Raw genomic sequence first — 46,808 nt, 5'->3', positions numbered from 1 at the left:
GCGAACGGTCAGCGGCCTGTGGAGCTTGATCGGCAAACTCGTCGATATCTTCCAGCCTCAGGAATGCGCCAACTACTTCAAATCATGTGGCTACGAACCAGAATGATCGAAAACCGCTCTAGACCCAGCACCTCGAGTACGCGAAAATGGTCGGGACCCGAGCGGCGCTAATGGCATTACGACCAGCAGCACATATGCTGCATTAACAGGTCGGACACACGGCCGCACCAACCAACGACGCAAAGCTCAATATGCCGCATGCCAACGGAGAGCCGTCCACACTGGGTCGTTCATTCCGACAGGTGAGCCGCGCGGCTGGCGACACTACCACTAAGACGTCGGGAACGGCGGGGATTGGTAGATGAGCGGCGGGACGCGCGCACCGGGTGTTCCGATTACCACATGCTCATAGATTGACGCGGCGATCGTACTGCGGCCCAATGTCTCAGTGGCCAGTTGTAAAAGCAGGAGTGAAGCAAGGCCCAGCCACCACGCGGGATGCACCTTCCCGTATCGGCGTTTGTCCCGCACGATACCCGCCACCGGAAATGCGATCATACCAATGAAGACTGCCGTCAGCATCGAATACATCAGCAACGGGGCGGGCAGCAGCCTTCCAAATGAAGGGCCCATGATAGCTGCCATCCCGCATATGATCAGCCGTGGATGCCACTCGCGATCGCGCCGCTTTACCACCCCGCCGATCAAAAGAGACGCGAACAGCAGCACGCTGAGCGGGTTCATCAGTAAGAACTGCGCGGGCAGGAAGAAGAACGGTACTGCCGCCTTTTGAGCGCTCAATACCGTCGACACGGTCCCAACGAGCACCATGGCCACAGCCCAGCCGACGGCCAGCCACCCTAATTTGCGATGAAGCCTGATTGATCCGGTTGCGGCGAGGGACACCTGCGAGACAAACAGCAGGACCCAACCCATGAACAAAATTGCGTGGAGATGCACAGAAAAAGGAGCGCGAAAGGACGATATGCCCATCGCAGCAAAGAACGAGAAAGCGATGACATTAATGAGCGCCATGACTATGGCTGTGATCGCGAAGAAGCGCGTCTCGGCCGCGAAGAACTGCCGATTTGCAATCGCTGTATCCATTACGCTCTGCCCCGCAGCTTGACCCTCACTTGCACCCCTATAGTACTATAGTCCTTCCGATGCGTCGAGGATTTGCCGCGGCTGGCTGAGCGACGGCCAGGACGCTCAGAGCATCAAGAGCGTGTCACCCCGCCCCAAGCTGGGCTACCGGAAGAGCGGCTAGGTTTCACCACGCCATCGTGTCGTACTGTGCATCAGGAGACTTGCTCTCTCTCTCCTGCCGCTGATGCCTTATCGAAGCGCGACTACGAGTCAGCGAGAATGACGTGGGCATGGAGGGGATAAGGCTGGCGCGAGTCCATGCAACAACATTCATCGCGCGCGAGCCTCGTTCCATGCCCTTGCACTCAAGCGACAAAACTAAACTCGGAACTGATTTGTGTCCTCGGCATTTTGCGGTCCGGAAATGCCAAAACTTCACGCCACCCAAAAATGATACGACACGACAAAGACGCCCTATGACCACCGAACGTGCCTCCACTCGATCTACCCAGATCGTCGCCGCCGCCGACGCGGACCATGAGCCGAGCGATGTGAACCAACAGGCTCAATGGGCGGCCCGCGTCATGCAAGCGTACCGAGCGTCGCTCATCAATGTTCACCGGCAACTTGCTCCCTTGCGCAGCTGAGGATTGGGTGCAACGCACCCAGTGACAGCCCTCCCATACTTATCGCATCGCGAAGAGCGTTGTTGCGGGATAACGGCGTTGTCGCTCGGCGGAGGGAGGTTCTGGAAAGGCCAATCCATCCCGAGTGGCAATCATGTCAAAGCCCCCATGCAACCGATGCGGGTTGGCAGAGTTGACGGCAATGCAGACAACAATGTGAGGTGAGGTAAATGGTTGATCGCAATCCGTCGCACACGACCACCGTCGTCGAAACTCGCCGCAGTTCCGGCGCGAGTGTCGTCATCGCAATCGCCGTGCTGCTGGCCGTAATTGCAGGCGTTTTCTTCGTGAGCCAACTCACTGGCAGCGAAACCGCGAAGAACAACGCGATCACCAACGCCGCCGACAGCGTGAGCAATGCCGCAGACAAAGCCGGCGACGCCGCTGAAGGCGCAACCAAGTAACACTGCAGGCGATCCGGCGGGCCGTTGGCAAGAAACGATCGACAGCGGCCTGCGCTTCTCACCACCCCCACAATCTCGATGGTGTGTGGTGGTGTTGAGCGTCACTAATTGTGTGCTACTTGCCGCCGCCACTGTTGTGTGGGGAGATTCGATGTGTGGGTCTCTTCCACCGAGGCACACGGCGGCGTAGCCGGCGGGTTCAATTCCCGCCCACCGCCATTACCTTCGCGGAACAGCAGCGAGAGGATCTTTCCTCGACCCGCTGTGTCGCCACGACGCCGTCTCGCTTCGGATTAGCTTTCTTGACGGACGCCGGCAGCACCCGCAAGTTTGCAGATGGATCCGCAGGCGCGGGTGTCGAGCTTGACGCTGTAGTCGTAGGTGCCATGAGCGACGCGTTCTGGTTCAATGGCCATATCCCGCCTCTGTGAACCCGAGCCCCTTGCCGATCAGGACAACGCAGCAGCCGGGCGCCGCGCAGGGTGGGGGGGCTTGGTACTTGTCGGTCTTCGACTGGAATGAGACAGGAGCCCGGAGAAGCCTTTGCACCATGCCGAAAGCAATGCGACGTTGACGACATGAGCGCACGCGACGCGAAAATAGGCCGGCGTCGCTTCCTTGGAGACGTTCGTCGGCTCATCGTCGTGCGAGCCCGGGGCTGCTAGCGGTCAAGCAGACCCATGACCGTGGCGTTCCAAGGGTCGGGATTGCGCCGCGTCTCGTAAGTTCGGTCACGATGCATTCCTCACACGATCGCTACATAGCCCGCGCCAAGAACAGCACATGCCAGAAGAACGGGGATCATGCCGGTCTTGAACCTGAAGACCGCGACCGCCGCCGCCAGAGCCAGGACAAGCGCTGCAACATTCAGCGAGGTAAGCACCGGAACGTCGAGTCCTTCACCGATAAAGTCGACCTTGCGGGTGCGCGTGAAAAGCGTGTGAATCGCGAACCAGACGGCGAGGTTCAAGATGACGCCGACCACCGCTGCCGTGATAGCCATCAGCGCCGAAGAGAGCGCGCGATTGCCGCGCAGCCGCTCAACGAATGGTGCCCCGGCAAAAATCCACAGGAAGCAGGGCACGAAAGTCACCCAGGTGGTGAGGATCGCGCCGAGCGTTGCCGCAACGAGCGGAGACATCCCGGTCGTCTCGCGAAAGGCGGCGAGGAAGCCGACGAACTGCGTGACCATGATAAGTGGTCCCGGCGTGGTCTCGGCGAGACCGAGGCCGTTCAGCATCTCGCCCGGTTGCAACCATCCATAGGTGCCGACAGCCTCTTGTGCGACATAGGCAAGAACGGCGTAGGCGCCGCCGAAAGTCACGACAGCCATCTGGCTGAAGAATGTGGCGATCTGCGTAAAGACGTTGTCCGGCCCGGCAAATACCAGCAGCGCTATTACAGGCGCGAGCCACAGGACAAGGAGAGCTCCCGAGATCTTCAGCGACCATGCCAGGTTGGGACGGGCATGCTCGGGCAGGCCTTCCCCAAGTGCGGTATCCGCATCGTGGACGACGCTGCCGCCTGCCGATCCGTGGCCGCCACCGCCCTTGAAGGCGGGAAGGCCCGCGCGTCCTCCTATGTAACCGCCGATCCCGGCTAGCAAGACAATCAGCGGGAATGGCGCATCCAGAAAGAAGATGGCAACGAAAGCAGTCGCTGCGATCCCTCGCATCACGTTGTTCCTGAGCGCTCGCGATCCCACGCGCACCACCGCTTGAAGGACCACGGCGAGGACAGCCGCCTTCAAACCAAAGAACATGCCCTCGATAAGCGGTGTCTGCCCCAGGAGCACGTAGACATAACTGAGGCCAAGGATCGCGAGGAACCCCGGCAGGACGAACAGCGCTCCCGCGACCAGACCGCCCCTGGTCTTATGGAGCAGCCAACCGATGTAGGCGGCAAGCTGCTGTGCTTCGGGTCCGGGAAGGAGCATGCAGTAGTTGAGGGCGTGGAGGAAACGCTCTTCCCCGATCCACTTCTTCTCTTCCACCAGGATACGATGCATGACGGCAATCTGACCAGCAGGTCCGCCGAAGCTCAGGGCGGCGATGCGCGCCCAAACTCCCACCGCTTCGGCAAACGGGATGCCATGATCGCCGGCGCGTTGCGACGGCAACTCAGCAGGTGTGCTGACGACACTGGTCATGCTGCAGGATTCCCCGCGCTGAAGAATGCATGGAACTGGTTGAGGGCCTCGCCGGCTTGAGCGATGCGCTGAAGATCGTCGTCGCACGACGCGCACACACCGGAGAGGATAGCGCCGAGGCCAGGCGTCTCCGGGCGGTTGAACTTGCCATCGGCGATGTCGAGATCGTGAATGATCTCCCCGATGGCGACCAGAGCGGGGTCACCGGTGAGACCGGCGCGCAGCACGATCGTCTCGAAACTGCAGCGGTCCTCCTCGTGGGTGAACTCTGCCTCGGCCATATCGAAGCGAAGCTCGCCAGGCCCCGGCAGATAGCCGCGAACGTCAACGAACTTGAAGGTCGCCTCGGGATCCACGAACCGGCGAATGAGCCAGGCGCAGGCTATTCGGTCGACATGGACGCCGCTGCGCGTCACCCAGACTTTGGATTTGAGGTCGAGCGGTTGTTCGGCGAGGGGTTGTGAGCGGCTGACGTCAGGATGTTCGTAGCGCTGGCGATCGAGCTGCTCGAGAGCCGTTTCAGCATCGCGGCGGCCCGATGCTCCGAAGTAGTCGAGGGCTTTGACCTCGCCCATCCGTTTCTGAAGGCGCGCGATCTCGCTACCGCTTGCAGGCCCCGTTTCCAGCAGGCGGCGGGCGCTCTGCGTGATCTCGTCGTAATCAGTGTCCCGGGCGCCATCGAACAAGGCCTTGACGTCCCCATCGGTTATCCCGGCCAGAAGACGAAGGTCGATCAGGATTGCCTCACCCCCATTTGCGACGATCTCGTTGAGCAGTTCCAGAAAGATCGCCTCATGCTCTGGCGCCTTGGGCAGAACATGAACTGCATTCTTGATCGCCACGGCCCCGATCGCCTGAAGCCGGCGCCAGATTTTCACCCGCAGATATGGCGGCTTCGTGGGCAACTGGTGAAGCAGCGCGATCCACTCGGAATGAGGTGTTGCTCGAATCATGATAGATGCATATCTCAATGGTATTGGCATGGGAATAGGTATATCTAATGAGACGTGCGACGCTGGGATGGCTCTCGGGGTACGTGATGGGGATGGTCGCTGCCTGCGCTGCCACTGCGGCACCGGCCCAGGCGGAGGATGTGCAAGAAGGCCTGTCAATCTCCGGAGCGATGCGTCTGCGCTATGAAGCCATCGACGGGCAGCCACGGGTGGGCTTCAACAGACGCGATGATTTGCTGAACTTGCGTACCAATGTGCTGGCTCGATACCGCAAGGCCGACATCGAGGTTGCGGTCGAACTTTATGACAGCCGGGTCTGGGGTGACCGGGTTGGTACGCCTGTATCGACGAATGAGGTGAACACATTCGAGCCGGTTCAGGCCTATGTTGCGGGAACCTTCCAGGATCCGCTTGGCGCTGGTTCGAAAATCACACTCACCGCCGGACGCATGATGCTCAACCTTGGTTCGCGGCGTCTGGTCGCCGCCGACGATTACCGCAACACGACCAACGGCTATACCGGTGTGAAGGCCGATTTCTCCGCCCGCGGCGGGTGGAAGGGCACTCTCATCTACACTTTGCCGCAGGTTCGCCTGCCCGATACGTTGGAGGATGTTCGTTCCGCCAAAGTGAAGCTTGATCGGGAAAGCTTCGACTTCGTCCTTTGGGGCGGTCAACTTAGCCGCGCAAAGACCGTTGGCCTCGCGATCCTCGAGGTCACCTATTTTCATCTGGGAGAGCGTGACGCCCCGGCGCGGCCGACCCGTGACCGTTCGCTCGATACCTTCGGCGGCCGCCTGATCCTGGAGCCTAAGTCTTCGCAATTCGACTATGAAATCGAAGCATTTTATCAGACCGGGTCGGTGAGCACGTCAACGGCTGCATCCGCCCAGCGCCAGACCGTGGCTGCGAGCTTTTTCCATGCCGACGTGGGCTATACCTTCCCAGGCGCCTGGATGCCGCGTTTGTCTGTCGAATATGATCGGGCGAGCGGCGACAAGCCCGGCGGGAAGTTTGGCCGCTTTGATACCCTCTTCGGTATGCGCCGCGCCGACCTCGCGCCGGCTGGGCTCTTCAATGCCCTCGCGCGAACCAACATCGAAACGGTCGGTATCCGCCTCGAGGCCAAACCCAGCAAGCGCCTCGACTGGTTCGCCGCCTACCGGCCCATGTGGCTTGCTGCCCGGCAGGACAGTTTCTCCTCCACCGGCGTTCGTGACGCTTCCGGGCGGTCAGGTGATTTTGCTGGACACCAGCTGGAGGGCCGCGTGCGTTACTGGGTTATTCCGAAGCGGCTGCAGCTTGAATTCGACGGTCTGGTGCTGGCCAAGGAACGCTTCCTTCGGGATGCGCCAAACGCCACGGCAGGCAAGTGGACGCGGTATGTGTCCTTCAACGTGATCGCGACCATCTGAAATCGTTCCAGCACGGGTAGCCCGCGAGGGCGCGAGTATTTCGCTAATTAGATGCAACACAGCGGCCCCCTCGCAGACCGACCGGCATGATTGACCACTTTCTGCGAGAGTGGACAACTTTAGTCCCGATGGGAACGACTGGGGTTGTCCCGCCGGCTATCACCGCCACCCGGCTCGGATCCGGACATTCGCCTGACGGCCAATCGGCTACCGGCCAATCGTGGCCATCCAAGAAGGTGACACATTCGCGACGCCTCACGGCAGCGCAAAATGTGCACCGCTCGCGACAAAAGCTCAAATCATCCTAGAACTGATATCACGCTCGCGCTCGACCGCGCCTATGCTTACCCAGAGATGCGCGCGACGGTCGCCGGGTTCAAGCCCGCGATCGACGGAAGGACGTAGCTGATCTGGAAAGTAACCCATCGCCTGGAAAAGAGCGGCAAAGCGCTCGGTAGAAAAGTGCGTGGATGCGCAGGTCACAATCGTTTTAACCGTGCTTGCGAGATCGGCGACTTGCGGCGGACTGTCGAATTCGCGCATCAGGTCGGTGGCCGTCCCACTCTGGCGGCCAACGACGGAACTGGGACGCAGTGATGTGGGCGCTGCTGTGGATCAGGAAAGTCGCGATCGGTACAGCACCCCACGCTTTAGATCGCGACGCAGGCGCGACAGATCCACTCTGTCGCGCCCGCTTTTTTTCAAGATCGCCGATTTACATAATCCAGTTCCGGCGTGCAGTCATGACAGACACCTTGCCGGAGAAAGCTCGAGGGACGCGACGGGAGAAAATTGATCCTAGCGCAAATCGCAACCGCGACGAGCAAAAGGGGGCGATGTCAGTTACGTCTGATTGGAGCGCGTCCGACAGGACGCGCTCCCTTTAAATCAGAAGCGTATGCGCAGGCCTGCACGGCCTCCGGCGCCTTCTATGTCCGAACGCGTGGCGCTGTTGTCGCTGAACGAGCGGATATACGTTCCCTCGATGAAGCCGCTGACGCCGCCCGTCTGGGCGATCTCGATTCCCAGCTTGGCTTCGCCGTAGTCGCCCACGCGGTTGTTGCGATAGGTGAGAATTTCACCGCCGCTGATGAAGGTGACGCTGTCACGGCCTTTGAACTCGTGGACATAATTGCCACCAGCGTAGATCGACGCCTTAGAGCCGAACATATCGAACTGGGTGCCGATCCGAGCTCCGGCACGCCCGCGCAAGCCGTCCGCATCGTTGAAGTCGACATTGACACCTTGCGATGCAAAGCTGTCAAAACCGGTCTTCAGGTAGGAAACGCTCACAGCCGGTTCCGCAAAGAAGCTGTCGTTGCCGAAGCGGAGACCGGCTTCGACGCGGCCGCCGTAGGCATCACCCTTGGACTTGTCGCGGAAGCCGCCGCTGTTGCTGTGCGCCGTCGCCCAGTAATAGTCGTACTTGCCCAAGGCATTGATGAAGACGTTTCCGCTGGTGAAGGCGCCGTAGACACCGGCGTTGACGACATCGAACTGGACGCGATCGGAGGCATTGTCGAAGTTCATCGACGAGGAGATGTAGCCGCCCGTCACGCCAAAGGCGAAACCACCGCGCTCACCGCTACCGCCGCCGAAGTCGAAGCCGACCTGACCGCCGAAGTAGTCCTGCCGATAGCTGGTATCAACCGAGCGGGTCGCACCGAAGGCAGTGAAGTTGCCACCATTGCCACGGTCCTCTACCGAACCATGCATCTGCAGCCAGAACTTGCCCGAGGTACCGGCTTCACCCTGCGCCCACAGCTGATCACGGCGGGCCTGAAGCTGGGCGCTGACGACATCTGCCGACTTCAGCCAGAGGCTGCGGACGCCCTCGACATAATTAAGCGTGCGATAGGCCGCATCGCTCGGGCCGCCCACGAGGTTGTACGAGGCGTCGGCCGGGTTGTAGACGATTTCGTAGCGGACGAGCCCAGCACCGACGCCGCCATTCGCCCCTGCCAGAACGAAGGCGTTCGCCGAGGATCCGGCGCCTGCCTGAACCACCGTCACGCCCGAATTGAACAGTGCCTGCGTACCCGTCTGGCGCAGCACGATGCTGCTGCTTCCCGTAGCCGCTCCGCCGACGATGAGAGTGTCGGATGCGCCAGTCCCCAGATTTACATCCACACCGAGTTGTGAGTTGCCAGATCCCGTGAAAGTGCCCGGGATGGTCAGGGTGTCACCGGTGATGCCGTTGCGCATATCGATAAGGCCGGAATTGTTGAGCCGTTCCAGCCCGACCATTGTCTTGGCAGACGCCGCAGTACGCTGGCCGAAGACGACGGTGCCGGTGTTGTTAAAGGTATCGAGGCCGGCACCGAAATTCGGGTTGTCGCCCAGAACGAAAATACCGCTGTTATTGACGGTGTCGTTGCCCGCGGTCAGCGTGATATCGCTGTTGAGGGTGCCGGAATTGTTCACCGTTGCCGGGCCGCCGGTCACAGCCAGGGTGTAGCCGTTGCGGGCGGCGCCCAGAATGCCGGCGTTGTTAATGGTCGTGCCGTTGATGGAATTGACCGTGATCAGGTTGCCATCCGCCGCAGTGATGGTTCCGCCGCTGGTCACGTTGACCGTGGCCTTGTCGCCCGCATCGATGAATACGGCATCGGCCAGATCGCCCGAAGCGGAAACGGCACCGCGCACTGTAGCGGTCGCATCGCCCGTGGCGGAAACGCTGAGCGCGCGAGAGGTAGCGCCGGTGGACCTGATCGCATTGACGTCGGCCATGGCATCGCCGTCAGTTGCGATAACGGCGACAGCATCGGCCGAACCGCCGAACAGCGCCTGGCCTGCGGCATTGGCAGTGCCGGTCAGCGTAACATTCGCGTTCGCGCCCTGGGCGTAGATGGCGCTGCGGCTCGTCTCGGTATCTGCTGAATCAGCGGCTACGGTGGTGACATTGCTGGCAGACACCATCACGTCGCCTGAAGCCGAAGCCGCGTAGATACCGGATCCTCCGCGACCAGTGGCTGCGACGGTACCGGTCGTGGCGATATTCACCATGCCGGTATCGGAGTATCCGTAAACCGCAGTGGAAGCCTGGCCGGTCGCCATGACAGAGCCGCCGCTGATGTTCACGGCGCCACCAACAGACTGTGCATCGATGCCGCTGGTCAGGGTGCCTGCGACCGCGATATCGTCGAAGTTGACGGTGGTTCCGCCTGCGCCCGACATGGCATAGACGCCGTTAGCGTTGAAGCCCGTCGTCGTAATGCTGGTGACGTCGACGGCCGCAGCCCCATTCATGGCCGTGGCATAGACGCCATGGGCGAAGTCACCGCTCGTGTCGATCGCGCCGGTCGCCATTACATCGACATTGCCGGTGCCGCTGGTTGCTGCGATCGCGATTGCATTGTCGCCCGTCGTCGTGACCGCAGCCGTCGTCACGGTGACATTACCTGCAATGGCCGATGCGTTCACACCGCGCGCTCCGAGCCCTGCGGTGCTGATGGATCCGGCGTCAACGGTGACATCGCCGGTCCCGGTTGCGGTAGCGGTGACGGCGGTCGAATTGGGGAGAAAGAAGAAGCTGCTGCCGTCAAGGCCGGTGGTAGTCACGTTGCCGGTGACCACCGTGACGTCACCGTCGATACCGCCGATGGCGCGGACACCGCCTGCGAGCGAACCCGACGTGCTGACATTGCCAACCGTAATCGAAACCGGACCGCCGAGGCTGCTGACGTCCACCGCAGTCGCGTTCGCGCCTGCTGTCGATACCGAAGCCGTACCACCGGCGAGGGTGACCGTGTTTGCACCGATGCCGCTCAGCACGATACCGCGCGTGTCGTTTGCCGAAGCCGAGACAGCGACGTCGTTTTCGAGCGATACGGTCAGGTCGTCTGCGATTGCGGTGTACGAGATGCCGTTGGAAAAGGGGTTGTCGGTGGCGATGCACGTCACCGTACCTCCACCCAGAGGGGCAAGACCGCACTCGTCTGCTGCCATTGCGGGGCTCGCAAACGCAGCCATTCCCAACGCAAGGGGGAAAATTGCGGTACCACGCGCCAGGCGTGCATAAGCGGACGCACAAGCGCCTTTGCGTGCAACTGTCGAGGTCATTAGAGCTTCCCTGAAACCGGATATCGCACTCAGATGCCGAGTGCCACGGTTCCTCCGGCACATCACACCGCTCACCCGTTTTTTCGGTCTGAGCGTCGGAGATACTGCCTAGAACGGGTTTTGATCCCAACAACGCGCTGCAAATTTTATATTTTTTTTGGGAACGAAATTCGAAGTTATGAACAGACGCGTTCGGTAAGAATGTTGTTCAAGGTTTAATGGAAGATGCCCAAGCTTTCCTCGCACTTTGAACAGGCGTTGCGACCTTCCAAGATCCTATTCGTTCGCTATAGCAATAAATGTTCAGGGCAGGGTCGCAAGCAGGCATCTCTATCGCCGCGACCGTGAAAGCAGGCACAGCTTCGGGCGCCGCACCTGTGCGAACTTTGGGCACCGGGCGGGCCGACCCGGGGACGCAGCGGATCGGTGCGGCTATCATTCGACGGGCTGAATTTCTTCAGTGTACACGTCGAAGCGGGCGAGGGTCGCTGGCCCGAAAGCCGTCGTCAAGGCGACGTCGGTGGCATCGCGGCCACGCGCCATGAGGATTCGACCGATGCGCGGCTTGTTGTGGCGAGCGTCGTGGATGTACCAACTGCCATCGATATAGACGTCGAACCAGGCGCTGAAGTCCATTGGCGCGTCGGCGGCCGGAACCCCGATATCCCCCAGATAACCGGTGCAGTAGCGTGCTGGAAGGTTCATGCAGCGGCACAGCGTGATGGCGAGATGAGCGAAATCGCGGCACACGCCCTGACGCTCCTGATAGCCGTTCCAGGCGGTTTTGTCGGGCCGGGCGTGATGGTAACCAAACTCAATATGCCGATGAACGAAGTCGACGATCGCATCCACCCTGTCACGAGCATTGCCGTAGTGTCCGAAATTGCTCCAGGCCACGTCCATGAGGCGGTCGGTTTCGCAATAGCGGCTGCCCAGCAGGAACGGCATCACGAAATCCGGAAGGTCTTCGACCGGCATTTGCGGGCCGTTGGCAGGGCGCATGTCCGGCTCGCCGTTGTCCTCGATGACGAATTCGCACGACAGGGTCACACCGCCCGCCGGTATGCTGAAGCGCGTGGCGACGTTCCCGAAGACGTCCTCGAACTGATAAAGCGGGATATCTGGGTCGGCCAGCAGGCGCTGGGGGGTGCGCAGGTCCTGGTGGCGCGAAGGGTGAAGGCTGAGCATCGCCATCATCGCGGTCCTCGTTTCGGTTTCAAATCGGATATCGTAGCCACAGCGGATCAGCATGGGTGTCACTTTCCTGAAGCGCCGGAACGGCGGCTGTTTACGGCGCCATGGCCGATGGAGGGGAATTGTCCTGGATCGGCCCGGTGGACATCGACGGTTACGTCCATGCCGAGGAAGCTGGCGGGCAAGCCGAACCAGGTGCCTGACAGCGGCAACGCCTGGTAGGGATCGCGCGCCACTGCCACGCGGATTAGGCCGCGATTACCGATGATGCCGTTGGTGGGGTCGAACTCGACCCAGCCGGAACCAGGGAGGAAGATGCGGACCCAGGCGTGGGTGTTGCCGCCGCCGACCACGCCTTCGGACCGGGACGGATTGTAGACGTAGCCCGAGACAAACCGTGCCGCAAAGCCGAGCGCGCGAACCGCTTCGATCATCAAAACGGCGAAGTCGCGGCACGTCCCCTGGCGCTTCTTCAATGTCTCGATCGGCGACTGGGTGCCCTTTTCATGACGCGGGACATAGGTGAAGTCCCGTTTGATGCTGGTTGCGATCTCAGTCAGCAGGGAACCAGTCCCGGTGCTCGCGTCGTGGCGGAGGAATTCCCGCGCCCAGTTGTCGACGATGCGCTCAGGGTCGAGGTGCTGCCGCTCGATCGAGCGCAGAAGGTCGGGCATGTCTTCGGCCGAATAGGTAAAGGGAAACAGGCGCGCATAGTTCTCGACGTCAACTTGCGTCTGGGTAAGCGGGGCATGCTCGAGCGTCGTCTCGCTGGTGATCGTCAGGGCTTGGGCGCGGCGCTCGAACGAGGCGACGGCAACCGAATTGCCGAATACGTCGTGCAGCCAGCGCAGTTCACTCGGCTCAGGGTCGATGATCAGGCGCGCGGAGAGCAATCGCTGGTCAAACGCTTCGCGCGGCCGCATCATGATGCGATGTTCACCAAGCGACACAGGCTGCTGGTAGCGATACAGCGTTGTGTGATGGATAGTCAGCAACGGCATGGAAGGGTTTCCTCATGACCGGGGGCACGGTCGAGAGCGTGCTGGGTCCGGGAGATCCGGCGCCGTTTGCTTTATTTAACGCCGCAGGAAACTCGCCGTTCCTGATAATCGGCGACCACGCGGGATCCGCGGTTCCACGCCCTTTGCAATCCCTTGGTCTGCAACCCGATGACCTGAGGCGCCACATAGCGATCGACATCGGCGTGCTCGGCCTTGGCCGGGCTTTGGCCATCCTGTTGAAGGCGCCTTTCCTGCATCAGGTCTATTCGCGCCTTGTCATTGACTGCAATCGCCTGCCCACGCGCCCCGACGCCATCCCCGAAATTTCGGACGGCACCCCGATTCCTGGAAACCGGCGTCTGACCGAGCGGTCGCGCACTGCCCGGGCCGCCGCGATCCACGGGCCTTATCATGCAGCGATCGCTACGCTCCTCGACGCTCGGCACGCTGCCGGCGAGGAGACGATCCTCCTCTCACTGCACAGCTTCACGCCGACGTTGGACGGAGTGACCCGGCCTTGGGACGTCGGGGTATTGCACGTTTCGGGGCGGAATGATTTTGCCCTTGGACTGCGCGATGCGCTTGGAGAGCGCTCAGAGCTGACCGTGGGGGATAACGAGCCCTATGCCATGGACGAAACCGACTACACAGTTCCGTTTCACGCGTTTGCGCGCAATCTGCGCTACGCCGAGATCGAGGTGCGCCAAGACCTCATTGCCAGCCCGTCTGGACAAAAAGCATGGGCGACGCATCTGGCTGAAGCGGTACGACGAGCTGCCGGTGTATTGTCGATGCGTGACCGCTCAGCGCAAGAGACGCTCGCTTCTGGGCAAGAAAGCATACGGCGGGGCAGGGCGTAATCGGCACCCCTGCAATCGGGGGCTGCCATCATCGCATCAGTCCAGCGCTCCGCAGCGCATCTTCGATGACCTTGCGTACGCCGCCGGTGCGATGCGCTTGCTGGTCATGGGCGAAGGGGCGGCGTGCAAAAATCGGCGGCATTGCATTGCTGATCGAGTCATGAGCTGCCTCCTGGTCTGATGGGCCGAGCGCAGGCTGCTTCGCAACCTTGGCGGCCCCTGTCTCAGTCTCGTGAGCAAGTCCCCAGAAGTGGCAGATGCGCTGAGTTGAAGAAATATTCGCCTCCAGCAGATAGGGACCGCTGGCTCCGCACCCGTCGGCGCTCAGGGTGTCGAGCGGAGTGCCATGACCCATGCCGTGGATGGTGTACAACTCGATTACTTCGCGACCCGCTGCGTCGGTCCAGGTGCGACGGGCATGCGCTCCGATAGCCTCGAGGTGATCGGGCGCCTTCCGAGCGCCATGCAGGGTGCGCCATTGGTCGATGATAGCCTGGGCATTGTCGTGGCTCACGGTCGCATCGGCGGTGCCATGCCAGATCGATAGCGTGGGCCATGGTCCTTCGTAGTCCGAAGCGCTGCGAACCAGTGCCGTCAGTTCCAAACCGCTCGGCATGCCGTGTCCGCGCATCCGGTCGAACGCCTGCGGGACCGTATTTGCACATCCGTAGGGCAGACCAGCAATGATCGCGCCCCCCGCGAACACCTCCGGATAGGCCGCGAGCATGACCGAGGTCATTGCTCCGCCTGCCGACAAACCGGTCACGAACACGCGTGCCTGATCCAGTCCGTGCCGCGCGGTGACCGCAGCAACCATCTGTCGGATCGAAAGCGCTTCGCCTGCATCGCGCCGGTTGTCGCCCGGTGAGAACCAGTTGAAGCATAGATTGGGATTGTTCTGGCGTTGTTGCTCGGGGAAGATAAGCGCAAATCCGTGCCGGTCCGCCATGTCCGACCATCCCGCGCCGATGTCGTATCCGGCGGCATTTTGCGTGCAGCCGTGCAGGACAACGACCAGCGCAGCGTTCGTCCTCAGCGTTTGAGGAATATAGACATATCCATTCAGTGCTCCGGGATTCGGACCGAAATTGGAGAGTCGCGCCAACCGGCTGCTTGCTGGGAGAAAGGTATTTGCGTTTCCGGCAGCCCGTAGGGCTGCGAGACGGCTGATCGTGTCCGAAATCTTCCGCATGCCAATTCCTTCGGGTCAGGGCCGCTATTGTGCTGCACTGCACAATAAGTGGCGGTCAAGGCGAAAACCGCAAGGTCCGCTTGGGCAGCATTGATCTGGGTTAAGACCTTTTATCAGCCTACCTGCTGGTCCCTGACGCGGTTCGCCTCCAGGCCCTTCGCAGCGCGAAGCACGGTTTTTCACGGATGGCTGTTGCTCGCGCTTTACCGACAGGAAAAAGGGAGAGCGACACGGACCGTTCCATTTCAGATCCGGCCCCTCGCTCATGCCGCTTCTCGAGATGGTTGACCTGAGCGATCAGCGGCCGACTTGTCAGACCGAAGCATATAGAAGCAGCTATGCTGCCGCGATTGCCCATACAGATCCGATATCTCCCGTCTCAGACGACAAAGGGGCTGGCTGGAAGACTCCACGGGACCTTGTTCGGGCGTTCGACGCTGTTGAAAATAGGCGTAAGTGTTGCGGGAGGTCACCCACGCCGTCAGTGTCCGGAGCTGGTAGCTTCCGCAGTCGAGTTGCTTATCCCGTCATCTCTGCCAGCCGTACGCCGCTCGGAGACCAACCCTTTGTTCTGCGGCGACGGATCTGCTTTCGCGGCTCCCCGGCGTACAGGCGAAAACGGCTTGGCCTCGGCGCCGGCGCGGCCGTGCCTGAGGTCGAGTTCGTTGGCATCGTGGGCATCGACGCGCCCAGTCGACCCCGGCAATTCATGCTTGTCGTCCGGGCGGGCCGCTTCGGGCCCCACAGAAGTGGTGTGTTCCATGTCGATCTCCTTTCAACAAGGAAGAGCCGGTACAGCCGCGAAGTTCCATTGCCGTGTCTCGCGCGCTGTCGAGGGCCCGGACGTCACAAGAACTGCGGCGGCAGGCAGGCCCGGCACCACTGCGATTTCGGACAAGTGGGAGAGGGTAGCGCTTCCCTTATCCGCGATGAAATTCGGGAACACACGCGTGCTGCCCTTTTCAGGCGAATTGCTATCGACATGCCGCGCCTGTCCGTTTGGGCAAATCGGCTTCTTGGTACGGCACGGCACGTGCGCGATATCAGGCGAGGGCCCAGCGCTGCTCAAGATGGTGCGAACAAGTAAGACTTGCCGGCTTCTGGACATGAGGAGGAGGATCAAACACGCCGTTGGCCAGATAGTGGATCGCGTGCGTCATCCCCGCATGAGAGAAGGGCTTGGCGATAACACATGCGCGCCGGAAAAATCATCGGGGATCCTGGCGACATTCGCGGTGACGAAAATCACTAATGCATCGGGCCATCTTTCCTGGATAAGCCGGCAGACATCAAGTCCGCTGGAACCGTTCGCAAGATGAACATCGACAAATGCAAGATGCGGGTTGGTCGCATCGGGCAGATCCTGAACGTCCTTCAGGCTTGCGGCCTCGCCAACGACCTTGTGGCCGCTGTCCTCCACTATAGCCTCGATGTCCATGGCGAGAAGAAGCTCGTCTTCGACAATCAGGATATTCATCACAGGGGTCATTATGTCGTCTCGCTACGCGGAAAGGTTATGGTGACGCAGGTGCCGGGATTGTTGCCGGTCCATTCGGCCTCAGCATTGGCCTGGCTGGCGAGCCTCGCGATCAGCGCAGTCCCGATGCTCCTGGTGCGCTTCGCGGCCGGCAGGCCCGGTCCATCGTCGCAAATCCGGATCATACCTCGACCATCTTCACGCTCGACCGACAGCGTGAGGCAACCGCCCCGACCATCAGCAAATCCATGCTTGATGGCGTTGGTCAGGATTTCGTTCAAGATGAGACCGAGCGCGGAGGCATTGGCCGCGTCGACAAGAAGCGGTTGCGCATCGATACGAAGGCGAATGTCGTCCCGCCCGCTTGCGCCGACGACATCGATCGCAAGGCTCTGTGCAAATGTTCCGAGATCGAAAAGGGTAATGTCGTGAGACTGGTAGAGTTGACGATGCACGGTGGCCAGCGCATCCACGCGTTCCAGCATGGAGCCAAGCCTGCTGGCGACAACAGGGTCGTCAATCGTTCGAACCTGAAGACGCAGTAACGAGCCGATCATCGTCAGGTTGTTTTTGACCCGGTGATCGACCTCATGCAGCAGGATCGTTTTCGCCTCCAACGCACGGCGCAAGTCGGCGGTGCGCCGCTCCACCTCCTGCTCTACCAAATGCTTCTGGTCACTGATGATCTTCTGCGCCTCGACACGCTCGGTGACGTCCATCTGCGAGGCAAAGAAGAAGCGGATCGCGCCCCCCTGATCGCGGACCGGGGAGAGATACAAGGCATTCCAGAACGTCTAGCCGTCCTTGCGATAGTTGAGAATATCGACATCGACATCGTGTCCCGCATCGATCGCTTCGCGGACCTTGGCTACCGCCCCGGCGTCGCTGTCGGGCCCCTGCAGAAACCGGCAGTTTCTCCCGATAATCTCTGCGCGTGAATAGCCCGTCAGCGTCTGAAACGCGACATTACAAAAAACGATAGGGTTATCGTCCTGCGCCGGATCAGTGATGACCATCGGCATGCGGGTGGCGCGCACGGCTGCTGCAAACGGATCACCACGGCCATGCTCGTAATCGAGAATATCCGTCAGGTGCCAGTCGTCGCTCTGCTTCACAAGTTCCTCCGGCGAATACCAAAGGACATCGCGCACTTGGAAGAACAGGGCCAGCCCGCGTTGGTTCCTCGCTGGCCCGATCCAATCCGTGATGGAGCAGGGCATGAAAAATTCGGGAAATTTATGCGCTTTGATCGCGAACCTGTTTCTCGGCCAGGTCGGCTGCCTCAATCAGGCTTTGGCCGGTCCTGGCTGCGGCCTGAGCCGTCATGGTGACCGCCAGGCCATTGGGCCCATCGAGGATTACCACGCCATCTTCTGCGCTGGCGATACCGGGGTCGTCATGCGGCTGCGGGGGGGGTGGCGCTTGGGTCATGCTGAACGCTCTCAGTGAGAGGGAAGGACGGGATCCGGGTCTTCGAGGTAGAGGTAATCGGGGTCGAACTGCCCCAGCTTGACGAGCTGTTCGATATCAAGAATCTCGACAAGGGACGAGCGAAACACGCACACCTTCGCTTCACGTAGCTGGCGCATGACGCGATTGACGTGAACATTGGTAAGGCCGCAGATTTCAGCGAGGTCGGTCTGAGTCAGTGGAAGAGCAAACCGGCGGCCATCGCTCAGCCCCGCCGAAAAAAGCCGGGCATTGGTTTCGCAAAGGAAGTGCGCGATCCTGCCGACAGCGTCGAGCCGTCCGAGCCGAAACAGCCAGGCACGATGGATCGCGGCATCGATGAGCGTCGAGAACCACAATTTGCGGCTCATTTGCGGCTGCTCATGGATGATCGCGTCAAGCGCTTCGTGGCGCACGATCGCGATCGTCGCTGATGTCATGGTCGCCACATCATGGTCGAGAGTTTGCAGCGGATAGGCATGCAGATCGACGAAATCACCCGGTACGTGAATGGCGACAAGCTGACGCATTCCGTTTCTGTCATCGATATAACGCGACATGAAACCTTCGACCAGAAGTGTGCTTTCCTGAAGCCTCGTCCTTGAGCGAATGACGATCCTGCGCGCATCAACGGTGCGCACCTCGTCAATGGATGTCTCAAGCAGGAGGCGTTCGTTGGCGTCGAGACTCATGCCGCGCTTGAACCTGAGAAAGCGATCCGTGAACATTGAGACCTTTTTCAATTCGGTTGTCGAGGCAGTGCGCTTTCGCACGCTCGATCCCTAACGGACAGCTCTCCAAATCCGTTTCCAGCCGCAGCCAACAAATCGTTTTGACCCAAGTTAATTTCCGATTTTAAGCGGCAACCCGCAACAAGCTCCCGGGTTGGGTGGGCAAATCAATCCATAAGGAATGACCATGGCCAAGACCCCCTCCCGATCGCCGTCATCCTCTTCCCGGCGTGCCCCCCGCACCCAGGCCGACCTGGCAGGTGCCGATATGGCAGGGGAATCGCCACAGAAGGCCGAGCCGATCCCGGCCGACGCAAAAATCTCCTTTGCGTATGAAGAACCTCAGGGTCCGGGCGGCGAAACCCGGCAAAGCGCGGGTGGCGATGTCGCGGTAATGACCACACAGCAAGGGGTTCCGGTTTCGGACAACCAGAACAGTCTCAAGCAGGGCGCGCGGGGGCCGACCTTGCTGGAGGATTTTCATTTTCGCGAGAAGATGTTCCATTTCGACCACGAGCGTATCCCCGAGCGCGTGGTCCATGCGCGCGGCTATGCCGCCCACGGCTATTTCGAGCTGACCGACAGCCTTGCCGACGTCACGCGTGCAGATGTGTTTCAGCGGGTCGGCGAAAAGACCCCGGCCTTCGTACGCTTTTCGACGGTTGCCGGATCCAAGGGTTCGGTGGATCTGGCCCGCGATGTGCGCGGCTTTGCCGTCAAGCTCTATACCCAGGAAGGTAACTGGGATCTTGTCGGCAACAATATCCCGGTCTTCTTCATCCAGGATGCGATGAAGTTCCCCGACCTCATCCATGCAGCAAAGCCGGAGCCGGATCGCGCCTTCCCCCAGGCACAGACCGCGCATGACAATTTCTGGGACTTTATCAGTCTGACGCCGGAAAGCTTCCACATGATCATGTGGGCCATGTCGGACCGTGCCATTCCTCGCTCCTTCCGTACTATGGAAGGCTTCGGGGTCCACACCTTCCGCCTGCTTGACGCACAAGGCCGATCGACCTTCGTCAAGTTCCACTGGAAGCCGAAACAGGGGCTGCAGTCCGTTCTGTGGAATGAGGCTGTCAAGATCAACGGCGCCGATCCGGACTTCCATCGCCGCGACTTGTGGGATGCGATCAATTCGGGCGATTATCCCGAGTGGGAGCTGGGCGTGCAGCTGTTTGACGATGCTTTCGCTGAAAGCTTCGACTTCGACGTCCTCGATGCCACCAAACTCATCCCAGAAGAACTCGTGCCGGTGCGGGTGGTGGGCCGCCTGGTGCTCGACCGGGTGGTCGACAATTTCTTCGCGGAGACCGAGCAGGTTGCCTTCTGCACGCAGAACGTGCCGCCCGGCATCGACTTCTCGAACGATCCGCTACTCCAGGGCCGCAACTTCTCGTATCTCGACACCCAGATCAAGCGTCTGGGCGGCCCCAACTTCACCCATATTCCGATCAACGCCCCCAAGTGCCCGATGCATCATTTCCAGCAGGACGGGCACATGGCGATGCGCAACCCCAAGGGACGGGCGAACTACGAGCCCAACAGCTGGGGGCCGACCGATGGCGGTCCCCGCGAAGATCCGGCTCGTGGCTTCACAACTTTCGAGGAGGTCGCCGATGGCCCCAAGCAGCGTATCCGTTCGGAAACCTTTGCCGATCACTACAGCCAGGCACGGCAGTTCTTCGTTTCGCAGACCCCGATAGAGCAAAAGCATATCGGCGATGCGCTGGTGTTCGAGCTCTCCAAGGTCGAGCGCCCCGACATTCGCTTGAGGACGCTTTCCCATCTCCTCAATGTCGACGAAGGTCTGGCGGCCACGGTCGCCGACGGGCTAGGGATGGCGCTGCCTGATCGGGCGCGGGCAGCATGCGCGCCCATTACCGATTTGCCGCCTTCGGAGAAACTGAGCATCGTCCGGAACGGCCCTGCCACGTTCAAGGGGCGCAAACTCGGGATCCTGCTCACCGACGGTGCCGACGCCAAGCTCTTTGCCGCTCTTGTGAAGGCGATCGAGAAGGAAGGTGCCGTCTATGAGGTCATCGCGCCCAAGATCGCAGGCGTGACGCTTTCCGACGGCAAGACTGTGGCTGCCAAGCAGAAGATCGATGGCGGTCCCTCGGTACTGTACGATGCGGTGGCCCTCGTGGTTTCCGCGGAGGGCGCCGCGCTTCTGGCCAACGATGCGCCGGCGAAGGATTTCGTCACTGATGCCTTCGCGCACTGCAAGTTCATCGGTTTCTCCGCCGAAGCGCAGCCGCTGTTCGCCAAGGCCGGAATCGCCGACGATCTCGACGAAGCCTGTCTCCCTCTGACGAGTGCCAGGGACGCGACTGCCTTCCTGGAGGCATGCCGCACCTTGCGCCACTGGCCGCGCGAGCTGGAGGTGGACCTGGATGCACAGTCTGCAGCCTGACCCTGCCGGCAGTGACGACGCCTGCCCGGGAGAGGGCGTCATGCCCCTCCCGGCTGCCCCTCACAGCTCCAGGCGACTGCGCATCGCCATAATCTCTCATCTCAAGTATCCGATCCGCGAACCCTTCGCGGGAGGTCTTGAGATGCACACCCATCTGCTCGCCCGCGCGCTGCGCGGGAGGGGACATGATGTAACGGTCTTTGCCTCGGCGCGATCGGATGTCTCATTGGGTCTTGAGGCGGTCTGCGACGCCACGGCCCTGGCCGAGGTCGGAACTGCCGAGGCCCAGGACGTAGCGTTTTTCAAGGAGCATCATGCCTATCTGACGCTGATGAAAAACCTGCGGCACCGGCCGTTCGATGTGGTCCACAACAACTCGCTGCACTACCTGCCAGTGTCCATGGCCGAGACCCTTCCCATGCCGATGGTCACGACCCTACACACACCGCCGTTCTGTTGGCTCGAGAGCGGCGTGCGCCTCTGCACTGCGGCCAGTCACAGCTTCGCCGCCGTCTCGCGCTCGGTGGCAGATCTGTGGGATCACGTGGCGCGAACCGACCAAATCATTCTCAACGGTATCGACCTTGATGGATTTGCGTTCAGCCCGGAGCCCGACCCGACGCCCTATCTCGTCTGGTACGGGCGCATAGTGCCGGAAAAGGGTCTGCACTTTGCGATAGAGGCCGCAAGGATGATCGGCTTGCCTTTGCATATCGCAGGCCCGGTCCTGGACCAGGCCTATTTCGAGGCGCGGATAAAACCGCATCTTGGCCGCAATGCAGTGCATGTCGGTCATCTCGATCATGGTGCGCTCGCGAGGCTGGTAGGAGGTGCACGCGCTTTCCTGTGCACGCCGATGTGGGACGAACCTTACGGTCTGGTTGTCGCGGAATCATTGGCGTGCGGTGTGCCTGTCGCGGCCTTCGCACGCGGCGCCATCCCGGAAATTCTCGACGAAACCTGCGGGGTCCTGGCGGTCCCGGACGATGTCCGCTCGCTTGCTCAGGCAGCGCAGGCCGCGCTCTCGCTCAAACGCGAGGATTGCCGCCGGCGCGCCGAACAGACCTGCGATGCGCGCCGTATGATTGATAGCTACGAAGCGCTGTATCTGCGGCGAATTGCCGCGAATGACGCGGCCGAAGAAGCTGCAGTAGCGCCATTGCTCCATGCCTGAAGATGCAAACCTCCTGAAAGCGCCTGAAGCCGTGGATCTTGTCGTGTGCGTTCCTGCCCGGGATGAAGCTGCACGCTTGCCGACGTTGCTGGAAGCGCTGGCCGCGCAATCACTGGGTGGGCAGATCGAGGTGGTAATCGCGCTCAACAACACGACGGACAAGAGCGGCGAGATTGCTGAAAACGCGCGATCGAATTATCGAGGTCGCCTTCGCATTCACATCAAGAATGCCACGTTTCCGCCGGATCTCGCTCACGCCGGTTCCGCCCGACGCCTCGCCATGAATACGGGGCTCGCTTTGTTGAGCGGCCGGGAAGACGGTATCCTTGTGAGCACCGACGCGGATACGCGCCCACCGCCGCAATGGCTCCACGCCACGATCGGTGGCTTCGCGCGCGGCGCTGATATTGTCGGTGGCCGCATCGTCATAGATTCCCGCGAGGAGATGCCGCACGAGGTCGTCGCGCTCAAGAAAGCGCACGATGCCTACTGGGAAGCTGTACGGGAGATCGAGGACGCTCTGGATCCCCTCCCTTGGAATCCAGCGCCGCGTCACGGCGATCACACGGGCGCATCGCTGGCTTTGCGCGGCGGGCTCTATGCCCGGTGCGGCGGGGTCCCCTTGTTGCGCTCAGGCGAAGATCGTGCCCTGGTTGCCGCCGCGACAGCCTGCGGCGGTCGCCTGGCGCATCCGGCGGACGTGTTCACGTTTGTCTCTTCGCGCCGCGACGGAAGAGCCGAAGGCGGTATGGCGCAGGCCATGCAGGAGATGTTCGATCTGGCGGCATCGGGCAAGCCGTTAAGCATGCCAGATTTCGGACACTGGCGTGAACGGGCGCTTTGGCGCAGACGCTTGAGAGCAAGGCCGGGAGGACAAATGAGGATCGCGCGGGAAGAGCAGCTTCTGCCGCCAATGCCCAGCGATATGATCCTGGACATCCGGCCATGAGCCGCCGACCGATCGGCTATTACGTCCATCACCACGGTGCCGGGCATCTGCACCGTGCCGAGGCGATACGGGCGAAGGCTTCACGGCCGATCGTTCTGCTTGGAACGGGCATGAAGGACGGTGACATCGATCTGCCCGACGACCGCCCGCCATCCGGCCGCTTCGATGGCATCGACCAGGCGGCCTCGCGTCCCGACGCTCTTCACTACGCGCCCCTCTTCCATGAAGGTGTGCGGCTGCGCGCTGCGAAGATAACGAACTGGATTGCGGAGGCTGAGCCGAGCCTTCTGGTGGTTGACGTCTCCGTCGAGGTAGCGATGATCGCCCGATTGGCCTCTGTCCCGACCGTTTACGTCCGTCTTGGCGGTGAGCGCTCCGATCCTGCGCACCTTGACGCATTCAGGGGCGCGTCGGCTATTCTTGCGCCCTTCCAGCCCGCGTTCGAGGTGCCCACCATACCCGACTGGGTCCGGGAAAAGACGTTGTATGTGCCCGGAGTGACAGCGCCGCCCGTCCGCGCGCAAGCGCACGCCAACCGCATCCTCGTTGTCATGGGACAAGGAGGCGAGCCGGGCGACGGTGATCTTATCGCCGACGCCGCGCGGGCCTGCCCGCAATGGCGCTGGCGGGTGATCGGCCCTGCAACGCCTGCTCGCGATTGCCCCGCCAATCTCGAGATGTGCGGATGGGTGTCGCGCCCGGAGGTCGAAATCGCTCACGCCGCGATCGTTGTCGGGTCTGCAGGAGATGGGCTGGTAGGCGCGGTCATGGCGGCAGACAAACCCTTCATCTGCATCCCGCAAGAGAGACCTTTCGGGGAGCAGGAAGCGTCAGGCCGGGGGTTGAAGGCTCTCGGCGCCGCGATTGTCGTGCCCGAATGGCCTGCAGGGTTGTGCTGGCCACGTCTCCTGGAGGATGCCGTCGGCCGCCCGGCGGCGCCTCGGCGCGGACTCTACGATCCTCACGCCGCTTCCAAAGTCGCTGAATGGCTTGAACGGCACGCAGACCTGATGCTCGAACGCGGAGAACTCCAGGCGTGAGCCGCTTATCCACTTCTCAGCGCGAGCAGGAAACGCCAAGGGTGCGGGCATCGGCCCTGGCGGATAAACTGATCGAGCTTGGCGTCCGCTACGACGCGGCACCGGTGTTTCCTCTGGAAAGCATGCGCATGCTGGCAGGAGCCGGGCTTCATCGCGATTTTGCTAGTCCGCAAGCAGGTGGGACGATCTTCAAAGATTCCCTGGATCGTTACGGTTCGCTCATGGATGTCCTTCGTATCATTGGCCGCGCTGACCTTAGTGTCGGGCGCTTGTTCGAAGGTCATGTTAATGCGCTGGCCCTCCTTGAATGGTACGGATCGCCCGATCAGATATCCCAGCTCTCCCATGCCCTGTCGGCTGGCGCGTTCTACGGCGTCTGGGCAACCGAGCCCCCGCCAGGGGTCAAGCTTATCGGCCGGACCGATGGCAGCATGAAACTAGAAGGCGCGAAGAGCTTTGCGAGCGGCGCGGGCGGACTTTCGCATGCGATAGTCACCGCTATGCCCCGGACAGGCAGTCGCCAACTTGTGATCGTCGCAGCCGATGATGCGCAGCGCGCCAATCTTTCGCAGTGGCGCATGCGCGGAATGCGCGCAAGCAACAGCGGGATCTACGACCTCACCGATTTGCGGGTCTCCCCGGCCGACCTTCTTGGCGCGCCAGGCGATTACGACCTAGATCCCTGGTTTACCACCGGCGCCTGGCGGTTTGCCGCAGTTCAACTGGGAGGCATCGAGGCGCTGCTTAGCGAGACGCGAGACGCAATGTCCGATCAGGCGCGTGGCGATCCGCTTCAGCGCGCGAAGTTTGCAGATTGCGTCGTCGCTGCCCGTACCGCCTATCTATGGGTCCGCGAATGTGCCGCTCGAGCCGCTGCGCAGGATCGCGATGGACCCGCATTCGCGCGGCTCACGCGCGGTGTCGTCGAGCGTGCGGGCCTCGACGTCATGGAGCTTGCTACGCGCATCATTGGCACGCGTAGCGCCATGGACGGCCAGCGTATCGACAAGATCATTCGCGACCTTTCCCTCTATCTGCGACAGGCCGGACCCGATTACGCGCGCGACCAGGCGGCGCTCGCCTGGCTCGACCATGATGCATGGGGAAGCGAGGATGCGTTGTGGTAGCGCAAAGGCTCGATCAGGCGCCGTGGCGCGCAACGCGGTGGCTGGTACTGGCGCCGCACCCGGATGATGAAACCTTGGGAACGGGGGCACTCATTGCCCAGACCGCCGCGGGATCGCGCCTGGCCGGGGTAGTCTATCTGACTGACGGTTCCGGCTCTCATCCGCATACGGATGGCGGCGTTCGCAAGCTTGTCGGTGTGCGGCTGCGGGAAGCGGGCTTGTCTCTTTTCTACCTCACCGGTTGTCGGCGGTATGCTCCTGTCTGTCTTGGTTGGCGCGATGCGCGACCGGAAACGCCGCAGAGTATGGAGTTTCAAAAGAGCGTGTCGCAGATGGCTGCCTTGTGCCGGCGGCGGCGCGTCGATGCGATTGCCGTGACCGCCCATCATGAACCGCATTGCGATCACGCGGCAGCTGCGCACCTAGCCTATGCGGTCGCTCGCTGCGCCAAACGGCCGATCCGGGTGGCGGAGTACTGCGTCTGGGCTCCGCATCTGCCGGTAAAGGCATTCACGCCCCTCCGGACAAGGTCGATGCCGATCGGGAAACGCCGAAGGGCCCTGCGCGCGCACCGCAGCCAGTTGACACTTTCGTACGGCCCAGGCTTCCGGCTCCCTGCCGATGAGCAGCGCATGGCAGCGCGCGACATCCTTTTTGTAAGGACGGGCAGATGACCCGACACGCAGCCAGCATGCCGCCCGAGTATTTCGAAGCGATGTTCCTGGGAACGCCCGATCCGTGGGACCTGGAGACCAGCGCGTATGAGCAGGCCAAGTACAGGCACTCGATCGAGGCGCTGGGGGCACGCCGTTATGCTGCCGGCCTGGAGGTCGGCTGCGCCAAGGGCGTGCTGACCCGAAGTCTTGCAGGCAAGGTAGCGTCACTGTTCTCCCTCGACGTAAGCGGCACCGCTCTGCGAGCTGCCCGTCGGCGCTGTGCCGACCTTGACCATGTCGGCTTTGCCAACATGCGCTTCCCCGCGCAGGCGCCCGACCGCGACTTCGATCTCATAGTCCTGTCCGAGGTCGCCTATTACTGGCACGATGACGACCTTGCGCAGACCGGCGTCTGGTTGCAGGAACATCTCGTGCCCGGGGGCGACCTGCTCCTCGTTCACTGGACTGGAGAGACCGACTATCCGCAAGACGGAGATGAGGTCGTGAACAAGCTCCATGCAATCGTGGGTAAACAAGTGTCGGTATCGATAGCCGAGCGACGCATGCACTATCGCCTCGATCTATGGCGCAAGACGAGATGAGCATCAGCGTTCTGACGATCGTGCGGAACCGGGCCGGGCACCTCGCGCAATTGATCGAAGGTCTCCGGCGCAGCGATCATTATCCGGACGAGCTCATCATCGTCGACATGAACAGTTCGCCTCCGGTCGGCATCGACGATCTGCCCTTTGCGAACAAACTCATCCGCCTCTCCACAGGTGGGCTACCTCTCGCGGCGGCGCGAAACGCTGCCGCCGCGGTGGCAACCGGTGACCACCTGCTCTTTCTTGATGTCGATTGCATCGCGATGCGCGGTCTTGTTGGCGCGATGACCCGGACGCTAAGTCAGCAAGACGCGCTGATCTGTGCCGAGGTTCGATATCTTGGTCCGGACGACGCACGCTCGAACTGGGAGGAGGCGGACCTCATGGTTCATGCCCGTGGCCATCCCGTTCGTGATTTTCCGGTGTCCGGGTTACGGCAGGTCGATAACCCGGGCCTTTTCTGGTCGCTGGTCTTCGGAATACGCCGTTCGCGTTTCGACGCCCTTGGTGGGTTCGACCAACGCTTCACAGGCTACGGTGCGGAAGATACCGATTTTGGTTTCGGGGCTGAGAGGGCCGGATTGCCGCTACTGTTCATGGGTGGGCCGGGCGCGTTTCACCAGCACCATCCCGGTTTCGACCCGCCACTCCAGCACTTCCACGACATCGTGCGCAATGCGCAGGTCTTTTACGAGAAATGGGGAGTATGGCCGATGTATGGATGGCTGAGCGCCTTCGCCAAGGCGGGCCTGATCGAGTGGGACGAGAAACTGCTGGCGATCAAGCGAGCGCCCACCGGGGAAGAGATTCAGGCTGCAATGGTCGACTGAAAGGTCGTTGCGGTGCGAGCCCGAAGCAAAAAATATCCCCGCCTGAGCGGGGGTATGATGTTTCACTTCTTGCCAGCGCCCGGCTCGGAGATAATCGGCGGCTTGCCATCTTCCAGCCGTCCTTCGTTGCGCAGATCGCGGCCCTCCTGAGCCTTCTTCTGGCTCTCGGGCGACTTGGCGTGTTCGTTCAGCTCTTCCTTGACGTAGCCGGCCGCTTCCTTGGCTTTGCCTTCGATGCTCATGATTGTCTCCTGGCTGAGGGCTCAATGTGGCCCGTTGTATCCTTGCAGCGCCCGCCGGGCTGGATTGGTTCCCAGCGAGGACCTTGTTTCGCCACGTCACAACGGTACGCCGCTTTATAAAGCCGATCGCAGGGCAGGCTGGCTACGGGCATATCGTTTGGATGGCGCGCATAGCAGCGCAATCGTACGCGCCGCAAATTAAGAGGCCGGCGTCCCTGGTACGCCGGCCTCCCGCAAAAAAGGTGTCTGGAAGACTATGATGGGCAAGCTATCAGTGGTGATGACGATGCTTGTCCTTGTCGCCGATAATTGCGCCTGCCGTACCGCCAACGACGGCGCCTTCCGTCGTGCCAAGACCGGTGGCACTGCCCAAGACCGCGCCGCCGGCGCCGCCAATCAATCCGCCACGCGTTGCGCCGCGTGAACATGCCGATGTCCCGGAGGCGAGTACCACGAGAAGGGATAGTACCGAGGCGACTTTGATATTCATGGGTTTTCCTCCTGTTAGGCGAGGCAGCAGCGTTCGGTGTTTATGATTGTTCCCAGGAATGCGGGGCTGGTTTCCTTGGCACGCTTTGCCTTGACGGACTGGTGCGCGCCATTGTGTCGCAACCATCAAAAGGCACTCTCGGCCCGGTCACGGCTGGCGGCCGTCTCGTCACTACGCATCTGTCTCCGGCGCCAAAGCGGCACGCTGTGCAACCAAATTCCAGGGTTGGGCTTTCTTCAGTAACCAAGGCAAGCTCGAATTACCGCTGATGATAGGTCGTTGAGGTCAAGATGCTGATCCAGGCAGGCTACAAGATCGTTGTTGAGACTTGTCGAGAGACGCCTCTGGTACTGATGACTAGTGTTCGACCTGAACGAATGTGCGATCTGAAGTCGAAGCATGAGATCGTCACGGATCCTCAATTGACGGCGGTCGAATATCGCGACGGGTTTGACAATGTCTGTACGCGCATGACCCTTCCTGTGGGTCAAACACAGATCAGTTGCGACTTCATCATCGAGGATGATGGCGTGCCTGATCGGCAAGTCCCCATGGCGCGGCAGCATGACATTGCGGATCTTCCCAGCGATGCGCTGGTATTTCTTCTCGCCTCACGGTATTGCGAGACGGATCTGTTCAGCGAGATTGCCTGGGAAAAGTTTGGTCATATAGAGCCCGGTTGGCAGCGGGTTCAGGCGGTCGTCGACTTCGTTCATGGCCATCTGGATTACGGGTATCAGCATGCGCGCGCAACGCGGACCGCATGGGAGGCGTACAACGAAAGGGTCGGGGTGTGCCGCGACTTCGCGCATCTCGCGGTGGCGCTATGCCGCTGCCTGAATATTCCGGCACGCTACTGCAGCGGTTATCTTGGCGACATCGGCGTGCCGCCTTTGCCTGCAGCGATGGATTTTCACGCGTGGTTCGAAGTTTATCTTGATGGAGACTGGTTTAGCTTCGATGCGCGTCACCGAACACCCCGCATCGGCCGCATCCTGATGGCCTGCGGTCGCGACGCTGCCGATACAGCCCTTTCGACTGCGTTTGGTGAGATGCGTCTGGTCAGCTTCGAGGTGGTCACCGAAGAGACGTCACAGGATGCCCGCCCAGCCGGATCTCTGGCGCTCGCGGCATGAACGTTGGGAACGGCCTGGAACAGCCTTCACTTTATCAGCCGCTAAACGCCCGCTGCCATTTTTGTCCGGGCCTACGCCACTGATGCGAAAGGCTCCGCGTTCCCGCAGGTTTGTGCACGGCGGGGCCATCGTGCAGGGGGGGACCGTCCGCTTGCTGGTGGCATGCCTCGGGAACCCCCGCATCATCGGGCGCGGCTCGGCGGTCTCGATCACGAAGCTGGTGTCGCCGGGCCAGGCTTTTGAGACATGGGCCGCGACCCGGTAGAGGTTGCACATGCAGGGATGATGAAGGGGGGCCGTGTGTCACTCTTGCCGCGATGGAACGTAGGGGGGGCTGCCCCGTTGAGACGGCATTGCAATTCAAGAGGCGCGACCAATGACCGACCCCACCCAGCGCAGTCATGAGGATAAGGCCCATCGCGACGATAAGCGCGAGGAAAGGCAGAACCCGGGCCAGAACACTGAGGGCCGCAGCGACACCGGAGCCACGCCGAGGGCGGAGCCTGGTGGGGTAGCTGCCCGAAAGCATCCGCTGGACGAAGCCGATGCCGAGCAGGCGGGCACTCAGCGCAATCCAAAGTTCAAAACCGAACACGATGGCGGCGCGGCCTAGGTCGCCCCCCACCGAGCTGTGGAAGCGTCCCCGCGCTGGCGAACACTCTTTAGGCGAACGACGAGGGTCGGAGGACTATGCCGTGATTCCGCTCTCCTACTTCTACTTGGTCAACGTCGAGACGAATGAATCGCTCGCAATCTTCTCCGCCGACGAGTGCCACAGCAGCAACGATCTTGCTGCGCTGGAAGGGCGCTTACGTCTCGAGCACAACGTCGATGACGCCACGAACGGCTTAGCGCTCCGGAATAGCGTGTCGGCGCGGCTTCCGACCGATCAGATTATGGTTTTGCTGGCGAGGCAGGCTCACCGGCGAATGCGGAAAAGCTGAGATGCAAAGAGGCCCAGCGCTGCGAAGGCAGGCCGGGCCAGTTGTTTCAAGGGCATAGCCCTTCGGGTCGCTCGGCATATCTACACGACATTGCTGCACCGCATCATGACAAAGTCCGTTACCCGCGCTGACTAGCAACGAGCTTCCAAGGGTGGAGGTAAATCTGGATGTCTCGGGTCCGACAAAGGGGGCCATTGCATGTGTGCCGGGTTGCGTCGTTATTCATGCCCAGAACCGCTCGACCTGCCATCCCCGTGCGACTCCCGCAATTGACGGCCAAGCTGGCGCCGGTCACACCATGGGTCTCGGAGGCATCGGCGTTTTGCCCGCTTCGACGGCAGCGGCATCGAGGATGTCGATTGCACCGCGGTTCATGCGGGAAAAAAGACGGCTGTGGAATGGATGCCTAAGCCATCGCGCGTGTGGTCGCGGTATCCAACTCTCAGGAATGGGGCGGCGTATTGCCGATCATTCCCTGCCGGGCTTGCTGTCGATACAGGAGGCCCACATCTCATGTGTCAGCTCATCGGCCAGCGCATCCCGGTTGGCGGTGCAGATCCGGCACGTCATGGCGTCAGGGTACGCGGGCAAGGGCTGTGAGAACAAACATCGAACATGCTATGAGCGCATGATAGCGATTCGGAAAAGAAGGATGTGTCGAGATGAAACTGCCCAGCCGTGACGACCTTCGCGTAGATGTCCGCGACGCGCCGGAAAAGCCGGTGCCGTTCGGACAGTGGGTTCTTCAGCAGGTAGAGCGGGGCGGCCTCATCGGTCAGCTGGCGACAATCGCGAAATCGGACAGGGGTTTTCCAAAGGACGGGAATGCGGATGCGGTACGCAAGCGGCTGGGAGATACCGGTGCGGATCCGGAGATGTTCGATGCGGTGGATGACGCCGAAATGGACTGGGCAGCACTATGACGGGCCCGATGACGGACGACGCGCTGATCGCGTTGGCGGAGCACCGCTTTACACAAGCCGATCGCGACGGCGCCACCCCCGACGATGGCCGTCAACTGCGCGACATCTTCCCCGCTGTGCTCCAGCGCTTGCGCGAGAAGGTCGAGATCACCCGCAACCTGGTGATGATCGCGGAAATCGACCTCAATGATGCCGCAGCCGCCGCCCGCCTGCTTGATCGTGCCGGAAGCGCCCCGGCGGACGACCAGCCTCAACTATCGCTGCTCGACCTGTGATGCCGTCGCGCCGTTACCGCGTCCCCACGTTCGACCGGCAGTGCATGAGCGCCGGAGATCTCCCGACCGTGGCAGCGGCATGGATCTATGCCGCCGAATTGGCCGACCAGCTCGGTCCCAGCGCCGCATGTGTCGTCAGCCAGCATATTCAGAGCATGTCAGGCAGCGGCGATTATACGGGGATGGCCAAATGGCTGTCGGTCTTTGACAAGGTGACCATTCTCTTGCGGGCACAGCACGGAGCGCGTCGGCACTGACGCGCCTCAGGAACTCCTCCTGATTGATCCAAGTTGATTTTCCGCAGTTAACGAGGAAGAGCAATGGACATCATCGACAACCTGCGCGCAGCGACGGAAGGCGACGTTAGCGAGGCTCTTGAAAGGGCCGATACCAGACTTCCGATCGAAAGCGTCGTTGATCTGCTGGAAGCGTATAACAGGATCCTGGATCAAAGGCTCGGTTTGCCGGAGCCGACAGAGACTGAAACCAAGAGGATGCCGTGACCCGAGACTCGGATGCCGTTTCCCATCTGCTTTTATCAGCACTGGGGGCGGAACTTGGACGGCGGATTATCGCTTTGCGTAAACGCCTTATCGCATGCAAATTGAGAAGAAGCGCTCACTTGTACACATTTGGGCCGCTGCGGTGGGAAATTAGCCAGTCCCCCCGACAAACTTCATTCGCCCCGCCGCAGCAACCCGAAACGAAACGGCGTGAGAATGATCCATAAGGTGAAGGCTCGGAAGAGGTCGATCAGCCAAACAATCTCGATGCATTCGGATCTGATTGCAAGAATCGATGCGTGGCGGGAGCGCGAGTTCGGACATCCCACCCGACCTGAGGCTATCCGGCGCCTTATTGAGAAGGCGCTTCCCGGCGAATAGCACGTCGCCAGAAAGCTCGAACAGGAGCGAAAACGATTTGGCGCGCCGGTGAGGTCTGGAGCGGCACTTGGAACCGGCGGACAGGGCCGCTCGATCTCGGGCCGTCATCCGAATGCACGCCGGGCCGCAGGGGATGAAATATCGGCCTGAGGCTCAGAAGCACTCGGCACAATCCGTAGCCCCTCCGAAGAAATGTGCGGATCTGGAAACACGGATCTTGCCAGCGCGACTGTCGCCGATAACTTTAGGGCGGCATGGACTGCAATGATCGACGCCGCGCTTGCTGGAAATTGATTGAGGTGCATGAAATGGGAGGGCGGCGATGCAACGCTCGCAGCCGGCGTTAACTAGCCGCCCGTGGGCCCACCTTTATCGATTCCCCCGTCGAGGTACGCGATCAAAGCGTTCGCTCCGTCCTTTAATCGGTCAACTTCGCGTTGTAGCGCAAACAGTTCTTGTGCATAGCTCTCAGCGATGCTGGAGGAAAGCGTCTCGCCACGGTCGGGCAGGTCTTCAAGCACCTCCCTGATCGCCGTGCGTATGTCTTCCTCTGAGATACATTTGAGCAATTGTATCGCCACCTCTCGTAATGCGAGAAGCGCGCCTTCGGTGAGTTCGCGCGGCGGATCGTCGCTGCCGTGGGCAGGCAAAATCTCTTCCAATCGTTCTATGCGCGACCATCAAATGCACAAGCACGCAGCGGCATGGCTGCATAGCACATTGCGATCGAACCACGAACCTGTCGTGTTTGCTGACGGGATCGAGCGCGCTCAGCTTCGGCGAAGTCTGCCCAGCAGGCCCGAGGTCGGAGGCCGTGCGTGCTCGACCTCCTCCGCGATCGATGCAAGCTCATCGCGATAACCTGCGATCCGATCCGCCCCAAGGCGTGGATCGAGGTCATCAGCCTGCTTGGCCAAGGAGCGCATGAGTTGATCGTAATCAGCAGTCGGCAGCCGGCCCAATGCGCGGGCGAGAACATCATGCAGCGCATAATGAGCCCCCTCGGCCCTTAGAAGTGCTTTCTCTATTTCCTTAATCCGGTCGTCGTCCTTCCACGACATATCTCCCACGCCTCCGAGCTTGAGTCCGAACTGCGAATGCGGCCAAGCCGTGTATCTGGACCGAAACCAGCGTTAGTCCAGTTAAGTTTCTGATAAATCTATCGCCCGGAGAATTTTGCGCTCGACTCCCCAACGGTTCGCCACTGGTTCTCGCGCTATTCGGAATGCCTGCTCTCCCAGGTATTCCAGACCGCTCCGTGCAATGCCACGCAGACCATCACATAAAGCGCGGCGAAACGGCTCCATGCCCCGATGAGCAGGACGCGTGGCTCGCAGTTTGCGCTTACCCATGTGCAACTGGCCGGGGTGCTTGGTGTTGGCCGATCGTTCGTGACGCGCGTGATCTCCCGGTTGCGTGTGCCCGGAACGATAGAGGTGCGCCGGGGTGTCTTCATCGTGAAAGATGAGCAAATTCTGCGGGAGACGGGGGCGATTGCGCGACGACAACCGAGGACCATTTCGATTTCGTCCTGCATGACATCTACCCGCAGCAGTGATGCGAATGATTGGTCGGATTGCCGAATGACGAACATGCGCCGCGATCTGTTTCGGCGCTCTGTGAATAAGCGGAACGCGACCGCGCGCAGTTAGTTAGACTGGCATGAAGACGCTATCCATCATCTGCGCCTCCTCACTCGCATTGCTCGTGGCCGGGTGTGACGGACCCAAGGAAAAGGCTGGGGCCCAAAAAGACGAGGCCGCTGCCAAAGCAGCAGGGCGTGAGTACAAGGGTGGCGGGCCTGCGGAAAAGGCAGGAGCCGCAGCCGATCGAATTGACCGTGCTCAGGAAAAAATGCGCGCTTCGCATGCCGATGCCCTCAAGGATCAGGGCCGACTGCTAGAAGCGCAGGCAGATGCGGAAGCTGACAAGCTGGAAGCGAAGGCAAAGGAAATCCGCCAAGCTGCGAGTGAAAAGGCGAATGAGCTTGGTCGCCAGGCGTCCGCCCTCGAACAGCAATGATTCTGATCGCTCCGATAGGGCGGAGAGTGTTGGTGTTCCGCGATATTGGAAACCGCTTGCGCACTTTGCTTCATCACTGCCTGAGGCGGCGATCACTCAGGTACCCTGCCGACTTTTGACCCGATTGATGCCGTCGCACACACCCCGCACGGCTCAAGTGCCGCATACAACGGCGGCACTTATGGTCCGATCATCAATCCTGCTGTTGCCTTTGCACTTCCGACGACACCGGGAATGCCCGCGCCGGGATGGGTGCCTGCGCCCACGAGGAAGAGATTGCCGAAATGATCGTCGCGGTTGTGGGCGCGGAACCACGCGCTTTGCGTCAGTGTCGGCTCCAGACTGAAAGCGCTGCCCAGATGAGCGCCCAGATCGCTTTCAAAGTCGCGGGGCGTATAGTGAAAGCAGACCTCGAGGCGATCGTCGATGTCCGGGATCAGCGTGGCGCGGATGCGCTCGATGACGATCTTCCGGTAGCGATCTCCTTCTGTGGCCCAATCGATCGGTGCGGCACCCAGGTGGGGGACGGGGGCCAGCGCATAAAACGCCGATCTACCAGCCGGGGCGACACTCGCATCGCTGGCGCCGGGATTGTGCAAGTAGATCGAAGGGTCTTCGGGCAGGCGGCCGTGCGTGTAAATATCGTCAAGCAACGGCCCATAGCGATCCGAAAACAGGATCGAATGATGGGCAATCCGCGGGAACGTACCCTTCAAGCCAAGGTGCACCACAAACAGGCTGGGTGAAAAGCGCTTGGACTTCAGCGAGCGCAATTTGCGAGCGGCATAGCGGGAACCGGTGATCGTCGCATAAGTGCTCACGACATCCCCGTTGCTGGCGATCTGGTCGGCACTGAAACGGCGCCCGGACTGGGTGACCACGCCCGTTACCCGGCTGTCCTCGTACGTGATTGTCTGGACCTTTTCGTTCAGCACCAGCCTCCCGCCCAGACGTTCGAACAGCCCCGCCATCCCGTCGATGAGCGCATTCGTGCCGCCTGCTGCGCACCAGACCCCGCCCAGCTTTTCAAGATGGTGAATGAGGGCATAAATGCTGCTCGTCTTCATGGGATTGCCGCCGACCAGCAATGTGTGGAATGACAGCACCTGCCTCAACTTCTCGTTTCGCACGAAAGAGGCAACCGTTGCATACACCGATTGCCAGGCTTTGTGCCGGGCCAATGCGGGCGCCGCTTTCAGCATGCTCCTGAAGTCGAGGAACGGGACGGCGCCAAGCTTCACGTATCCTTCCTGATAGACCGCGCGGGAATAGGCCAGAAAACGTTTGTAGCCCTCGACATCCCGCGGATCGAGCTTGCCGATTTCTGCTTTCAGTAGGGCATCGTCGTTCGAGTAATCGAACTGCGTCCCATCGTTCCAGACAAGGCGATAGAACGGGTCGACCGTCCGCAAGATCACATCATCGGCCATTCGGCTCCTCGACAGTGCCCAGAGTTCTTCCAGGCAAGCCGGGTCGGTTATCACAGTAGGACCGGCATCGAAGGTGTACCCTTCCCGCTTCCAGCAATAGGCGCGGCCGCCAGGGCGGTCGCGCGCTTCGAGCACTGTCGTGTCGATGCCCGCGCTCTGCAGACGGATCGCGAGTGCCAATCCGCCGAAGCCTGACCCGATGACAATAGCGCAGGATCTGGAAGGCATGAAAATGTCGCCATTCTTGGAGGGCCGGATGATTCCATGTCGTACCGGATGTTCCCCATAGCACTACCTGTCCAAAGGGGAGGGTGGAAATCCGGGCAAAAAGACGAAACAGTGCCAGTGAGTTAGGATAATACGAAAATGGTTTCAAAAAGCCTGTATCTCGATCAAAGACACGCGGCTGGGTGCAAGTCGGTGCTGCTGGCCAATCCGCGTGGCTTCTGTGCAGGTGTGCGGCGGGCTATAGCCGCCGTCGAAGACGCATTGGCCGCCCATGGCGCCCCGGTCTACGTTCGCCGCGCAATCGTGCACAATCGCCGGGTAGTCGCGCGTCTCGAGCGCCTTGGGGCAGTCTTCGTTCAGGATGTGAGCGAAATACCGCAAGGCGCAGTTACCATCCTCTCCGCCCATGGCAGCGCAACTGCTGTGAAAGACGCGGCTCGGCGGGGCAAGCTGCGGGTTGTCGATGCGATATGTCCGCTTGTAGCCAAGGTGCATGCCGAAGTAGTCCAGTGGCATCTGCAGGGCCGACATGTCGTACTCGTCGGACACGTCGATCACCCGGAGATCATTGGGACAATTGGGCAGGTCCCCCGCGCAAGTATTTCGGTGGTCGGCACCGTGACGGACGTCAATGCCTTGTTACTTCCTGACGACACGCCGGTTGCTTATGCGGTTCAGACCACGTTCTCCGTCGGCGAGGCAGACAGCATGATCAAGGCCATAAAGACCCGATTTCCGCACTGCGCGGGGCCTCGCACAAGCGACATCTGTTATGCAACGACCAACCGCCAGGCCGCTGTCGTCGAGATAGCTGCGCAATGCGATGTGGTGGTGATCGTTGGCGATCCGATGTCATCGAATGCGCGCCGGCTCGTCGAGACCGCGATTGCTGCCGGATGCCCTCAGGGCCTGTTGGTCGAAGGCGCCGACGATCTGGCATCGCGTTTCCCCGCTGCCGCCATGAGGGTTGGTCTCAGCGCGGCAGCATCGGCTCCTGACGAGGTGATCGAGGAAGTATGCGCCTGGCTGCGTGAACACGGGTTCGGTTTCAGCGAGGTGGCCGGAACGGAGGAAGGCATGAGATTTCGACCGGTGCCGGTTACACTTCCGGGCCGCGAGCGATCCGATGCCGCGGCGATCCTGGCAGACATCCGCCGGGATGTTGACGAGGCCATTCTCGAGGCGATCGGCGATATGCCCGCGCGAAGTCTGCGTCTTGCCGATGCCATGCGCTACGCAGCGACCTCAGGAGGCAAGCGGTTTCGCGCCGCTCTCACCGTTACGGTGACGCAGATGCTGGGCGGGACCAGAAGCATGGCGTTGCGCGCTGCGGCAGCCATCGAATGCGTCCACGCCCAGTCTCTCGTTCATGACGATCTCCCCTGCATGGACAACGACGACCTGCGGCGCGGAAGGCCAACGGCGCACCGCCAATTCGACGAAGCCACTGCTCTGCTCGCCGGGGATGCACTGCTCGCGCTTGCGTTCGACATACTGGCGGATCCCCGTACGCATCACCATGCGGGCGTGCGTGCTGAACTGGTGCTGCGCCTTGCTCGAAGCGTGGGTCAGGACGGGCTTGCCGGCGGCCAGATGATGGACCTTTACCCGAGCGAGATAATTTCCTCGGCGGAATTGATCGCCTGTCTGGCCGGCAAGACCGGGTCACTCATACGCTATGCCGTCGAAGCGGGCATTCTTCTGGGTCACGCCGATGACCAATGCAACGCAGGACTGTTATCCTTCGCGCAAGACCTCGGTCTGCTGTTTCAGTTGCAGGACGACCTGCTGGACGCGGTCGGCGATGAGCGGGTGGTCGGCAAGGCCTTGGGCAAGGACGCCGCAAAAAACCGAAAGAATGCTGTCTCGGTTCTTGGTGCCGAGGGGGCGGCGCAGGAGGCGCAGCGTCTTCTCGCGTCCTGCGCTAAGGCCCTGGAACCCTTTGGTGACAGAGCCGCTTGCCTGCTAGAACTGGCACGCTTCGCGGCTCGGCGCACGCTTTAGAGACCGGCTTCGATCGCGATCCGGATCGCCTCCGCCACTGTGCGGACGTCCAGTGCGCGCAGGAGCGCGGCGCGGTGCATCTTGATGGTCCGCTCGGTCACGCCCAGCTCGAAGGCAATCTGCTTGTTCAAGCGTCCCTGTGCCAGTGCCTGGACTATCTGGAGCTGACGCCGGCTCAGACCCTCGATCCGCGCCCGTGCTTGCTGGTGGCGACTGGGCTGCCTTTCGTCTATGGCCATTTGCGAGCCGAGGAAGAACTCGATCTCCCCGTCGCCGTTGAATAACGGGGCGACCATTACGGCGTTTCGAAACGCCGTGCCGTCCTTGCGATAATTGATGAGCTCGACCATCGCCGGACGGACTTGCGCGATTGCATCGCGCAGCATCGCGGCCTGGTCTTCTTCGGTCCGCATGCCGCGCAGGAACCGGCAGTTGCGACCCATCACGTCCGTCCTGGAATATCCTGTCAGCTCGAGGAACGCCTCGTTGCAGGCGACGATCGGATTGTCTGCCAGGCAAGGGTCACTCACCACGGCTGCAACCCGGCTATTCGCTATCAATGCGTTCGGATCCAAGGTCTTTAGCACTGTGCTTCCCTTCCCGTTAGGCCATATCGCAGAGAGCGGAAGAGATGCCTAGAACGTTTCTCTAACGTCCGCATGCGCTCGGCTGGCGGCCAACCTTTCGAGAGAACGCCATGAAGGTTATGTCTGCGCGGTTTGCGCCGGATCATCAGCACGATGATAAGAGGCAAACCACTCTTGAGCTTACAGAAAAATCTGTCGGTAATGCTTTGCGCAGGTTCCGGCACCTCGAGATGATGACCACCAGGGCGCCTGCGTGGTATCTGGATAATGTCGGCAGGCGCGGGCAAATGCCCAATGAGGCACAGGTGCGCAGCAGATGAGCCGCGGCGTGCGCCGGCGGATCGGCATCGTTGGGGCAGGCATTGCAGGGCTTGCTTGTGCCGAGCAACTGCGCGGGATTGGCGATATCGTGCTATTTGACAAAGGGCGGCGCCCCGGCGGGCGTCTGGCCACCGTGACAATCGGGAACGCTTCCTGGGACTTGGGGGCACCGTCGTTTACAGCGCGCGATCCGCGCTTTCGTGCCGAGGTCATGCGCTGGCGCGAGGCCGGTTGGGTTGCACGTTGGGATGACGGTCCGCGCAACGCGCTGGTAGGCATCCCGTCAATGGCAAGCCTCGTTGCCGAACAGAGCAGAGGGCTCAACGTTAGGTTCGGGTTTTCCGTCCAATCACTTGTCACGACCGACGGTGGATGGGTGATAGAGGGGGAACGCTGTCAGGCAGGTCCCTTTGATGGTGTGGTGGTCGCCGTACCGGCCGAGCAGGCTGCGCCGCTGCTTGCCCTGCACGATCTGAAGGCCGCGCGCCATGCCGCCTCCGTACGATCTTTTCCCTGCTGGGCGGTCATGGTCGAATTTTGCCGCCCCCTGAAGCCATCCGGGCATCTCGCGACGGATGCCGGGATCTTCTCCGTGATTGCGAACAACCGTTCCAAGCCGGGCCGAGGTGAGGCAGAATGCTGGGTCCTGCACGCCAGCGCGCAATGGTCCCAAAAGCATCTAGAGAGTTCGGCGGACAACGTCGCAATCCAGCTGCTTGCGGAACTTGCTGAAACGATCGGTACTGATCTCCCGGCCCATACGTTTATCAAGGCTCACAGGTGGCGGTTCTCAAGGCCCTGCGGTCAGTCGGACCAGGTCATCTGGAATTCTTCCTTGGGATTGGGTGCATGCGGAGACTGGTGCACCGAACCCACTGTCGAGGGAGCATGGCTATCGGGCATCCAACTTGCCGAAAGGATGCGGGCAACCTTGATGGATTGGGAAGCTCCGGATCTGGTGGAGGACTTGAGGGATGCAGGATGAGGCAGCTGGACAAGGCATCACGGGCGGGACGGCGGCGGTATTCGGGGCCAGTGGGGCTATCGGCGCAGCGGCGGCAGCAAGGCTGGCCGGAAGCGGGCGTTTCGCTACGGTGATGGCCGGATCGCGCGGTGGCGCGGGGCTCCCGTCCGGATGCACGCCATTCCGCTTCGACCTCAACGACGACGCGTCAATTGCTGCGGCTGCCGCAGAGCTAGCGCCGCCGCTTGGCCTGGTATTGGTTTGTACGGGTTTGTTGCACGACCAGGCATCGGCCATTGTCCCTGAAAAAACAGTGCGGGCACTCGATGCCGAAGCGCTTGCGCGACTTTACGCGGTGAATGCGATCGGTCCTGCACTCATCGCCAAACACGTGCTGCCGCGGCTGCCACGGCAGGGGCGCTGCGTCTTCGCCGTGCTTTCGGCGAAAGTCGGCTCCATCGGGGACAACCGGCTGGGCGGATGGCACGGCTATCGGGCGAGCAAGGCGGCATTGAACATGATGATACGCAATTTCGCGATAGAAATGGCGCGCACCCATCCTGAGGTCATTGTCGCCGCACTGCATCCCGGCACAGTCAAAAGCAGGCTATCCGCGCCATTCGAACGCGGTGTGCCGCCAGGACAGCTTTTCACACCGGATTATGCGGCCGAGCGCCTGCTCAACGTCGTCGACCGCCTGGAAAAAGCCGACAGCGGCGGTCTCTTCGCCTGGGATGGCACGCGTCTGCCGGACTAGGGCGGAAACCTTTCCGGAATGGCCCAAAATGCGCACCAGATCGGAAGCTAGCGCATGTTTTACAGCGACTGAGGCTACACCTTCACGGCGCTTGCGTGTGGGCCCGAGATCGAGCGCAAGCGAAAAAGGGGCCCGAGCGGATAGCGGGAGCGAGAAGGGGGAAGGATGAGGGTGTCCGGCAGCGCGTGCATTGCGAGGCTGGTCGGGCAGCACCACCTCCTGTTCCAGGACGGACTTTAATGAAAACTCTCGTGCCTGTGCTTGGCGACCAGCTTTCCTTCGACTTGTCCTCGCTTGCCGGACTTAAACAGAGCCAAACCGTTCTTCTGATGATGGAAGTGGCACAGGAGACGACATATGTGCGCCATCACAAGAAAAAGATCGCCTACATCCTGTCCGCCATGCGCCAGCATGCCAAAGCGCTCTCCAAGGCCGGCTGGACACTCGATTATATTCATCTTGAAGATCCTGAAAACAGCGGCAGCTTCACTGGAGAGGTTGCCAGGGCGATCAATCGCCATCGTCCCGATCGGGTGATCGTTACCGAAGCGGGTGAGTGGCGCGTCGCGGCCATGCTCGAAAGCTGGGAGACCCTTTTCGGATTGCCCGTCGAAGTCCGGTCGGACACCCGATTTCTGTGCACGCATTCCGAGTTCGAGGAATGGGCTGACGGACGGCGCGAGCTGACCATGGAGTTCTTCTATCGGGCCATGCGGCGCAAGACCGGTTTGCTGCTCGACGAGGGCAAGCCTGCCGGAGGGCGGTGGAACTATGACAAGGACAACCGAAAGCCCGCAGACGCCGACCTGTTCATGACGCGGCCCTTGCGCTTTAAGCCGGATTCCATCACCCGCGAAGTCCTCGCCCTCGTCGCGGAGCGGTTCCCAGACCATCCGGGATCGCTGGACGATTTCGATTACGCTGTCACCGCTGCCGATGCTCGGCGGCAGGCAGACCACTTTTCGAATGCGCCCTTCCTGATTTCGGCCGTTACGAAGATGCGATGCTGATCGGCCAGCCGTTTTTATGGCATTCGATACTTTCCTACATCAATTCGGGGCTGCTCGATCCGCTTTATCTGTGCCGCCGCGCCGAAGCGGAGTACCGGGCGGGCCGCGCGCCTATCAACTCCGTGGAAGGCTACATCCGGCAAATCCTGGGATGGCGCGAATACGTGCGCGGGATTTACTGGCGCGAGGGGCCCCGATACGTGGCACGCAATTTCCTCAATCACCACGGGCCTTTGCCCGCGTGGTTCTGGACTGGCGAAACCGACATGCGATGCCTGCGCGAGGCAATTGGGCAGACCCTGTCCACAGGGCATGCGCACCAAATTCAAAGGCTCATGATCATCGGCAATTTTGCGCTGCTCATCGGCGCCGATCCCCGGCATGTCCACGATGGTATCTTGAGGTCTATGTCGATGCCTATGAATGGGTCGAACTGCCCAATACGCTCGGCATGAGCCAGTTCGGCGACGGTGGTCTGCCAGGCTCGAAGCCCTATGTATCGTCCGGTTCCTACATCAACCGCATGTCGGATTATTGCAGTGCATGCGCATACTCGGTGCAGGTGCGGGTCGGCGACAAGGCTTGCCCTTTCAATGCGCTTTACTGGGATTTCCTCGCTCGGCACCGTGACAGGCTCAAGGGCAATCACCGCCTGACAATGCTCTATCGCACTTGGGATAGCCAGAGCAGCGAGGATCAGGCGGCCGTCTTGACGCAGGCACAAAAGCTCCTTCGTCAGATCGTATAGCATGGCCGGGAATGCGGTACGTGGATAGGTCGCGATCATTGCCCTTGGAAAATCACGCCCGCGTCGCGGCGTTTGCGCCATATCCGCAGAACCCTTTTCGGCTTTGGCATAAGAAGACCGGTAATACGTAATTGCGGAGCGGGGATGGGATCAGGCCTGCGAAAGCGCAATTCGAAAGGCCCATCGCCCAGTATCGGCTGCGCCTCGTCAAACCGATGTTTCGCGTATCAGCATCTCCCGGACTTTCGTAGCCAGCGTGTCGGCTGCGAAAGGCTTGGTCAGCATGCCCATGCCCTCGTCGAGAAAGCCCGATCTTGTCGTGGCGTTGGGCGCATAGCCTGTGATGAAAAGCACGTTGAGCCCGGGCCGGGTCTCACGGGCGATCTCCGCAAGCTGGCGGCCGTTCATGCCGGGCAGGCCCACGTCCGTAACCAGAAGATCGATGCGCTCGTCAGATTGCAGCAGAGGGATCGCGGCCGCTGCGTCAGGTAGCTCGAGCGCATTGTATTGCAGATCCTTGAGCACCTCGGTGATGATAAGCCGCACCGACGGATCGTCCTCGACCACCATCACCGTCTCGCCAAGACCCATAGGATACTCAGGCGATCCGCGTTGCACGGTTTCCGTCTCGCCGTGGGCTCGCGGAACGAACAGCTTGACCGTGGTTCCAAGGCCCAGCTCGCTGTAGATGCGCACGTGTCCACCGGACTGGCGCGTGAACCCATAGATCATCGAAAGCCCGAGCCCTGTACCCTGACCGACCGGTTTGGTCGTGAAAAAAGGTTCAAAGACCTTTTCGACGATCGATGGCGACATGCCAATGCCAGTGTCGCTAACGCTCAGGACCACGTACTCGCCGGGTTGAAGATCGGGATAGGCGCGGGTGTATCGCTCGTCCAGATGGATATTGTCGGTCTCGATGATCAGCTTGCCGCCATCGGGCATCGCATCACGGGCGTTGATGCACAAGTTGAGCAGCGCGCTTTCAAGCTGATTCGTATCGGTGGACGCTGGCCACAGATCCGCCTTGAAATGGGTCTCCAGCGCCGTCTGCTCGCCCAGAGTACGTTCAAGCAAGTCGCTCATCCCGCACACCAGGGTGTTGATGTCGGTTACTCGCAGGTCGAGCGACTGGCGCCTGCCGAATGCCAGCAAGCGCGCTGTCAATGCGGCGGCGCGCTGAGCGGACGCATTGCCGGCATCGATGTAGCGATCGACCCGGTCGAGCCGGCCTGCCGCTATGTTGCGCTGAATAAGGTCGAGGCTGCCGATGATCCCGGTAAGCATGTTGTTGAAATCGTGCGCAATGCCGCCGGTCAGTTGCCCGATGGCCTCCATCTTCTGGCTCTGGCGCAAGGCCTCCTGCGCGGTTTCCAGTTCGGCTTCGCGCGCCTTGGCATCGGTGAGATCACGGCCCACCGCCACGAAGTTGATGCCGTCAGGTTCGGGCGCGACGATCCATTCGATGGTTTTCCAGCCACCGTCGTGCGCGGCGATGCGGTTCTCGAAGCGCACGGGTTCACGCGAGAGCGCCATCTGGCCGATCACATCGAGCGAACCCGGCCTGTCCTCGGGATGCATGAGGCTGGCGTAACCGCGCGTGAGCAGATCGTTCTCGCTCCAGCCCAGAACACGCGTCCACGCCGGATTGACGGCCGACATCATTCCGGCGAAATCGGCGCGCGCAAGCATGTCCTGCGACAGATCCCACAGCCGATCGCGCTCCGCGCGCGCCCGCTCGATCGCCGCCTTCACCCGTTCTGCGACTTCCTGGACGAGCATCTGCTCGGCCTCGTTCCATACGCGCGGCGTGGCGTTCTGGACTGCAAGCAGGCCGACCCACTGCTCCTCCTCGAACAGGACAACATCAATGAAGGCGCCTACCTCCCGGGCGGACAGGCCGTCCCGGGCCGCAGCGCTCAGGCGTTCATCGGCGGGGATGTCGTAAACCACCACGGGGGCGCCGTTACGGTAAGCAGCGAGGAGGTCGGGACCAAATGATGCCAGCGAATGCACTCCCGCGATCGAGCCGACGCTGCGCGCATAATCGCGCTCGACCGTCATCATGCCGGTACTGGTTATCTCGGCATAGAAGACGCGGCTGGCGTCGAGCAGTTCCCCGATACGGGCCGCGGCGAGGCTGGTGATCTCGGCCGGCGTCCTGAGCGAGCGCAGGTCGTCCGAAAGGGCAAGCAGAAATGCGCTGCGTCGCTGCGCCGCAACCCGCTCGGTCGTTTCCGAAAGAATGCAGATGACGCCTGCGGGATTACCCTCGGCATCACACACCGCGGAGTAATCCAGATCCATCCACACCTGCTCCGGGGCCCCATTGCGCAGCAGGGTCATTTCCTGATCGTGATAGTTCGGCGTCTCGCCCGAGAGGACCGCTTTGATCACCGTGTCGTTGAACGCGGCGACCTCCGGCCAGCTTTCGCGAACGTATGAGCCTAACGATTCAGGATGTCTGCTTCCCGCGAAATTCGAGTAGGCATCGTTGTAGAGCATGACGCCGCCTTGCCCCCACATCAAAACCATGGGAAGGCGGGAGCGCAGCACCAGCGATAGCGCGCTGGTGAGGCACTGCGGCCATTGGTCGATCGGCCCGAGCGGTGTGGCCGACCAGTCCTGCCTTTCGATGAGCTGCGCGCACGCACCGCCTCCGCGCAGGAAGAGCAGGGCACCCGAAGCAGGCGAGAAGTCAAAAATCGGTACTGAGGACATGCATCGGGACCTTGAAAGCCGCTTTCGAATCGTCGGTATGACAAGGGGGCGCGCGCTTGGTTATCGCCGTTGCCATAGCCGAAGCCGCTTTGTTCTGGAAACTCGGAACTCTGAGGGTGAGGCAAAGAGTTGCTATTGCGCAGCGGCCTCGGAGTTTCGGGGGAATGTAGAAAGCGATCCTGAAGCGACCGCTTCATCAGGCTTTTTCATTACGCGGCGAGCGGCGCATTTTCCGGCGATTGTCGGCGCGTGGTATCATCGCGTTATGTCAGCACGTGCGCCGCGTTGTCGCTTGCAGCCCACAGGACCGGCAGAGGGCGGTGTGAGCAGGGCATATGCGATAGACGCGCTTCCCCCTTCATCACCGCGCTTGGTTTCGAGATCAATGGCGGGCCAGCCACTGCCGAGCAGCGAATTCCTGGGCTCGCGGGCGGATCACCGCGAGATCCGCCTACGTAGACGAGAGGGTTCATGTGTCGCGCGGCTTCGTAGAACTAAGATGGCCTGAAAGTCGGCACGGTGTAAATTGCGCGTTGGTTCGGCGTGCCTCCTGGGAGATGGTTCCCTGTCGACGACGTCTGACAGACGAGCTTAGACTACCGTGAATTGTAAGGGGCGGGCTATACGGCGAACAGCAGCCTCGATTTCTCGCTCTGGCACGTCATATCCGTGTTGCGCGTATCGCCGGGCGATGCTCAGAGCGCTGCGTATTGCCAGAGGCTGACCGATTTCGGCCATGTCCATTCGGATTCTGGTTTCCAGACGTTCCAACTCCGTCACCGGTTCGATCCTTCGCGCATGGCCGTATATCCTGTACCTCATGCTCAACCGGAAAGTCTGAAGTTTGATCCCGAGAATATCGTCGCCACTTCGCCTAAAGCGCTGGTTGTCGCCGCATCGTTGTCAGCCCGCTTTAACAAGTCGAGACGATAACGAAGCGTTCAACCCCTAAATGCTCCAACCTTAAGCACTCAAGGACCGGAAGGTGACTATCGCCTCAACAGGCTCCGCATTGCTTCACAACATTGCTTGGCAGGCGCCAGCAAAGGAATCTACCGAGGTTCGCCTAGGAGGCAGTCGCACGAGGCTGCTCCATGCGGCCCGTATGGCAATGAGTAGCCGCTATTGAACCGCAGGCATCGGGTTCCCACGTCAGGCCGGAAAGATGATTGGAAATCTATATGGCCGGAGGATGGTCGCGCGATGGCGCGGTGCAGGATCAGATCGACGATACCGTGAGTGACGCCGTCCGCAGTGCCCGTGCGCGCATGCCAGCCGGCGAGGGGCTAGAACATTGTGAAGACTGCGGGGAAAAAATCCCCCCTCGTCGGCGCAAAGCACTGCCAGGTGTACGCACGTGCGTCACTTGCCAAGGGCAGCGGGATAAAGCCATCGTCCATACCCACATCAACCGGAGAGGCAGCAAAGATAGCCAGTTGCGGTGAAGGGACCCCGTGTGTGGGCTCACGTTTGCAACTCTGCAGCTTGTCCTCAAGGCCCGCTCTAGAGCGGTCAGGGTCCGGTAGTAAGCTCCAGTTGATTAGAGCGGTTTTCGATCATTCTGGTTCGTAGCCACATGATTTGAAGTAGTTGGCGCATTCCTGAGGCTGGAAGATATCGACGAGTTTGCCGATCAAGCTCCACAGGCCGCTGACCGTTCGCT

The 46,808-nt window shown here is 61.1% G+C and carries 46 protein-coding genes and 3 pseudogenes; 27 read left to right on the top strand and 22 right to left on the bottom strand.

Going from position 1 to position 46,808, the window contains the following annotated elements:
- Positions 1-106, top strand: a pseudogene (locus tag A8V01_RS29010) (IS630 family transposase); the annotation flags it as partial.
- Between the two features lie 224 nt (positions 107-330).
- Here A8V01_RS29010 and A8V01_RS17250 read toward each other — a convergent pair.
- Positions 331-1,107, bottom strand: a complete 777-nt coding sequence (locus A8V01_RS17250; protein ID WP_103097289.1) for a hypothetical protein — start codon at positions 1,105-1,107, stop codon at positions 331-333.
- A 458-nt stretch (positions 1,108-1,565) separates the two neighbouring features.
- Between A8V01_RS17250 and A8V01_RS28690 the strand changes: the two genes are divergently transcribed.
- Together A8V01_RS28690 and A8V01_RS17245 are read left to right on the top strand one after the other, a co-directional pair.
- Positions 1,566-1,736 (top strand): hypothetical protein, encoded by a 171-nt coding sequence (locus A8V01_RS28690; protein ID WP_170065962.1) that lies wholly within the window; start codon positions 1,566-1,568, stop codon positions 1,734-1,736.
- A gap of 209 nt (positions 1,737-1,945) precedes the next feature.
- Positions 1,946-2,179, top strand: coding sequence for a hypothetical protein (locus A8V01_RS17245; RefSeq protein WP_103097287.1), 234 nt, complete (start codon positions 1,946-1,948; stop codon positions 2,177-2,179).
- 293 nt (positions 2,180-2,472) lie between these two features.
- Here A8V01_RS17245 and A8V01_RS29580 read toward each other — a convergent pair whose 3' ends face one another.
- The 3 genes from A8V01_RS29580 to A8V01_RS17235 form a co-directional block, all read right to left on the bottom strand.
- Positions 2,473-2,595, bottom strand: coding sequence for a hypothetical protein (locus A8V01_RS29580; RefSeq protein ID WP_281256509.1), 123 nt, complete (start codon positions 2,593-2,595; stop codon positions 2,473-2,475).
- A gap of 329 nt (positions 2,596-2,924) precedes the next feature.
- A complete protein-coding gene (chrA, locus tag A8V01_RS17240; protein WP_103097285.1) occupies positions 2,925-4,328 on the bottom strand; it encodes a chromate efflux transporter in 1,404 nt (467 codons plus the stop codon).
- The gene (locus tag A8V01_RS17235) at positions 4,325-5,281 is read right to left on the bottom strand and encodes a chromate resistance protein ChrB domain-containing protein (RefSeq protein ID WP_103097284.1); all 957 of its coding nucleotides are present in this window, start codon (positions 5,279-5,281) and stop codon (positions 4,325-4,327) included. The genes chrA and A8V01_RS17235 overlap by 4 nt, the downstream gene beginning before the upstream one ends.
- Positions 5,282-5,367: 86 nt before the next feature.
- Here A8V01_RS17235 and A8V01_RS17230 point away from each other — a divergent pair, with 86 nt between their 5' ends.
- Positions 5,368-6,696, top strand: a complete 1,329-nt coding sequence (locus tag A8V01_RS17230) for an alginate export family protein (protein WP_211295046.1) — start codon at positions 5,368-5,370, stop codon at positions 6,694-6,696.
- Positions 6,697-6,990: 294 nt separating this feature from the next.
- On the opposite strand, the gene A8V01_RS17225 is transcribed toward A8V01_RS17230, so the two are convergent.
- The 4 genes from A8V01_RS17225 to A8V01_RS17210 form a co-directional block, all read right to left on the bottom strand.
- Entirely contained in the window at positions 6,991-7,239 is a 249-nt protein-coding gene (locus A8V01_RS17225) for a hypothetical protein (protein WP_103097281.1), read from the bottom strand.
- A 345-nt stretch (positions 7,240-7,584) separates the two neighbouring features.
- Positions 7,585-10,644 carry an autotransporter outer membrane beta-barrel domain-containing protein gene (locus A8V01_RS17220; RefSeq protein ID WP_170065961.1) on the bottom strand — a complete coding sequence of 1,020 codons (3,060 nt, stop codon included), beginning with the start codon at positions 10,642-10,644 and terminating at the stop codon, positions 7,585-7,587.
- A 549-nt stretch (positions 10,645-11,193) separates the two neighbouring features.
- Positions 11,194-12,009 (bottom strand): transglutaminase-like domain-containing protein, encoded by an 816-nt coding sequence (locus A8V01_RS17215; RefSeq protein WP_103097276.1) that lies wholly within the window; start codon positions 12,007-12,009, stop codon positions 11,194-11,196.
- A 5-nt stretch (positions 12,010-12,014) separates the two neighbouring features.
- A complete protein-coding gene (locus A8V01_RS17210; RefSeq protein WP_103097274.1) occupies positions 12,015-12,953 on the bottom strand; it encodes a transglutaminase family protein in 939 nt (312 codons plus the stop codon).
- 14 nt (positions 12,954-12,967) lie between these two features.
- On the opposite strand from A8V01_RS17210, the gene A8V01_RS17205 reads away from it, so the two are divergent.
- Entirely contained in the window at positions 12,968-13,813 is an 846-nt protein-coding gene (locus tag A8V01_RS17205; RefSeq protein ID WP_103097268.1) for an N-formylglutamate amidohydrolase, read from the top strand.
- A 28-nt stretch (positions 13,814-13,841) separates the two neighbouring features.
- On the opposite strand, the gene A8V01_RS17200 is transcribed toward A8V01_RS17205, so the two are convergent.
- The 6 genes from A8V01_RS17200 to A8V01_RS17180 all read right to left on the bottom strand — a co-directional run bounded on the left by A8V01_RS17200 (position 13,842) and on the right by A8V01_RS17180 (position 18,659).
- Positions 13,842-15,005 (bottom strand): extracellular catalytic domain type 1 short-chain-length polyhydroxyalkanoate depolymerase, encoded by a 1,164-nt coding sequence (locus tag A8V01_RS17200; protein WP_103097265.1) that lies wholly within the window; start codon positions 15,003-15,005, stop codon positions 13,842-13,844.
- A 481-nt stretch (positions 15,006-15,486) separates the two neighbouring features.
- Positions 15,487-15,768 (bottom strand): hypothetical protein, encoded by a 282-nt coding sequence (locus A8V01_RS28265; protein ID WP_146037299.1) that lies wholly within the window; start codon positions 15,766-15,768, stop codon positions 15,487-15,489.
- A gap of 393 nt (positions 15,769-16,161) precedes the next feature.
- Positions 16,162-16,482 (bottom strand): response regulator, encoded by a 321-nt coding sequence (locus tag A8V01_RS17195; protein ID WP_245892676.1) that lies wholly within the window; start codon positions 16,480-16,482, stop codon positions 16,162-16,164.
- An 11-nt stretch (positions 16,483-16,493) separates the two neighbouring features.
- On the bottom strand, positions 16,494-17,261 hold the full coding sequence (locus A8V01_RS17190) for a sensor histidine kinase (protein ID WP_245892675.1): 768 nt from the start codon (positions 17,259-17,261) through the stop codon (positions 16,494-16,496).
- A gap of 15 nt (positions 17,262-17,276) precedes the next feature.
- Positions 17,277-17,768: a PAS domain-containing protein gene (locus tag A8V01_RS29345; RefSeq protein WP_245892673.1), complete on the bottom strand. Its 492-nt coding sequence runs from the start codon at positions 17,766-17,768 to the stop codon at positions 17,277-17,279.
- Positions 17,769-17,924: 156 nt separating this feature from the next.
- Positions 17,925-18,659 carry a Crp/Fnr family transcriptional regulator gene (locus A8V01_RS17180; protein WP_211295048.1) on the bottom strand — a complete coding sequence of 245 codons (735 nt, stop codon included), beginning with the start codon at positions 18,657-18,659 and terminating at the stop codon, positions 17,925-17,927.
- A gap of 190 nt (positions 18,660-18,849) precedes the next feature.
- Here A8V01_RS17180 and katE point away from each other — a divergent pair, with 190 nt between their 5' ends.
- The 8 genes from katE to A8V01_RS17140 all read left to right on the top strand — a co-directional run bounded on the left by katE (position 18,850) and on the right by A8V01_RS17140 (position 27,459).
- Positions 18,850-21,078 carry a catalase gene (gene katE, locus A8V01_RS17175; protein WP_103097295.1) on the top strand — a complete coding sequence of 743 codons (2,229 nt, stop codon included), beginning with the start codon at positions 18,850-18,852 and terminating at the stop codon, positions 21,076-21,078.
- 76 nt (positions 21,079-21,154) lie between these two features.
- A complete protein-coding gene (locus A8V01_RS17170; protein ID WP_103097292.1) occupies positions 21,155-22,252 on the top strand; it encodes a glycosyltransferase in 1,098 nt (365 codons plus the stop codon).
- A complete protein-coding gene (locus A8V01_RS17165; protein WP_103097260.1) occupies positions 22,245-23,201 on the top strand; it encodes a glycosyltransferase family 2 protein in 957 nt (318 codons plus the stop codon). Before A8V01_RS17170 ends, A8V01_RS17165 begins: the two co-directional genes overlap by 8 nt.
- On the top strand, positions 23,198-24,241 hold the full coding sequence (locus A8V01_RS17160) for a glycosyltransferase (protein WP_103097257.1): 1,044 nt from the start codon (positions 23,198-23,200) through the stop codon (positions 24,239-24,241). The genes A8V01_RS17165 and A8V01_RS17160 overlap by 4 nt, the downstream gene beginning before the upstream one ends.
- Positions 24,238-25,368, top strand: coding sequence for an acyl-CoA dehydrogenase family protein (locus A8V01_RS17155; RefSeq protein WP_103097254.1), 1,131 nt, complete (start codon positions 24,238-24,240; stop codon positions 25,366-25,368). Before A8V01_RS17160 ends, A8V01_RS17155 begins: the two co-directional genes overlap by 4 nt.
- Positions 25,362-26,042, top strand: a complete 681-nt coding sequence (locus tag A8V01_RS17150; RefSeq protein WP_245892671.1) for a PIG-L deacetylase family protein — start codon at positions 25,362-25,364, stop codon at positions 26,040-26,042. Before A8V01_RS17155 ends, A8V01_RS17150 begins: the two co-directional genes overlap by 7 nt.
- Positions 26,039-26,626, top strand: a complete 588-nt coding sequence (locus A8V01_RS17145; RefSeq protein WP_103097249.1) for an SAM-dependent methyltransferase — start codon at positions 26,039-26,041, stop codon at positions 26,624-26,626. Before A8V01_RS17150 ends, A8V01_RS17145 begins: the two co-directional genes overlap by 4 nt.
- A complete protein-coding gene (locus A8V01_RS17140; RefSeq protein ID WP_211295044.1) occupies positions 26,623-27,459 on the top strand; it encodes a glycosyltransferase family 2 protein in 837 nt (278 codons plus the stop codon). Before A8V01_RS17145 ends, A8V01_RS17140 begins: the two co-directional genes overlap by 4 nt.
- A 62-nt stretch (positions 27,460-27,521) precedes the next feature.
- Here A8V01_RS17140 and A8V01_RS17135 read toward each other — a convergent pair whose 3' ends face one another.
- Together A8V01_RS17135 and A8V01_RS17130 are read right to left on the bottom strand one after the other, a co-directional pair.
- A complete protein-coding gene (locus tag A8V01_RS17135) occupies positions 27,522-27,701 on the bottom strand; it encodes a hypothetical protein (RefSeq protein WP_103097243.1) in 180 nt (59 codons plus the stop codon).
- A gap of 271 nt (positions 27,702-27,972) precedes the next feature.
- Complete coding sequence (locus A8V01_RS17130; RefSeq protein ID WP_103097240.1) at positions 27,973-28,191, bottom strand: hypothetical protein; 219 nt, start codon at positions 28,189-28,191, stop codon at positions 27,973-27,975.
- A gap of 290 nt (positions 28,192-28,481) precedes the next feature.
- Here A8V01_RS17130 and A8V01_RS17125 point away from each other — a divergent pair, with 290 nt between their 5' ends.
- The 7 genes from A8V01_RS17125 to A8V01_RS17090 all read left to right on the top strand — a co-directional run bounded on the left by A8V01_RS17125 (position 28,482) and on the right by A8V01_RS17090 (position 31,972).
- Positions 28,482-29,327: a transglutaminase-like domain-containing protein gene (locus A8V01_RS17125; protein WP_103097238.1), complete on the top strand. Its 846-nt coding sequence runs from the start codon at positions 28,482-28,484 to the stop codon at positions 29,325-29,327.
- A 376-nt stretch (positions 29,328-29,703) separates the two neighbouring features.
- Positions 29,704-29,940: a hypothetical protein gene (locus tag A8V01_RS17115; RefSeq protein WP_103097232.1), complete on the top strand. Its 237-nt coding sequence runs from the start codon at positions 29,704-29,706 to the stop codon at positions 29,938-29,940.
- A gap of 82 nt (positions 29,941-30,022) precedes the next feature.
- Positions 30,023-30,271: a hypothetical protein gene (locus A8V01_RS17110; protein ID WP_146037298.1), complete on the top strand. Its 249-nt coding sequence runs from the start codon at positions 30,023-30,025 to the stop codon at positions 30,269-30,271.
- Between the two features lie 662 nt (positions 30,272-30,933).
- Entirely contained in the window at positions 30,934-31,194 is a 261-nt protein-coding gene (locus A8V01_RS17105) for a hypothetical protein (RefSeq protein ID WP_103097226.1), read from the top strand.
- A gap of 8 nt (positions 31,195-31,202) precedes the next feature.
- The gene (locus A8V01_RS17100; RefSeq protein WP_245892669.1) at positions 31,203-31,469 is read left to right on the top strand and encodes a hypothetical protein; all 267 of its coding nucleotides are present in this window, start codon (positions 31,203-31,205) and stop codon (positions 31,467-31,469) included.
- A 44-nt stretch (positions 31,470-31,513) separates the two neighbouring features.
- Positions 31,514-31,726, top strand: coding sequence for a hypothetical protein (locus A8V01_RS17095; protein WP_146037297.1), 213 nt, complete (start codon positions 31,514-31,516; stop codon positions 31,724-31,726).
- A 63-nt stretch (positions 31,727-31,789) separates the two neighbouring features.
- On the top strand, positions 31,790-31,972 hold the full coding sequence (locus A8V01_RS17090) for a hypothetical protein (RefSeq protein WP_103097217.1): 183 nt from the start codon (positions 31,790-31,792) through the stop codon (positions 31,970-31,972).
- A 728-nt stretch (positions 31,973-32,700) separates the two neighbouring features.
- Here the strand turns inward: A8V01_RS17090 and A8V01_RS17085 are convergent.
- Both A8V01_RS17085 and A8V01_RS17080 read right to left on the bottom strand, forming a co-directional pair.
- Positions 32,701-33,015, bottom strand: coding sequence for a hypothetical protein (locus A8V01_RS17085; protein ID WP_103097214.1), 315 nt, complete (start codon positions 33,013-33,015; stop codon positions 32,701-32,703).
- Between the two features lie 108 nt (positions 33,016-33,123).
- Positions 33,124-33,414: a hypothetical protein gene (locus tag A8V01_RS17080; RefSeq protein WP_103097212.1), complete on the bottom strand. Its 291-nt coding sequence runs from the start codon at positions 33,412-33,414 to the stop codon at positions 33,124-33,126.
- A gap of 252 nt (positions 33,415-33,666) precedes the next feature.
- Between A8V01_RS17080 and A8V01_RS29800 the strand changes: the two genes are divergently transcribed.
- Both A8V01_RS29800 and A8V01_RS28260 read left to right on the top strand, forming a co-directional pair.
- A complete protein-coding gene (locus tag A8V01_RS29800; protein WP_211295043.1) occupies positions 33,667-34,005 on the top strand; it encodes a helix-turn-helix domain-containing protein in 339 nt (112 codons plus the stop codon).
- Between the two features lie 10 nt (positions 34,006-34,015).
- On the top strand, positions 34,016-34,375 hold the full coding sequence (locus A8V01_RS28260) for a hypothetical protein (protein ID WP_146037296.1): 360 nt from the start codon (positions 34,016-34,018) through the stop codon (positions 34,373-34,375).
- 179 nt (positions 34,376-34,554) lie between these two features.
- On the opposite strand, the gene A8V01_RS17070 is transcribed toward A8V01_RS28260, so the two are convergent.
- Complete coding sequence (locus A8V01_RS17070; protein WP_103097210.1) at positions 34,555-36,033, bottom strand: phytoene desaturase; 1,479 nt, start codon at positions 36,031-36,033, stop codon at positions 34,555-34,557.
- Positions 36,034-36,171: 138 nt separating this feature from the next.
- On the opposite strand from A8V01_RS17070, the gene ispH reads away from it, so the two are divergent.
- On the top strand, positions 36,172-38,037 hold the full coding sequence (ispH, locus tag A8V01_RS17065; RefSeq protein WP_103097208.1) for a 4-hydroxy-3-methylbut-2-enyl diphosphate reductase: 1,866 nt from the start codon (positions 36,172-36,174) through the stop codon (positions 38,035-38,037).
- Here the strand turns inward: ispH and A8V01_RS17060 are convergent.
- Entirely contained in the window at positions 38,034-38,624 is a 591-nt protein-coding gene (locus A8V01_RS17060; RefSeq protein ID WP_245892668.1) for a PAS domain-containing protein, read from the bottom strand. The two genes, ispH and A8V01_RS17060, sit on opposite strands and share 4 nt — an antisense overlap.
- Positions 38,625-38,940: 316 nt before the next feature.
- Here A8V01_RS17060 and A8V01_RS17050 point away from each other — a divergent pair, with 316 nt between their 5' ends.
- The 3 genes and pseudogenes from A8V01_RS17050 (at position 38,941) to A8V01_RS17040 (ending at position 42,424) form a co-directional block, all read left to right on the top strand.
- Complete coding sequence (locus A8V01_RS17050) at positions 38,941-39,930, top strand: NAD(P)/FAD-dependent oxidoreductase (protein ID WP_103097204.1); 990 nt, start codon at positions 38,941-38,943, stop codon at positions 39,928-39,930.
- Positions 39,920-40,666 (top strand): SDR family NAD(P)-dependent oxidoreductase, encoded by a 747-nt coding sequence (locus A8V01_RS17045; RefSeq protein ID WP_103097202.1) that lies wholly within the window; start codon positions 39,920-39,922, stop codon positions 40,664-40,666. The genes A8V01_RS17050 and A8V01_RS17045 overlap by 11 nt, the downstream gene beginning before the upstream one ends.
- Before the next feature lie 239 nt (positions 40,667-40,905).
- Positions 40,906-42,424: pseudogene (locus A8V01_RS17040) on the top strand (cryptochrome/photolyase family protein).
- Between the two features lie 207 nt (positions 42,425-42,631).
- Here the strand turns inward: A8V01_RS17040 and A8V01_RS17035 are convergent.
- On the bottom strand, positions 42,632-45,145 hold the full coding sequence (locus A8V01_RS17035) for a PAS domain S-box protein (RefSeq protein WP_103097200.1): 2,514 nt from the start codon (positions 45,143-45,145) through the stop codon (positions 42,632-42,634).
- A 1,181-nt stretch (positions 45,146-46,326) separates the two neighbouring features.
- On the opposite strand from A8V01_RS17035, the gene A8V01_RS17025 reads away from it, so the two are divergent.
- Complete coding sequence (locus A8V01_RS17025; protein WP_103097196.1) at positions 46,327-46,590, top strand: DksA/TraR family C4-type zinc finger protein; 264 nt, start codon at positions 46,327-46,329, stop codon at positions 46,588-46,590.
- 111 nt (positions 46,591-46,701) lie between these two features.
- On the opposite strand, the pseudogene A8V01_RS29000 reads toward A8V01_RS17025, so the two are convergent.
- Positions 46,702-46,808: pseudogene (locus tag A8V01_RS29000) on the bottom strand (IS630 family transposase); the annotation flags it as partial.

The organism is Novosphingobium guangzhouense (assembly GCF_002896965.1).
Lineage (GTDB): Bacteria > Pseudomonadota > Alphaproteobacteria > Sphingomonadales > Sphingomonadaceae > Novosphingobium > Novosphingobium guangzhouense.
The sequence above is the reverse complement of the archived record's forward strand: the minus strand, read 5'-3'. Positions and strand labels throughout refer to the sequence as shown.

What these genes read in the sequence shown, in the direction of transcription:
- A8V01_RS17250 (WP_103097289.1), bottom strand. Translation starts at nt 1,107, where the DNA reads ATGGATACAGCGATTGCAAATCGGCAGTTCTTCGCGGCCGAGACGCGC.
- A8V01_RS28690 (WP_170065962.1), top strand. Translation starts at nt 1,566, where the DNA reads ATGACCACCGAACGTGCCTCCACTCGATCTACCCAGATCGTCGCCGCC.
- A8V01_RS17245 (WP_103097287.1), top strand. Translation starts at nt 1,946, where the DNA reads ATGGTTGATCGCAATCCGTCGCACACGACCACCGTCGTCGAAACTCGC.
- A8V01_RS29580 (WP_281256509.1), bottom strand. Translation starts at nt 2,595, where the DNA reads ATGGCCATTGAACCAGAACGCGTCGCTCATGGCACCTACGACTACAGC.
- chrA (WP_103097285.1), bottom strand. Translation starts at nt 4,328, where the DNA reads ATGACCAGTGTCGTCAGCACACCTGCTGAGTTGCCGTCGCAACGCGCC.
- A8V01_RS17235 (WP_103097284.1), bottom strand. Translation starts at nt 5,281, where the DNA reads ATGATTCGAGCAACACCTCATTCCGAGTGGATCGCGCTGCTTCACCAG.
- A8V01_RS17230 (WP_211295046.1), top strand. Translation starts at nt 5,368, where the DNA reads ATGGGGATGGTCGCTGCCTGCGCTGCCACTGCGGCACCGGCCCAGGCG.
- A8V01_RS17225 (WP_103097281.1), bottom strand. Translation starts at nt 7,239, where the DNA reads ATGCGCGAATTCGACAGTCCGCCGCAAGTCGCCGATCTCGCAAGCACG.
- A8V01_RS17220 (WP_170065961.1), bottom strand. Translation starts at nt 10,644, where the DNA reads ATGGCAGCAGACGAGTGCGGTCTTGCCCCTCTGGGTGGAGGTACGGTG.
- A8V01_RS17215 (WP_103097276.1), bottom strand. Translation starts at nt 12,009, where the DNA reads ATGCTGATCCGCTGTGGCTACGATATCCGATTTGAAACCGAAACGAGG.
- A8V01_RS17210 (WP_103097274.1), bottom strand. Translation starts at nt 12,953, where the DNA reads ATGCCGTTGCTGACTATCCATCACACAACGCTGTATCGCTACCAGCAG.
- A8V01_RS17205 (WP_103097268.1), top strand. Translation starts at nt 12,968, where the DNA reads ATGACCGGGGGCACGGTCGAGAGCGTGCTGGGTCCGGGAGATCCGGCG.
- A8V01_RS17200 (WP_103097265.1), bottom strand. Translation starts at nt 15,005, where the DNA reads ATGCGGAAGATTTCGGACACGATCAGCCGTCTCGCAGCCCTACGGGCT.
- A8V01_RS28265 (WP_146037299.1), bottom strand. Translation starts at nt 15,768, where the DNA reads ATGGAACACACCACTTCTGTGGGGCCCGAAGCGGCCCGCCCGGACGAC.
- A8V01_RS17195 (WP_245892676.1), bottom strand. Translation starts at nt 16,482, where the DNA reads ATGAATATCCTGATTGTCGAAGACGAGCTTCTTCTCGCCATGGACATC.
- A8V01_RS17180 (WP_211295048.1), bottom strand. Translation starts at nt 18,659, where the DNA reads ATGTTCACGGATCGCTTTCTCAGGTTCAAGCGCGGCATGAGTCTCGAC.
- katE (WP_103097295.1), top strand. Translation starts at nt 18,850, where the DNA reads ATGGCCAAGACCCCCTCCCGATCGCCGTCATCCTCTTCCCGGCGTGCC.
- A8V01_RS17165 (WP_103097260.1), top strand. Translation starts at nt 22,245, where the DNA reads ATGCCTGAAGATGCAAACCTCCTGAAAGCGCCTGAAGCCGTGGATCTT.
- A8V01_RS17160 (WP_103097257.1), top strand. Translation starts at nt 23,198, where the DNA reads ATGAGCCGCCGACCGATCGGCTATTACGTCCATCACCACGGTGCCGGG.
- A8V01_RS17145 (WP_103097249.1), top strand. Translation starts at nt 26,039, where the DNA reads ATGACCCGACACGCAGCCAGCATGCCGCCCGAGTATTTCGAAGCGATG.
- A8V01_RS17140 (WP_211295044.1), top strand. Translation starts at nt 26,623, where the DNA reads ATGAGCATCAGCGTTCTGACGATCGTGCGGAACCGGGCCGGGCACCTC.
- A8V01_RS17135 (WP_103097243.1), bottom strand. Translation starts at nt 27,701, where the DNA reads ATGAGCATCGAAGGCAAAGCCAAGGAAGCGGCCGGCTACGTCAAGGAA.
- A8V01_RS17130 (WP_103097240.1), bottom strand. Translation starts at nt 28,191, where the DNA reads ATGAATATCAAAGTCGCCTCGGTACTATCCCTTCTCGTGGTACTCGCC.
- A8V01_RS17125 (WP_103097238.1), top strand. Translation starts at nt 28,482, where the DNA reads ATGCTGATCCAGGCAGGCTACAAGATCGTTGTTGAGACTTGTCGAGAG.
- A8V01_RS17115 (WP_103097232.1), top strand. Translation starts at nt 29,704, where the DNA reads ATGACCGACCCCACCCAGCGCAGTCATGAGGATAAGGCCCATCGCGAC.
- A8V01_RS17105 (WP_103097226.1), top strand. Translation starts at nt 30,934, where the DNA reads ATGAAACTGCCCAGCCGTGACGACCTTCGCGTAGATGTCCGCGACGCG.
- A8V01_RS17100 (WP_245892669.1), top strand. Translation starts at nt 31,203, where the DNA reads ATGACGGACGACGCGCTGATCGCGTTGGCGGAGCACCGCTTTACACAA.
- A8V01_RS17095 (WP_146037297.1), top strand. Translation starts at nt 31,514, where the DNA reads ATGAGCGCCGGAGATCTCCCGACCGTGGCAGCGGCATGGATCTATGCC.
- A8V01_RS17090 (WP_103097217.1), top strand. Translation starts at nt 31,790, where the DNA reads ATGGACATCATCGACAACCTGCGCGCAGCGACGGAAGGCGACGTTAGC.
- A8V01_RS17080 (WP_103097212.1), bottom strand. Translation starts at nt 33,414, where the DNA reads ATGTCGTGGAAGGACGACGACCGGATTAAGGAAATAGAGAAAGCACTT.
- A8V01_RS29800 (WP_211295043.1), top strand. Translation starts at nt 33,667, where the DNA reads ATGAGCAGGACGCGTGGCTCGCAGTTTGCGCTTACCCATGTGCAACTG.
- A8V01_RS28260 (WP_146037296.1), top strand. Translation starts at nt 34,016, where the DNA reads ATGAAGACGCTATCCATCATCTGCGCCTCCTCACTCGCATTGCTCGTG.
- A8V01_RS17070 (WP_103097210.1), bottom strand. Translation starts at nt 36,033, where the DNA reads ATGCCTTCCAGATCCTGCGCTATTGTCATCGGGTCAGGCTTCGGCGGA.
- ispH (WP_103097208.1), top strand. Translation starts at nt 36,172, where the DNA reads ATGGTTTCAAAAAGCCTGTATCTCGATCAAAGACACGCGGCTGGGTGC.
- A8V01_RS17050 (WP_103097204.1), top strand. Translation starts at nt 38,941, where the DNA reads ATGAGCCGCGGCGTGCGCCGGCGGATCGGCATCGTTGGGGCAGGCATT.
- A8V01_RS17045 (WP_103097202.1), top strand. Translation starts at nt 39,920, where the DNA reads ATGCAGGATGAGGCAGCTGGACAAGGCATCACGGGCGGGACGGCGGCG.
- A8V01_RS17035 (WP_103097200.1), bottom strand. Translation starts at nt 45,145, where the DNA reads ATGTCCTCAGTACCGATTTTTGACTTCTCGCCTGCTTCGGGTGCCCTG.
- A8V01_RS17025 (WP_103097196.1), top strand. Translation starts at nt 46,327, where the DNA reads ATGGCCGGAGGATGGTCGCGCGATGGCGCGGTGCAGGATCAGATCGAC.